The organism is Nonomuraea sp. NPDC049725 (assembly GCF_040674795.1).
GTDB lineage: Bacteria > Actinomycetota > Actinomycetes > Streptosporangiales > Streptosporangiaceae > Nonomuraea > Nonomuraea ceibae.
This window is the reverse complement of sequence record NZ_JBFANJ010000008.1, coordinates 376519-433446: the sequence shown is the minus strand read 5'-3', so window position 1 is coordinate 433446 and position 56928 is coordinate 376519. Positions and strand designations below refer to the sequence as shown.

Genomic DNA, 56928 nt, shown 5'->3' with positions numbered 1-56928 from the left:
GATCAGCGTCTTCCTGGTGCGTTCGCGCTGCTCTGCCCTGGTCATCCTGCGCTCCTCTTTGACATACCGTCGGTATGCCAACTAGCGTACCATCGGTATGTGAAAGGAGTTGGGCATGGAGCTCAGCAGTTACTATCCGGTCATCTGCACCGACAAGGTGGCCGAGTCGCGTGACTTCTACGTCGAGCGGTTCGGGTTCGAGGTGACGTTCGAGGCAGACTGGTACGTGAGCCTGCGCCGGGGCGCGTACGAGCTGGCGTTGCTCGACCACGCGCACCCGACGCTGCCCGAGGCGTACCGGAAGAGGGCCGCCGGCGTGCTGCTCAACTTCGAGGTCGCCGACGTCGACGCCGAATGGCGGCGGCTCGTCGTCGACGGCGGCCTGAAGCCCGAGCTGGAGCTGCGCAGCGAGGACTTCGGCCAGCGCCACTTCATCGTCGCCGACCCCACGGGCGTGCTCATCGACGTGATCACCAACATCGAGCCGACGGAGGAGTACGCCGCGCAGTACGCATGAGGTGGTAACCTTGCATGTCGGCTCTGTAACGGCGGTGCTGTGCGCTGCCCTGACGGCCTTCGCGCGGCGACTGTAGGCACGCACGGTCGTTCGCAACATTTCTGTTTCATTCACGCGTGCCCGTAGAAGAAGGAGAGCCGTGTCCCTCGACACCGCTGCCAAGAAGACCATCATCGCGGAGTACGCGACCGTCGACGGTGACACCGGGTCGCCCGAGGTGCAGATCGCGCTGCTCAGCAAGCGCATCAGCGAGCTCACCGAGCACCTGAAGACCCACAAGCACGACCACCACAGCCGTCGTGGCCTGCTGCTGCTCGTCGGTCGCCGTCGTCGCCTGCTCAAGTACCTGCAGAAGGTCGACATCGCGCGTTACCGTTCGCTCATCGAGCGGCTCGGCCTGCGCCGATAACATGGAAAGGGAGCGGCGTGCCTCGCCGCTCCCTTCTCATATGGTCCGGCGCGTCGAGCGGCACCGCCGCACGCGCCTGACGTACAACTGAATATCCGAGACACTGAGAGCCCCCGCGTCCGCTCAGCACCATGCGACCCGCGACGCCTGCGGGCCGGTCCTCGGTAGTGGCTTCCGGTAACCAAGACCGGGCGCTTCGATCGAAGACCGGCGCTGCACCTAACGAGGGTGCCGGTGAAATGGGCGCGGGAGACCGACTGACCAAGGAGGTCCCCCGTGGAGGGTGTCCACACTGCTGAAGCCGTCATCGACAACGGCTCATTCGGCACGCGCACGGTCCGGTTCGAGACCGGCAGGCTCGCGCGTCAGGCGGCCGGCAGCGCCGTCGCCTATCTCGACAACGACACGATGGTCCTGTCCGCGACCACCGCGTCCAAGAACCCCAAGGAAAACCTCGACTTCTTCCCGCTCACGGTCGACGTCGAGGAGCGCATGTACGCCGCGGGCCGCATCCCCGGCTCGTTCTTCCGCCGTGAGGGCCGTCCCTCCGAGGACGCCATCCTCACCTGCCGCCTGATCGACCGGCCGCTGCGCCCCTCGTTCGTCAAGGGCCTGCGCAACGAGATCCAGGTCGTCGCGACGATCATGGCGCTCAACCCCGAGCACCTCTACGACGTGGTCGCCATCAACGCCGCCTCGCTGTCCACCCAGCTCGCCGGGCTGCCCTTCTCCGGCCCGATCGGCGGCGTGCGCGTCGCGCTGATCGACGGCCAGTGGGTCGCCTTCCCGACCCACCCCGAGCTGGAGCGCGCCACGTTCGACATGGTCGTGGCCGGCCGCCTGCTCGACGACGGCGACGTCGCGATCATGATGGTCGAGGCCGAGTCCACCCGCGACACGCTCAAGCTGGTCGCCGACGGCGCCGTCGCCCCCACCGAGGAGACGGTCGCCGAGGGCCTGGAGGCCGCCAAGCCGTTCATCAAGGTGCTGTGCGAGGCCCAGGGCCGCATCGCCCAGGTCGCCGCCAAGGAGACGGCCGAATACCCGGTCTTCCCCGACTACCAGGAAGACGTCTACGCCGCGGTCGAGTCCGCGGTGAAGACCGAGCTGGCCGCCGCCCTCACCATCGCGGGCAAGCAGGAGCGCGAGAACGAGCTCGACCGCATCAAGGCGGTCGCCGCCGAGAAGCTGCTGCCGGAGTTCGAGGGCCGCGAGAAGGAGATCTCCGCCGCCTACCGCTCGGCGATGAAGAAGCTCATGCGCGAGCGGGTCATCAACGAGGGCGTCCGCATCGACGGCCGCGGCACCAAGGACATCCGCGCCCTGTCGGCCGAGGTCCACGTGGTGCCCCGGGTGCACGGCTCGGCCCTGTTCGAGCGCGGCGAGACCCAGATCCTGGGCATCACCACGCTGAACATGCTGCGCATGGAGCAGGTCATCGACACGCTCAACCCCGAGCGGACCAAGCGCTACATGCACAACTACAACTTCCCGCCCTACTCCACCGGTGAGACCGGCCGCGTGGGCTCGCCCAAGCGCCGCGAGATCGGCCACGGCGCGCTCGCCGAGCGGGCGCTCATCCCGGTCCTCCCCTCGCGCGAGGAGTTCCCGTACGCCATCCGCCAGGTCTCCGAGGCGCTCGGCTCCAACGGCTCCACCTCGATGGGCTCGGTCTGCGCCTCCACGATGGCGCTGCTCGACGCCGGTGTGCCGCTCAAGGAGATGGTCGCGGGCATCGCGATGGGGCTGATCGGCGAGGGTGACGACTACGTCACGCTGACCGACATCCTCGGCGCCGAGGACGCCATGGGCGACATGGACTTCAAGGTCGCCGGCACCCGCGACGTCATCACCGCGCTCCAGCTCGACACCAAGCTCGACGGCATCCCCGCCTCGGTGCTGGCCGGCGCGCTCAAGCAGGCCAAGGGCGCCCGCCTGGCGATCCTCGACGTCATGCAGGAGGCCATCGCCTCCCCGGCGGAGATGAACCCGACGGCGCCGCGCATCATCACGATCAAGGTCCCGGTGGACAAGATCGGCGAGGTCATCGGCCCGAAGGGCAAGATGATCAACCAGATCCAGGACGACACGGGCGCCGAGATCACCATCGAGGACGACGGCACGATCTACATCGGCGCCACCGACGGCCCCTCGGCCGAGGCGGCCCGGTCGGCGATCAACGCCATCGCCAACCCGCACATGCCGGAGGTCGGCGAGCGCTACCTGGGCACGGTCGTCAAGATCGCCGCCTTCGGCGCGTTCATCTCGCTGATGCCCGGCAAGGACGGCCTCCTGCACGTCTCGCAGATCCGCAAGCTGCACGGCGGCAAGCGCATCGAGAACGTCGAGGACGTGATGAGCGTCGGCGAGAAGATCCAGGTGGAGATCGCCGAGATCGACCAGCGCGGCAAGCTCTCCCTGGTGCCCGTCGAGGTCATCGAGAAGGAGGCGGCCGAGAAGGAGGCCAAGGCCGAGGCCGGCGGCGACGCCGAGCCCGAGGCCGCGGCCCCGGCAGGCGACGACAAGCCGCGCGAGGAGCGTCCGCGCCGCACCCGCACCCGGGTCCGCGCGCCCCGCGCCGACGACGGGGACGACCGCAACTCGTGATCACAACCACGCTGCATCCCGGCCGGGACGGGGCCGGGGTCGTCAAGCGCACCGTCCTCCCCGGTGGGCTGCGCGTGGTGACCGAGACCATGCCGACCGTGCGCAGTGTCGCGGTCGGCATGTGGGTCGGCATCGGCTCGCGTGATGAGGCCCCCGAGCACATGGGGGCCACCCACTTCCTCGAACACCTGCTGTTCAAGGGCACGCCCACCCGTGACGCCATGGAGATCTCGGCGTCCGTCGAGGGCATCGGCGGGGAGATCAACGCCTTCACCGCCAAGGAGTACACCTGCTACTACGCGCGGGTGCTCGACGAGGATCTGCCGATCGCCGTCGACGTGCTCGCCGACGTGGTCACCAGCTCGCTCGTCACCGAGGACGACGTCGAGTCGGAGCGGGGCGTGATCCTGGAGGAGATCGCCATGCACGACGACGACCCGTCCGACGTGGTGCACGAGCAGTTCGCGGCCGCGCTCTACGGCGACTCGCCGATCGGGCGGCCCATCCTCGGCACGGTCGAGTCGATCAACGCGCTCGGCCGCGACCGCATCGCCGAGTACTACCACCGCTACTACCGGCCGCTGCGCACGGTCGTCTCGGTGGCGGGCAACGTGCGCCACGAGGAGGTCGTGGAGCTGGTCATGCGGGCCTACGAGCGCTCGGGCGCCCTGACGGGCCCGGCCGACTACGCCCCGCCGCGCACCAGCGGCCCCGGCGCCCCGGCCCGCTCCGGCGTCCGCGTCCTCGACCGGCCGACCGAACAGGCCAACCTCGTCCTCGGCACCACCGGCATGTCGCGCACCGACGACCGCCGCTTCGCGCTCGGCGTGCTCAACGCCGCGCTCGGCGGCGGCATGTCGTCGCGGCTGTTCCAGGAGATCCGGGAGAAGCGCGGCCTGGCCTACTCCGCCTACAGCTACACCTCGGCCTACGCCGACACCGGCCAGTTCGGCATCTACGTCGGCTGCCTGCCGTCGAAGATCGACGACGTGCTCAAGATCTGCCGGGACGAGGTGGCCAGGGTGGTGGCCGACGGCCTGACCGAGGACGAGATCGTCCGGGGCAAGGGCCAGATGCGCGGCGGGCTCGTGCTCGGCCTGGAGGACACCGGCTCGCGCATGTCGCGCATCGGCAAGAACGAGCTCGTCTACGAGGAACTGCTCTCCGTGGACGAGGTGCTCGCCCGCATCGAGGCCGTCACCGCCGACGAGATCGCCGGCGTGGCCGCCGACGTGTTCAACCGGCCGCTCACGCTCGCCGTCATCGGCCCGTACGGGGACAAGGACTTCTCCGGCGCGATCGCCTGAGCGGTATAAGGTTGACCCCGTGATCAGGGTAGGTGTGCTCGGCGCGCGAGGCCGCGTGGGCGTCGAAGTGTGCAGGGCGGTCGAGGCGGCCGCCGACATGGAGCTGGTGGCCGCGCTCGACAAGGACGACCCCATCGAGGGCCTTGACGGCGCGGAGGTGGTGGTCGACTTCACCCATCCCGACGTGGTCATGGGCAACCTGGAGTGGGCCATCGCGCACGGCGTGCACCCGGTGGTGGGCACCACTGGGTTCGACGCCGGGCGGCTCGACACCGTGCGCGGCTGGCTGGCCGCCTCCCCGGGCACCAACTGCCTCATCGCCCCCAACTTCGGCATCGCCGCCGTGCTCATGATGCACTTCGCCGCCCAGGCGGCACGTCACTTCGAGTCGGTCGAGATCGTCGAGCTGCACCACCCTGGCAAGGCCGACGCCCCGTCGGGCACCGCCCGGCGCACCGCCGAGCTGGTGGCCGAGTCGCGCGCCAAGGCCGGGTCCCCCGCCATGCCCGACGCCACCACCACCGAGCTCGACGGCGCGCGCGGCGCCGACGTCGACGGGGTCAGGGTGCACGCGGTGCGCCTGGCCGGGCTGATCGCCCACCAGGAGGTGCTGCTCGGCGGCGACGGCGAGACGCTCACGATCCGCCACGACACCATGAGCCGCTCCGCGTTCGCCCCCGGCGTGCTGCTCGGCGTGCGCCGGGTGCGCGAGCTGCCCGGCCTCACCGTCGGCCTGGAGCCCCTGCTCGACCTCTAGACGGAGGCCGTGCCCGCCACCTCGGGACGAGGTCGCGGGCACGGGTGAAGGAGGGGTTCCCGGCTCCGCACAGCCGAGCCTACGATCATCACACTAATATTCGCGGGCGTCCGCGTCGGCAATCATGAGACCGTGTCGGCATGGTGCGATGGGCTGAATCCGCGGATCTTCCCGGCCTGACGGCTGTGGAGCTGGCCGCCGACGGGCTGTTCGAGCAGGTGGGCATCACGTTCCCGCCGGGCACGACGATGATCGAGGAGGTCACCGACCCCGGCCCGGTGCTGGTGGAGGGCGACCCGCCCGACGGCTTCGCCCTCGTCGGCCACGTCGACGGCAACCTCCACCTCGAACAGCTTGCCGTACGCCCCGAGCGGATGCGCCGGGGCATCGGCGGCCGGCTCGTCGCCGCCGTCCTCGACCACGCCCGCGCCACGGGCGCCCCCGCCGTGACGCTGACCACCTTCCGCGACGTGCCCTGGAACGCCCCCTGGTACGAGCGCCACGGCTTCCACGTCCTGCCCGCCGAGGACTGGGGCCCGGAGCTGCGCGCCCTGGTGGAGCACGAGCGCGCCCTGGGCATCGACGTGGCCCCCCGCGTCGTCATGAGCGCCATCCCCTGACGGCGGTGGTGCTTCCGAGCTTCCGGTATCGGTGGCGGGTGCTTCCGGTAACGGCGGGGCGCTTCCCGTGTCGGCGGGGTGCTTTTAGCGGTTGGCGGTGAGCCAGGCGACGGCGAAGTCCACGGCCGTCCTCAGCGGGAACAGCCGCGCGGTAGCGTCCCCCACAGGCCCGCGCCGCACCCGGCAGGCCCGCTCGAACGCGGCGCCCAGCGCGGCGAAGTCGCCCGCGTCGAGGTCCACGTCCTCGAACTCGCACCACTCCCGCCCCCGCCCGTCGTCCACCACCCCCCGGTACGACCGGCGCGGCGGATCGTCACGGAAGCGGTACTCGGCCAGGTGGAAGGCCGTGCACCGGTCGTAGCCGACGCCGAGCAGCAGCACGAGCGCCCCGGCGTCGTACAGCCGGCCGAGCGGCGAACGCTCGCCGAGCAGGCAGTCACGCGCGTGACCGTCGATGACGGCGGCGGCGTGCGGCCCCACGGCGGCGAACGAGGTGTGCGGGTGCGCGCTGCGCCGCGCCCCGGGAAGCTGCCGGACGTGCTCGGGTATGCGCCCCATCAGTGCCGTCGGCGTCGTCGCCGGGTCGTACGCGGGCATGGCGGCCCGATGCCGGGCGACCTCCTCGGCGCTCATCCCGGCGACGAGGGCGCGATAGCAGGAGGAGGTGTCGGAGTTGGCCGGGGTCCCGGTGGGGACCACGAGCGTGCCGCCGGGCCCCAGCAGGTCACGCAGCGCGGCGACGACGGCCGGAGCACCGCCGTGAACCCGGCCGATGGCACTGAGCGAGGAGTGCACCAGGACGACCTGTCCGGGCGCGACGCCCAGCGCCGCGAAAGCGTGCCTTAAATGGTGATAATTGGGCATCTAACACCTCATTCCTGCTCAATGGCGCTTTCTATACACGAGAGTCGACTAAATGATCTTTCGCAAGCAAATGGCCATATTTCGTGCTGGTGAGGCGTGCTTTCCGGGGTGAGAGACGGCTGACGGGTCCTGATCGCTCCCATATAATTCGACGGGCCGTACGCGGCCAAAATCCTGTATCCACTCCCCACTGAGGCGGGTCGTCGCCGTGGCAATCGCCTCCTGTGAGCCTAAGGTCAACTCCGGGAAAGAACGGGGTGAGGCGAGGGGATTGAGGAGTACGGGTGGGGCACGCGGCCGCCCGCGTCTGCCCAAGCGGCTGGAATTTCCGGTCGCCTGGACCAGCTCCGCCCTGTCCACGGTCGGCACCCGGACGCTCCACGTCGCCTATCCGCTCCTCGCCCTCGCGCAGACCGGCTCGCCCACCGCCGCCGGTTGGACCGGGTTCGCCCTGACCATTCCCATTCTGGTCTTCTACGTCCCGGGTGGCCTCGTCGTCGATCGCCTGTCACCAAGGACGATCATGTTCGTCGCCGAGCTGGGCCGTTTCCTCACCGTGCTGTCGGTGCTGGCCTCGCTGGCGTTCGGCGAGCCCCACCTGGTGCATCTCATCCTGGCCGCCCTCCTGGAGGGCGCGCTCTGGGTGATGTACAACCTCGCGGAGACGTCGCTCCTGCCGTCGCTGGTGGAGCCGGTGAAAGTACGCAGCGCGCTGGCCAAGAGCGAGGGGGCGGGGCATCTGGCCTCGCTGGCGGGCCGGCCGCTCGGCGGCTACCTGTTCGGGCTGGGGGCGATGGTCCCGTTCGTGCTGAACGCCGTCCTGTTCTTCCTCTCCTCGCTGCTGACGCTTCCGCTGCTGCGCCGCTCCGGCCCCCGGCCGCCTCGCGCGTCGCTGCTGCACGACCTGTCGGGAGGGTTCCGCGTGCTGCGCAGGCAGGTCTTCCTGCGGGGCGCGATCACGCTGGTGACGCTGACCAACCTGCTCGTCAACACGCTCGTGATGATCTTCATCGCGGGCTCCGAAGGCATGTCGCCGCTGACCATCGGGCTGGTGCTGGCCGTGGGCGGCGTGGGCGGGGCGCTGGGCGCCCTGCGGGCCCACTACAGGAAGCCGAGCGGATCCACCCTGCTGGTCCACGCGTGGATCTGGGCCGGGGCGATGTTCCTGGCGATGGTCGGCGCGCTGCTGCAGGCGGTGCTGGGCACCACCTGGCAGTTGTGGCCGATCTTCTTCGCCCTCGCCTTCATCACCACCGGCTACGGCGGCGCGATGAGCAACGTGGCGATCAGGGTGACGGAGGTGGAGCACATCGCGCCCCGCGAGCTGGCACGGGTGATCGGCGTCTCCCGGCTGTCCTCCTACGGCGCCCTCTGCTTCGCCGCGCCGCTCGGCGGCCTGCTCGTCACCTGGTGCGGCATCGAGGGCGGGTCGATCGTGCTGTTCGTGCTGATGCTGGTCCTGGCGCTCGCGGCGACCTACCTGCCGGGCGTGCGGAACTGGCTGACCCCACCCCTGCCGAGCAGGCTGTACGAGCAGCACACCCCCGCACAGGCCGTGTGACCGCTACACGCTGACGAGCCGCCTGGCGTCCTTCTCCATGTGGCCGGGCAGGGGCGGCGCCGAGGCGGAGATGGCCCGCCGCGCCAGGTCGGCCGCGGACGTGGTCTGCCCCGCGAGCTCCTTGACCTTGGCCGCGTAGAGCAGCAGCGGGCCGTGGTCGGCGACCTCGGCCAGCGCGTCGGCCATCTCCCGCTCGGCCTCGGCGAGGCTGTCGACCTGAGCCAGCGCGAGCGCGTGCGCCACCCGGGCGAACGGCCGGCGGAGCGGCCGGGCCCGTTCCAGGTCCCGCAGCGCGTCGCGGCCCCGGCCCATCCCGGCCAGGATCTGCCCCCGGCCGAGCAGCGCGTCGAGGTTGTTGCCCTCGCGGTCGAGCACGCCGTCGAGCACCCCGAGGGCCGCCTCGGGATGGCCGCCGTGCCACAGCGCCCAGGCCAGCTCGGTCTGGACGGCGAGGTCGGCGGGCAGGCGGATCATCGCCGCGCGCAGGTCGCGGACCGCCTCCTCGGGCGAGCCCTGAGCCAGCCGCAGCCGGCCGATGGCCGTGAGCAGCGGCCCGACGGCGGTCGCCACCCCGGCGCTCTCGAAGCCCTTGGCGGCCCTGCTGTAGCGGGAGACGGCGGCGGCCAGGTTGCCGCGCCGGTGGTCGACGTTGCCCAGCAGCGATTCGATCTCGGCGCGCAGCTCCAGCTCGTCGTCCTGGGAACGCGCCAGCGCCTCCTCGCCGCGCCTGGCGGCCAGGGCCAGGTCACCCTCCCGCAGGGCCCCCTCGGCGGCCCGCAGGCAGTCCTCGGGCGGTGACGGCGCCCTGGGAGGGGCGTGCACCGGCTGGACGTCCTGAGGGCGTGGCAACCGGTCGTAGGCGAGCTCGTACCAGCCCTCGCCCTTGTGCCGGCCGGCTCGCAGCAGGTGGCGCTTGACGAGCAGCTCGAACGCGGGCTCGCCGATCCCGGTGACCCCGGCCAGGCCCTGGCCGACCGGCCGCCCGCCCGCGGGCGAGGCGCCGAAGGTCAGCCGCAGCCAGGTGCGCAGCCCGTGCTCGTCGCCGTCGAACCGCTCGGCGGCCAGGTCGGCGATCAGCCGGTCGTAGTGGCGGGCGAGCACCGAGTCCGCGTCGCCGTGCCGGAGCACGTCGCGTACCGAGATCGTGCCGCCGTGCGGCGGCAGCGCCTTCCACAGCGCCTCGCAGACCACCTGGAGCTGGACCGGCTCCACGCCCTCCCCGTGGCGCGCGATGTCCGAACGGGCCCTGATGTCGGCCAGGTCGTTCACCAGCTGCTCGGCGGCGGCCTCGGACAGGGCGCGGCCGGTGCCGGCCATCGGCCGCGTGACCGCTTCCAGCGCGGCGTCGGGCCCGAGGGGCCCCAGCTCGTAACGTGCCGCTGCGGGGCCGGCCAGCGCCCGCTCGTACGGTTCGACGTCGGTGAGGTGATCGGCGCGGACGGAGAGCAGGACGCGCAGGCCCGGATCGGCCTGGAGCGCCTCGGCGAGCTGGCCGAAGAACCAGTCGCGGTAGGGCTGGTCCCGCCCGTCGGCGGTGAACAGCTCCTCGGCCTGGTCGATGCTCACCATCGTGAGCGTGCGCTCCCCGTGGACGTCGCGCTTGACCGGACGGGACCGCAGGAACGCGCGGATCGTCAGACCGGCCAGCCGCGTGGGCGGCGCCATCGGCGACCACGACAGCAGAAGGGCCAGCACGTACGGATCGTGGTCGGGCAGCGCGGCCTGTGGATAGGCCGAGCCGTACGTGACCCGGCCGACCGGGAGCACGTCGGTCCGGTTGGGGCTGAGCAGCGGGATGACCCCCGCCTGGAGCAGGGACGTCTTGCCCGTGCCCGACGCGCCGTACAGGACCGTCAGCGGCCGGCTCTCCCAGAGCTCGCGGATGTCACGGGCTTCGCCGTCGCGTCCGAAAAAGGCGTGGTTATCCTCGGCGTGATAGGGGCGTAAACCTTTGTACGGTCCCGCCGCCCGCCGCGTTCTCATGCCGGAAGTCACCATGTCGATCCCATCCGCAGCCGCGTTTCACCGCACAGGTCCCCGGTGTAATGGTGCGCGATATCCTCGCACGTGCGGTCGGACCGGCACACCTGCCCGCGGGGACAAAGTGTTCTCCGGAACGCGGTTTTACCGCCCCTCCGGGGAGGCGTGTCAGATCGAATTCGAGAATGCGGCGACCTGCTCCTTGTCGTCGCCCAGGCAGGAGGCCACCGCCGCACGCAGGGCCGCGCTCTCCAGATCCTCCAGGTTGCGTAGCGACACGGAGGTGACGTCGATCAGCTGACCTGATCCGTACTGCCGGTCACGCATGTGCACTCCTCTGTTTCGGCCTGCCCGAATACCGATTGGCGCGATGGCAAATTATGAGCGTGCGTGATACTTCTGATTATGATTCTGTGATAAGCGGGTCGAGTAATCAAGCTCTAGGATGAGCCATATGATTGCCCGGCGCGTCCGGGTGCGGAGCGGAGGATCGACGTGACGGAGAATTCGTACTCCATGGCGCAGGGACCGAAGGTCTGGGAAAAGGTGCCCAAACGGAATCCGAACTTCACCGGCCGCAACGATCTTCTGACCGCTCTTCGCAAGAGCATCAACACCGTCACCGCCGTCGTGGCGCAGCCGCAGGCCCTGCAGGGGCTCGGCGGCGTGGGCAAGACCCAGCTCGCGATCGAGTACGCGTGGCAGTACCGCGCCCACTACGAGTTCGTCTGGTGGATCTCCGCCGACCAGCCCGTGCTCGTGCCGTCCGCGCTCGCCGCGATGGGCCCGGCGCTCGGCCTGCCCCCGGCCACCGGGGTGGAGCAGGCGACCCAGGCGGTGCTGCGCACGCTGGAGAGCGGCACGCCGTACCGGAGCTGGCTGGTGATCTTCGACAACGCGGAGGAGCCCGAGTACATCAAGGACTTCATCCCGCGAGGTCCCGGCCACGTCCTCATCACCTCGCGCAACTCGCGCTGGAGCGACCACGAGCCGACCATCCAGGTGGACGTCTTCGAGCGCCAGGAGAGCGTCGACTTCCTGCGCAAGCGTCTCAGGGGCACGGTCGGGGAGGCGGACGCGGACCTGATCGCCGAGAAGCTCGGCGACCTCCCGCTGGCGCTGGAGCAGGCGGGCGCCCTGCTGGCCAGGACGCTCATGCCGGTGGAGGAGTACGTGGCGCTGCTGGACGAGCAGACCAGCCGGCTGCTCAGCCTGGAGAAGGCGCCGATGTACCCGCAGTCGATGACGGCCGCCTGGCAGTTGTCGGTGTCGCAGCTGGAGGACCGGGTGCCCGAGGCGGTCGAGGTGCTGCGCTGCTGCGCGTTCTTCGGCCCTGAGCCCATCCCGCGCGACGTCTTCCGGCGCGGCGGCAACCGGTCGGTCGGCCCGCGGCTGGCGCCCATCCTGTCGGACCCGATCCTGCTGGCCAGCGCCCTGAGCAACCTCGAACGCTACGCGCTCGTCAAGGCCGAGCCCAACACCCGCACCCTCCAGGTCCACCGGCTGAACCAGGCGCTGCTGCGCGACGAGACGCCGGAGAAGGAACGCGGCGAGTTCCGCCACGAGGTGCACCTGCTCCTGGCCGGCAGCGCGCCGGACAACCCGGACGACACGAGCAAGTGGGCCAGTTTCGAGGAGCTGGCCGCGCACCTGCGTCCCTCCGGGCTGATCGACTGCGTGGATCCCGGGGTGCGCAAGTTCGCGCTCGACCTGGTGCGCTACATGTACGTGCGCGGCAGCTACACCCAGGCCCAGGCGCTGCTCGACGAGTACATCGAGAAGTGGACCGAGAAGAGCGGGGCTCGCCATCCCAACGTGCTGTCGGCCCGCGTCCACCTCGGCAACGTCTACCGGGCGCTGGCCCTCTACGACAAGGCCTACGACCTCGACTCGGTGACCTGGGAGCTGATGCGGGAGTCCCTGCGCCACGACCACGCCGACACGATCTGGGCCACCAGCAGCTACGCCGCCACCCTGCGGGGCCGCGGCGAGTTCAGCCGGGCGCGGGAGGTCGACCAGGAGGCGGTGGAGGCCTACGAGCGGCTGCACGGCGAGGACGACATCCTGACGCTGCGCTCCCGCAACAACCTGGCCGTCGACTACGCGCTCACCAGCGACTACGACCAGGCGCGCGAGATCCTGCAGAAGGTCTACCGGAAGGTGAGCGTCGAGGAGAACATGGGCAGCCGGTTCTTCCTGCAGATCTGGAGCAACCTCAACCGGGCCGTCCGGTTGAGCGGGCGGTTCCAGGCGGCTGCCGACATGGGCGAGGACCTGCACACCTACGGCGGCACCCACCTCGGCGAGGACCATCCCAACACGCTGCTGGCGGCCAAGGACTACGCGATCTCGCTGCGCCGGACGGGGCAGTTGGGCGAGGCCGTGGAGCTCATGCGTGACACCTACAAGCGCCTGCAGCGGCTGTACGGCGACCGGCACGGCGACACGATGGCTGCGGCGCTGGGCCTGTCCAACGCGTTGCGCGCCGCGGGCGAGCTCGAGGCGGCCGGGCAGCTGGCCGAGGAGGCGCTGCTCTACTATCCGTCGGTGTTCGGCGACGACCACCCCTTCACCCACGCCGTACGGATCAACCAGGCTCTGCTCCTGCGGCTGAGCGGCGACGTGACCACGGCGCGGCAGATGAACCAGCGCGCGCTGGCCGGTCTCACCGAGCGGGTCGGCCGCGCGCACGACTACACCGTCTCCTGCGCCGTCAACCTGCAGAACGACCTGGCCGCGCTCGGCGAGCACGACAGGGCCCGGCAGCTCGGCGAGGAGAACTACCGGGCGATCCGGACACACTTCAGCGAGGATCACTACCTGAGCATGATCTGCGCCGCCAACCTGAGCATCGACCTGCGCGAGACGGGGGCGGCGGAAGAGGCCGACCGGCTGCACGCCGAGACGATGAAGCGCTTCGCCCTGCACATGGGGCAGGACCATCCCGACAGCCTGGCGGCGGCGTCCGGCCTGCGCATCGACACGGACTTCGACCCGCCGCCCCTCTGACCCGCCGCCCCTCTGACCCGGGCGTCTCAGCGGAGGCGGGTCTGCCGGCGGTGGCGTTCGGAGAGCAGGCCCGCGCGGGCGGCCGCGGCCGGGGTGACCGGCTCGGCCCGCCAGCGGCCGAGCAGGCCGCGCAGCTCGCCGACGAGCTCCTCCCCGGCCGGGGTCAGGCCGCCGCTGCCGAGCAGCGTCGCGCAGACCTGGTAGGAGGCCTCCCGCCAGCGGGCGAACTCCACCTGGGCCCGCGGGCCGATCCCGGCGTCGGCGGCGTGCACCCGCCAGAACCCGGCGACGGCGGCGTGCGCGTACGCGCCGTGCAGCAGGCCGAACAGCGGACGCGGATCCGGGCGCCAGGGCGCGTAGTAGCGGCGGCCGTCGTCGGGACGGACCAGCTCCACCACCTCGCTCAGCGCGTTCAGCTTGGCGTGCTGCAACTCGTGCGCCAGCGTGACGGCCATGCCGATCCCGTCCAGCGGGTCGGACAGCGCGATCGCGCCGAAGGCGTCGCGCGCGGAGGCGCTGTGCTGGTCGCGCTCGCCCGCCAGCACGGGGGTGAGGACCGAGACGGCGGCTCCGAGTTCCGCCGCGACCGCCGGGTGCCGGCCGGTGAGCACCTCCCAGGCGCCGCGCGCGCAGGCGAACCACCGCTCCCGCCGCTCGTCCGTCAGCCGCCCGTCGACGTCGTCGCCCGGCCAGCGGCACGGGTCCAGGTCGTCGATCGTCAGCGACAGGCCGGGGGTCCCCGGCACCTGGTGCAGCACCTGCCAGCCGGGACCGTCACGTACCGGGGAGATCTCGATCTTGTGCCTGCCGGCCCGCAGCTCGGCGCCGCCGGACGCCGGCTCCACGGCCACCTCCGTGACCTCGGGCAGGCCGCCGGGCAGCGTCACCAGGCCCAGCGTGGGCAGCATGAGCGTGCCGTCGGACGCCGGGACGCGCAGGCGGCACGGCGCGCCCGCCCGCACGGCCGCCGCGAGCGCGAGCGCCGCCAGTTCACCGGGGGACCCGCCGGGCAGCGCCCGGCAGGTGCGCAGCAGCCACGCGCCGGTCACCGGATAGCGCAGGCAGCGGTCGACCTGCTCGGGGAAGCGCTCCTCCAGCTCCGACAGCGTCTCGTAGGCGGCCGCCACCAGTGCCGCGTCGCGGTGGCCGATCCGGCGGGTCTCGTCCACGAGGAAGCGCGCCAGCAGGCGGTGCTTGCTCGCCTGGGCGGCGCACAACTCCGCGACCGCCGCCGCTCCGCCCGTGCCCGTCCCCGTGGCGAGCGTCGCGAACGCCGCGGCCGAGATCCGATGGCCTGCCGCGCTCACCCGGCTCCTCTCAGGCGCGCCATGTCCCGCTCGCACCTGGCCGAGATGTGGCTGATCAACCGGTACAGGTCCGGGCAGTAGACGGACGGCTCGGCGAACCCGGTGGCCGGGCTGTAGCGGTGCGCGTACTGGCCGCCGCCGCAGACGTTCACGAGGTCGCAGGCGCGGCAGGTGCCGGACAGCGCCAGCTCGCCGATCTGCCGGGCCACGATCGGCGGCTGCAGGAGCGCCTTGTCCAGCGGGTCGGTGAGCACGTGCAGGCTGGTGGCCGTGGCTCCCTCGAAGGCGCTCTTCAGGATGTCCGACTGTTCGATGCCGCCGTTCGTCTCGATCACCACCATGCGCACCGGCGACAGGCCCACCGCCTCCGCACGCGAGGCCCCGCCCATCAGCAGCCGCATGATCTCCCGGAACAGGCGGATCTCCGTCTGCAGGACCGGGCTGTCGTACCAGCGGTCGAAGATCGGGATCAGCCAGTCGGCGTACGGTGTCGCCGGCGAGCCCGGGGTGCGGAACGGCGGCGGGGTGGCCCAGTTGCCGTGCGGCAGCAGGAAGTCGACCGCCGGCGGGTCGAACTCCAGCAGCGCCTCATAGGTGCGCAGCGGGTCGTTGCGGACGTCGATCGTGCACAGGATGCCGTTGAACAGATGGTGGTAGGGGCCCGAGGTCAGCCTGCGCAGCGACTCGCTGACCAGCGCGTGACTGCCGCGCCCGTCGGCGAAGCGCCGGTGCCGGTCCTGCCCCTCGGCGTCGCCGTCGAGGCTCACGCCGACGTGCACCTCCAGCGAGTCGAACAGCTCCAGGAAGGCCGGGCCGAGCCGGACGCCGTTGGTCTGGACGGTGACGTTGACCCGGGTGCCGGTGCCCACCGCGCCGCGGACGCCCAGGACCAGGCGGGAGATGAGGTCGGGGCCTGCCAGCAGGGGTTCGCCGCCGTGCAGGATGACGTCGATCTCCGGGAGGTCGTAGCGGGCGGTGTGCTCGCCGATCCGCTCGATCGCGCGGTCGGCGATGGCGTCGGACATGCGCCGGGGCTGGCCGCGCCAGCTCTGGTCGGCCATCTCGTACACGTAGCAGTGGCGGCAGGCCAGATCGCAGCGGCTGTGGATCTTCAGGATGAACTGCTGAAAGGCCAGCGGGGTCCAGCCGCCGGCCAGCAGTGCGTCAACGTCGAGGAATTCCGGGAACCTCCGCGTGAGCAGTGGCTCCGAATCAGGCCTTCCCAGCAACGGCTACCTCATTATGCGTCGTGCACGCCATTGTGCCCTTCTGACAAGGACTTCCGCTTTCGCGGATTGTGCGCTACGCCCCTCCCTATCTCTCACGACAGGGAAGACAAGTCAAGATTTGGGCCGGTTGGAAGTCATTTCTTCCTGGTGGTAGAGCAATTCCTCGAAGAATAGGTACAGGCCGTCGATTTCGGCGACGAGCGGGAGCCAGTCGTAGGTGCCGAGCCCGTCGGGCTCCAGGGGCGACAGGAGATGCGCCGCCGCTCTCAGCTCGTTGCGCGGGATCTCGATCGGCACGCTGCCGGGCGGCCCGCCGCGCGCCCTGGCCAGCGGGTGCCCGGGGCCCCGTACGCCCAGCGCGGCCAGCACCAGCTCCGCCGGATGCCGGGAGATCGCGCCGTCGGCCAGGTCGGGCGCGCCCGGGTTGGCCAGGGCCACCAGCACGCGCAGCTCGGGAGGCAGGTCGCGCAGCACCCGCGGCGGCCGGTCCACCTCGCTGTGCCGCTGGGCACGCGCCAGGAGCAGCAGCACCTCGGGGGTCCGCTCGCGCAGCCCGCGCTGCACCTCCGGCACGCAGTCCGCGGGGGAGCGTTCGGTCACCGCCATCCGGTGGCCGATGGCCTGCCGGACGAGGGCGAGCGGTTCGCCCAGCATGGCCGCCGCCAGCCGCCGGTAGTTGTCGTCCGGGTCCTCGGTGAGCGCGTAGGCGTAGCGGCAGACGGGATCGGCGGAGCGCGGGTCCGCGTACCGCCGCAGCTCCCGGGCGATCAGGTCGAGCTCGCGCCTGGACTCCAGCGGCACGGCGGCGAGACGGATGCGCGAGGTGATCAACCGGCTCCCGTGGTAGGCGGCCACGGCCGCCGCGACGAGCGCCGCCCCCAGACCGGCCCCGAGCAGGCCGGGGTGCTGCGACGCGGTCGCGAGCGTCACGAAGGCCAGCGCCACGGCCGCCGTCAAGGCCCCTGCCAGCCACCTGATCCGGTTCAGCCGCAACAGCACGACCGCGTCGCGGATCTTGCGGAACTCCTCCCAGTCGGACGTCGCGCGCCGCCGCCTGGCCTCGGCGATCGCCGCCGCCAGCTCCGCCCGCCTGGCCGGCCAGCCGGACGCCGGCTTCTCCTCGCCGCGTTCGAGCCGATCGGCCACCTCGGCCAGGCTCCGCTGCAGCGTGACGGCCTCCTCGCGGCGTACGGAGTTCAGGTGCTCCAGCGAGGCCGTCAGCGCTCGCAGGGTCTCGTCGAGCTCACCGGGATCCCGTACGGGCTGCTCGTCGCCGGCGAGCACGTGGCCGATCTCCGCCAGGACCGCGTCCAGCCCGCGCGAGAACACGGCCGAGCCGTCGGCCACCAGCACCCGGTGCACGGCCTTGCGCAGGTGGTCCAGCACGGCGGGGCTGACGTAGCCGGTGACGACGAGCGCGGTGAAGACAGGGTTGCCGCCCGACCTGGCCTTCCTGCTCAGGCGGACCAGCTCGGTCGCGCGCGCGGCCTCGTCGTCGAAGAAGATGGCCTCGCTCAGCCTGATCACGGCGCGGGGAGCACGCCCGCCGGGGAAGCAGAACTCGGTCGCCCCGCCGTCGGTCCTGCCGCGTTCCGCCGTCAGCCCGGCGGCCAGCAGCTTCGCCTCCACGAGCATCTCCAGCCCCGGGAGGTCGGGCGAGCGGCCGTGCCGGGCCGCCGCGGCGTCGACCGCCGTGGCGCCGACGGCCGCGCCGGGCTCGGCGTCCTCGAAGCTCGCCCAGCTCAGCTGCAGCAGCAGGCGGACGTTGCCGCCGCTGTGGCGCAGCAGCGCCAGCAGGCCGGAGTCGGTGAACGGCCGGATGTCCGGCGTCGGCGTCGCGAGATACGCCGACAGCACCAGCCTGGCCTCGTCCGGGGTGAGCGGCAGCAGCCGCACGGCGCCGGCGCCGATCCGCTGGCGGAAGTCGGGCGGCACGCAGTCCCAGCCCGCCTCGCTGGTCACCAGGAGCAGCATCCCGCCGGCCCGGGGGATCGCCTCGACCAGGCTTTGCAGGAGGCCCACGTTCGCCGGGATCGGGTCGCCGTCCTCCAGGAGGAACTTCTCGCACTGGTCCAGGACCACCATGAACGGGCGGCCGCTCCCGGTCATCAGCGCCGTCAGCAACTGCACGCCGTAGCGGCACATCACCGGGTCGTCGAGCTGCCCGCGCACCCCGATGGCCAGGGCCGCCTCCGTGCTGATCGGCCTGCCGCACAGCCAGTCGTAGGCGGCCTCGGAGAAGCCGGGATTGGCCAGGAACGACAGCGCCCGCTGGAACTCGGCCCCGTTGCCCGCGACCGCGGAGATCTCCTTGGCCTGCTCCTCCAGCACCTGCCCGGACGGGACCAGATCCGGGTCGCCGGCCCGGGCCACCAGGTCCTCCCACACCCGGTCGAGGTAGCGCTCGTTCAGATCCGTCAGCAGCGTCTGCGGAAGCTGCGACACCAGCCGGCGGTAGGCGGCGACGAAGTCGTCCTCCTGGAACCGCAGGTAGAGCTGGACCGCCTCGGGAGCCTCCCGCCCGGCCTGCGCCATCATGTGCCGGGCGGCGTGCGTCTTGCCCACCCCGTGCGCCCCGTACAGGCAGCCGAGGCCGCCCTCGCCGGCGGCCCCGCCGCGGAAGGCGCGCAGGTACTCGCCGGACAGACGGACCGCGCCGCGCACGCCGGGCAGCAGCGCGGTCGGGGTGTGCCGCGCCCAGTCGTCACGGAAGTCGCGTCGTGAGGTCTCCTCCGCGCTGGAGGTGCCGCGCGCGGGGAACGGGTTCCTCGTGGGGTGACCGGCCATGGGAGCCTCCTAGCCCGCGTTCCATTTCTCGCCCTGCCACATCCTGAGCCGCAACCAGCTCTCGCTCATGTGCAGCCCCTCGGTGGGCCAGGGATCGTCCTTGTCGTACTCGCTGAGCCGGAAGTCGAGCAGCAGCTGCAGGTGCCGCATGGCCTGGCCGATCGTGTACGGGCGTCCGCTGAAGGCGCTCTTGACGCCCTCCGGCTGGAAGGGAGCGGGCGGCCGGCCGTTCCAGCGGCCCGTGGCCAGCTCGCAGATCTGCTCCGGGGTCAGCGTGCCGAGGTCGACGACATGGCCGGCGAACTGCTCCCGGTCCGCCTTGGTGAGCTGGACGGTGTTGGCGTGGTCGTACGTCTCGACGGTGAACACGACGACGCAGGCCGTGTCCTCGAAGACCCGGGTCGCCAGGGTGATCAGCTTCTTGGTGGGCACGTCCTCGTAGCAGACCCCGAAGCCCGCCTCGCGGCCCGCGAACGTGGCGCCGATCGAACCGGCGATGTCCTGGAGGTCGTAGTCGTCCATCCGGTCGGCGGTGGTGCGCCGGCTCAGCTCGGTGAAGCGGGCGCGCAGGTCGGGCGGGACGCTGATGGCCGCGGCGTTCATCTTGTTGCGCAGCGAGAGCAGGGTGGAGCACATCATGGCGTAGGCGTCGTGCGTCATGTCGGTGCGCCCGGCGCGGTGGGTGACGAACGTGTGCCCGGGGCCCGTCGAGGTGGCCTTCCGATACAGGTGCATGATGTGGTTGGCCAGCGAGGTCCGCCCGCTCTTGCCGACCCCGGTGATGAGGAAGAAGGCCGGGCGCCCGGCGTCGGCGGCCTCCCGCACGGCCGTCTCGATCGCGGGCAGCTGGATGAACCCGGCCAGCGGCAGCAACAGCTCGTGGTCGGCGTCCAGGCTGACGGCGTCCAGCGGGCGGCAGACGTACGGGTTGCCGGACCGGAGGCCGTACAGCTCGTAGCGGACCTCGCCGATGTCCATGCCTCAGCCGCCGATCATCGTCAGGTAGGCCGGCAGGTCGGCGGCCGACGCCTCGAAGGCGGAGCCGGTGAACAGGTGCGGGTAGAAGTCGTGCTTGCCGTGGTAGGCCCTGGCCAGGTGCTGGATCTGGTCGGCCCGGCCGCGGAAGCGGGTCTGGAAGCCCTGGGCGACGTCGAGGACGAGCCGGTCCTGGTGGACGAGTTCGAGCGCGACGAGGAGGTCGGGGTGGCGGACGACGTCGGCGAACAGGTCGGGGCTCTGCACGCGGAGCACGACGAGGCGGACGATGAGGTCGGTGTGGAGGGCGGCGAGGCCGGGGGTGGCCTCGATGACCGCCTCGGTCACGCGCAGGAGGTTGAGCACCCGTTTGATCTTGCGGGGGTTCGGGGTGACGATCTTCTCCAGGGTGGCGGCGTGCCTGGCGGCGAGGGCGCCGGGGCCTGAGGCGTGGATGAAGCGGCCGACCTCGGCGGGGCCGAGCGGGTAGAGGTGCAGCGGGAGCTGGATCATCTTGTCGAGGTAGTCGTCGCCGATGGCGGCGTGGTCGGCCTCGGGGAAGCCGAACGGTTGATACTTGACCGAGATGCCGCGGTTGACGACGTCCTTGGCCAGGGCGATCAGGACGAAGACGTGTTTGAGGTCGAGGAACAGCTTGATGGACTCCAGCACGTCGATGATCTGGTCGGGTTCGCAGCGGTCGAGGTCGTCGACGAAGAACACGATCTTCTTGCCCTGGGCGGCGAGGCGGTCGGCCTCCTCCTGGAGCAGCCCGCGCAGGCGGCCGGTCTGGCTGTCGACGCGGCCGCGCATCTCGGCGTACTGCCGGGCCAGGTTGCCGATCTTCTCGACGCTGACCGAGGTCAGGCTGAGTTTCTTCAGCATCTCGTCGGCGGCGAGGTTGAGCATGATGAGGCCGAGGCGCTTGACGGTGCCGGCGAAACGGCGGGCGGGGTCCTTGTCGAGTTCGTCGTGCAGCGCGTTGAGGAGGGGGAGCAGCATCTCGGGCTCGCGCCGGTGGACCCAGGGGTTGAAGTGCACCCGGACGAAGGCGTCGCCGTGCCGGTCGAGCAGCCGTTCGTTCACCATGTCGAGCAGGGTGGATTTCCCGCTGCCCCACGCGCCGTAAACACCGATCGTAAAGGGTGTTTCCGTCTGGGGATTGGTGATGACCGAAACGAGCGGATCGACGTAACGCCGAAACTGGAGAAGGTCGCCGCGCCAATTGGCGGGAGCGTCCGAGAGCATTGCGATATCGGGCATTGTCCCTCCAGAAACGAGGATGCATCGTTCCGGAGGCCCAATACCGCGTGTTATCGAACTGTGATCGCGTCCTGGATCTCCTGGATCGAGGGGTTCACGAGGGCGGAGCCGTCCGGGAGCACGACGGTGGGGATGAGCCAGGAGCCGCCGCCCAGCTCGGTGATCAGCTCGATGGCGCCGGGCGTCTCGTCCACGTCGACCTCGGTGTACGGGATGCCGGCGCGGCCGAGCTGGCCCTTGAGGCGCTGGCAGTGGCCGCACCAGGGGGCGCTGTAGACGGTGATCATGTATTCCCCATTCGAACGGTGGGTTTGACCCGCGGGCGAGGCAGCGAATACTCTCATGTGCCAATTGAATGTTACCGGTAGACACTGCAGCTAGGCGGGTTGACCGGACACGTGAAAGTAGGGTCCACCGGTGACCGAACTCCCCCTCTCCCGGCGCTCTCTGTTGCGGGCGGCCGCCCTCGTGAGCGGTCTCGCGGCCCTCGCCGCCTGCGGCAGCGACGACGCCCCCGGCGGCGCCGAGCCGCAGCGGCAGAGTCAGGACGTGCTGCGCGTCGCGCTGCCGTCGTCCATCGGCTCGCTCGACGCCGCCAAGGAGTCGGGCATCATGAACTACGTCGTCGCCCTGCTCGTCCAGGAGGCCCTGGTCGGCGTCGGCAGCGACGGCAGCCTCCAGCCCTCCCTGGCCGAATCCTGGACCAGGAAGGACGCCACCACCTACGTCTACACGCTGCGCAAGGGCGTGACGTTCTCCGACGGCAGCCCGATGACCGCCGCCGACGTCCTGGCCAGCCTCGACCTGCACGCCAAGAAGGGCTCCACCAGCGGCTTCGCCTACGCCTACGCGGGCGTCGAGACGATCGAGGCCACCGGTGACGCCGAGATCACCATCAGGCTCAAGAACCCCGACGCGTCGTTCGCCTGGACGCCCTCGCCCGGCACGCTGCTGGTGACGAGCGAGAAGTTCATCCAGGCCACCGGCGAGCGCATCGGCACCCCCGAGGGCAAGCTGCTCGGCACCGGCCCGTACAAGGTGGCCGAGTTCGCCCCCGACTCGCACGTGACGCTGGAGCGCAACGACGGCTGGTGGGGCGGCAAGGCGCCGTTCCGGCAGATCAGGATCGACTTCATCCCCGAGGAGTCGACCCGGCTGCTCGCCATGCGCGGCGCCGAGCTCGACGTCGCGCTCAACGTGCCCGCCGAGCAGATCGACCAGTGGAAGACGATCTCCGGCGTCGAGCTCAGGACGGCCGCCGACCGCTCCCTCGTCACGCTCGCCTTCAACACCGCCAAGGCGCCGTGGGACGACATCCACGTCCGCAAGGCCGTCGCCCACGCCATCGACCGCGAGGGCGTCGTCAGGAGCGTGCTGCGCGGCCACGCCCAGGTCGCCGCCACCATCCCCGACCCGGCCCAGTGGGGCGGCGTGCTGCCGCCCGACGAGGTGACCGCCCTGTACGCGAGCATCCCCCAGTACGGGTTCGACCTGGCCGCGGCCAAGGCCGAGCTGGCGCGGTCGGCCACCCCGCAGGGCTTCACCGACGTGCTCTCCTACCCCAGCAGCGGCCCCCAGCTCGGCCGCGCCGCCCTCACCCTGGCGCAGAACCTCAAGAGCCTCGGCATCACGCTGGAGGTCAAGGAGGTGCCGCTGGAGCAGTGGATCGCCGACCTCGGCAAGCACGCCTCCGGCATCTACCTCGGCTGGTACTTCGCCACCACCGGCGACCCCGCCGAGTACGCCCAGCAGCTCCTGCACCGCTCGGCCCGAGGCGAGAACGGCACCAACATCGCCGAGTACGACGACGCCGAGGTGAGCAGGCTCCTGGACGAGGCCAAGGCGAGCACCGACGACGCCGCCCGGGGCAAGCTGCTCGGCCAGGCCCTGGTCAAGGCCGCCGCCGACGTCCCGTACCAGCCGCTGTGGTGGGGCGAGGCCGCGACCGCGTTCGGCCCGGCCGTCACCACCGGGGAGTTCGGCCCGTACTTCTTCGTCGGCCCGTGGGCCGCGAACCTGACCGCCCGCTGATGGGGCCGCTCGACGTCCACCGGGAGCTGGCCGGGCTGCGCTACCCGGAGTCGGTGGCGCTGCATCCGGACGGCGACCGCGTGGCCTGCGTGCTGGGGACGCGCGCGTACGTGCTGGCCCTCGACGGCGAGCGGCGGCCGGTGCCCGGCGGCGAGCCGCAGGCGCTGACCCGCTGGCTGCCCGACGGACGGCTGCTGCTCGCGGCCGGCGGCGACCGGGTCGAGGTCAGGCACGGCACCACGCTGGAGCCGCTCTGGCAGGCCCGCGTCACCGGCGAGATCGAGGACCTGATCCCCGGCGGCGACGGCACCGTGCTCGTCCGCCTGGCCGATCCCGGCAGCGAGCGCGACGGCAGCCACCTCGGCCTGCGCGTGCCCGACCCGGGCGACCCGTTCGTGCGGGTGCCGGGCGGGCGGCTGCGGCGGCTGGTCCGGTTCCGCGTCGGCGACGCCACGCCCCGGCCGCTGCCGGCCCCCACGGTGTGGGACGCCGACTGGCGCGACGGCCGCGCGCTCGCGGTCACCTCCGCCGACGAGACCCCGGCGGGCTACTACCGGCCCCGCCTCGACCTGATCGACGACACCGGCCTCCGCACCCTGCACCGCACCGCGTGGCAGCTCAGCAGGCCCAGGCTGGCCCCGGGCGGGCGCGCCGCCGTCGTGGTCGAGGGCCTGTCGATCGTCTCCGGGCGCATCCTGTACGTGGACCTGGACGGCGGCGGCGTGAGCCGTCTGGGCGACATCGACGACGTGACCGACCTCGGCTGGCTGGACGAGCGTACGCTCTGGTTCACCGGCTGGGACGGCACCGGCGTGCACGGCGGCGTGCTCGACACCGGCGGCCGGGTGATCCACCGCTGGACCGCCCGGGGCACGATCGGCGGGCGCGACGGCCAGCCGTCCCTGTCGCCCGACCGGTCCGGCACGCTGGTGGCGGCCTGCTGGGAGAGCCCCGGGCAGCCGCCCGAGGTCGCCGTCGCCGCGCTGGCCGACGGCGACTGGAAGCCGGTCACCGCGCTCAACGCCGCCCTGGCCCCGCTCGCGGTGAGCCAGGAGGAGATCACCTGGACCGGCCACGACGGCCTGCCCGTCTCCGGGCTGCTGCTCACCACGCCGGGCGACGGGCCCCGGCCGCTGGTCGTCATCGCGCACGGCGGGCCCACCTGGCTCTGGTCCAGCTCGTTCGCGCCGGCCGAGTCCAACCAGCTCGCCGTGCCGCTCGCGCACGCCGGAGCGGCCGTGCTGCTGCCCAACCCGCGCGGCAGCAGCGGGCGCGGCCAGGACTACGCCCGCGCCGTCATCGGCCGGTTCGGCGAGGCGGACCTGGCCGACGTGCTCGCCGGGGTCGACCACCTGACCGCGACCGGCGTCGCCGACCCCGGCCGGATGGCGATCATGGGCCTGAGCTACGGCGGCTACCTCACCGCCTGGGCGGTCACCCGGACCCGGCGCTTCCGCGCGGCGGTCGTGCTGTCGGGCGTGAGCGACTGGCTGAGCTTCTCCACCGGCAGCAACCTGGGCGGCGGCTTCGACCCGCTCTACCACGCGGGCGCCGACCCGGCCACCCCCGAGGGCCGCGAGTTCCTGGCCGCCCGCTCGCCCGTCCATCACGCCGCGAACGTCACCACCCCGACGCTCGTCCTGCACGGCGACCAGGACCGGACCACCCCCGTCGGCCAGGCCGAACAGCTCTATCGCGCCTGGTCGGTGGCCGGAGTGAGCACCCAGCTCGTCGTCTACCCTCGGGAGGGTCACGAGCTGGTGGAAGACGCGCACCGCGCGGACGCGGCCGAGCGCGTGATCGGCTGGCTGACCGGGGGCGGGGTGTTGTGATGGGGTGGGGCCGCTTCGCCCTGCGCAGGCTCGCGGGCACCGCCGTCGTGGTGCTGCTCCTGTCGGCGGGGGTGTTCGGACTGCTCTACCTCGCGCCGGGCTCCGTCCAGCAGACGCTGCTCGGCACCCGGCCCGCCACCGCCGAGACCATCGCCGCGATCCAGGCCCGCTACCACCTCGGCGACCCCGTCACCGTGCAGTACCTGCGCTGGTTCGGCGACGTGCTGCGCGGCGACCTCGGCACCTCCATCAGGACCGGCGCCCCCGTCTCCGGCATGCTCGCCGACCGGGTGCCGCTCACGCTCGCCCTGACCGCCTACGGCACGCTGCTGGCCGCGCTCGCCGGCATCCCGCTCGGCGTGCTCGGCGCGCTGCGGCGCGGCCGGGCCGCCGACCGGCTCGTGGTGACAGCCGGCGTCGCCGGGCTGAGCGCGCCGCCGTTCGCCGTCGGGCTGCTGCTGCTCGTCGTGTTCGCCGGGTGGCTCGGCTGGTTCCCCGGCTACGGCACCGGCGAAGGGCTCGCCGACCAGCTCTGGCACCTCACGCTGCCGGCCGCCGCGCTGGCCGTCGGCGCCGTCGGCATGCTGGTGCGCTTCAGCCGCGCCGCGCTCGTCCGCGAGCTCGACCAGGACTACGTGGTCTTCGCCCGCGCCCGCGGCCTGGCCGCGCCCGTCGTGCTCGGCTACGCGCTGCGCAACTCGCTCGTGCCGATGCTCACCGCCGCCGGGCTCGTCGTCACCGGCATGCTGGCCGGCACCGTGCTCGTGGAGGTCGTCTTCGCGCTGCCCGGCCTCGGATCGCTGCTCGTCGACTCGGTCACGTTCAAGGACGTGCCCGTCGTGCAGGCGCTCGCGCTCCTGCTCACCCTGCTGATCGCCGCCGTCAACCTGCTCGTCGACATCGGGTACGCGCTCGCCGACCCCCGCGTACGGCTCGGCGGAGGCGCGTCGTGAAGCGGACCCCGATCAGCGTGTGGGCCGCCCTGGCCGTGCTCACCGCCGTCACCGCCGCCGCCGCGTTCGCGCCCTGGCTCGTGCCCGGCGCCACCGACCAGGACCTGATGACCGGCATCACCGGCCCCGGCCCCGGCCACCCGCTCGGCACCGACGACCTCGGCCGCGACGTGCTCGACCTGCTCATCGCCGGGGCGCGCACGGCCGTGCCCGGCGCGTTCGCCGTCGCCGCCGGCTCGATGCTCATCGGCAACCTGATCGGGCTGGCCGCCGGCTACTTCGGCGGCTGGGCCGACACCCTGGCCATGCGCTGGGCCGACCTGATGTTCTCGCTGCCCGCGCTGCTCGTCGCCATCGTCGTCGCCGGAGTGCTCGGCGGCGGCTACGGCCTGGCCATCGCGGTGCTCGTCGTCCTGTTCGCGCCCACCGACACCCGGGTGGTGCGCGGCGCCGTGCTGGAACAGCGCCACCGGCCCTACATCGAGGCCGCCGTGCTCAAGAACCTGTCCGCCTGGCGCATCATGACCCGCCACATCTGGCCCAACATCGCCTCCGTCGCCCTGGCCAACGCCTTCCTCAACTTCGCCTACGCCCTGGTGTCGCTGTCGTCGCTGTCGTTCCTCGGCCTCGGCGTGGCCGCCGGGTCGCCCGACTGGGGGCGCACGCTGGCCGACAACCGCACCCAGCTCCTGGCCAACCCGTGGGCCGTCATCGCCCCCGGCCTGGCCGTCATCGCCACCGCCGCCGCGCTCAACATCGTGGGCGACTGGCTGCACGAGCGCGTCGACCGGCGCGGAAGGGCACGCTGACATGCTGCGCGTCGAGGGACTGTCGGTACGCCAGCCCGCCACCGGCCGGACCCTGCTCTCCGAGGTGACCTTCGACGTCGCGCCGGGGGAGTCGGTGGCGATCGTGGGCGAGTCCGGGTCGGGCAAGTCGCTCACCGCGCGGGCCGTGCTCGGCCTGCTGCCCGCCGGGCTGGAGGCGTCCGGGCTGGTGGAGGTCGGCGGGCGGCGCGTCGACGACGACCCGCGCGCCCAGCGGCGGCAGCGCGGCTCCACCGTCTCCCTGCTCATGCAGGACCCGTTCACGCTGCTCAACCCGCTGCGCAAGGCCGGCAAGCAGATCGCCGACGGGCTGCCGCGCGGCGCCGACCCGAAGACCGAGGTGCCCCGGCTGCTGGCCGAGGTGGGGCTGCCCGCCGACGTGGCCGGGCGCTACCCGTTCCAGCTCTCCGGCGGCATGCGCCAGCGTGTCGGGCTGGCCGCCGCGCTCGCCGCCGCGCCCCGCGTGCTGCTCGCCGACGAGCCGACCACCGCTCTGGACGCCACCACGCAGCGGGAGGTGCTGGCCCTCATCCGGCGCGTGCAGCGGGAGCGGGACATGACGTTCCTGCTCATCACGCACGACCTGCGGCTGGCGTTCAGCATGTGCGACCGCGTCGTGGTCATGTACGCCGGGCGCGTCATGGAGGTGGGCCGGGCCGCCGACCTGCGGCGCGAGCAGCGCCACCCCTACACGCGGGCGCTGCTGGCCGCCGAGCCGCCCGCCGACCGCCGCCTGGCCGCCATCCCGGCCGTCCCCGGCTCGGTCCCCGCCCACGACGCGGTCGCCGGGCAGTGCGCCTTCACCGACCGCTGCTCTCTCGCCCTGGCCGAGTGCCGCGCGGGCGTCCCGCCGCTCCGCCCTGCCGGGGACGCCGGCCGCCTGTCGGCCTGCGTGCGGGCCGGCGACCTGCCCGCCGCCCCCGCGCCCCCGCTCGGCGTGGCCGCGCCCGTACGGGCCGCCGCAGAGCCGGTGCTCGACCTGCGCGATCTGCGCAAGACCTTCCCCGGCTCGGCCAGGCCCGCGCTCGCCGGGGTGAGCCTGACCGTCGCCCCGGGCGAGATCGTCGCCGTCGTCGGCGAGTCGGGCTCCGGCAAGACCACGCTGGCCCGCTGCGTGACCGGCCTCGAACGCCCCGACGCCGGGACGATCCTGCTGGGCGGACGCGACTGCTCCGACTACGCCCGCATGTCGCGCGAGGCCGTCCGCCAGGCCCGCCGCACCGCACAAATGATCTTCCAGGACCCGTACTCGACCCTCAACCCCGCCCGCACGGTCGGCGCCACGCTCAAGGAGGCGCTCGTCGCCGACGGCCGCCCCGCCGACGTGGCCGCGCTCATGGAGCTCGTCGGCCTCGACCCCGCCCTGGCCGCCCTGCGCCCCGCCAACCTGTCCGGCGGCGAGCGCCAGCGCGTCGCGATCGCCCGCGCCGTGGCGGGCGAACCAGCGCTGCTCGTCTGCGACGAGCCCGTCTCCGCCCTCGACGTCTCCGTCCAGGCGCAGGTCCTCGGCCTGCTCGCCGGCCTGCGCGAGCGGCTGTCGACCGGCATGCTGTTCATCACCCACGACCTCGCCGTGGTCCGCCAGCTCGCCGACCGGCTGTACGTGCTGAAGGCGGGGGAGTGCGTCGAGAGCGGCCCCGTCGACCGGGTGCTGGACGAGCCCGGCCACCCCTACACGCGCGACCTGCTGGCCAGCGTGCCCGACGGGACCAGCCGCTGGCCCGGCTGATCTGGGTGCTCAGTCGTCAGTCGTCAGTCGTCAGTCGTCGTCAGTCGTCAGCCGTCGTCAGTCGTCGGAGAAGGAGATCAGCGTGAGCACCCGGCAGGCCAGCTCGCCGGTGGCGTAGACGTGGTCGTACTCGGCGGCGAAGCGCAGCGCGTCACCCTCGCCGAGCGTCACCGACCACGCGTCGGTCGCCACCGTCACCTCGCCCGACACCACGTACGCGTGCTCCATCGAGCCGCGCCCGTGCGCGCTCTTGGCGCTGCGCGTCGCCGGCGGCAGCAGCCCCTCCGCCAGCTCGAACCGCCGCCGGTCCGGCGCGTCGAACAGGCTGCGCACCGCCGTGTCGCCGGTCATCACCGCCTCGCCCTCACCGCGCCGGATCACCTCGGGCCCCGCCGGATGCGTACGGGTCAGCTCGGCGAACGTCAGCCGCAGCGCCGCCGCCAGCCGGGTCAGCACCTCGATCGTCGGATTGGCCACCCCGCGCTCGATCTGCGAGATGAGCGCCTTGCTCACCCCGGTCAGGTCGGCCAGCTCCCGCACGCTGTGGCCGCGCGCCAGCCGGGTGCGGCGCAGGTTGCCCGCGATCGCCCCTCGCACCCCGGCGCCGGGCCCCGCGGTCACGCCCAGATCGGGGGTCTTGTCGTGGCGCACGTGGCTCCCCTCCCTGGATACTGACTCCATCATGCCGGACGGCTACAGCGTCAGGGCCAGGCCGATCGCGAGGAGCAGCCCGTAGGCGAGCTGGAGCTTGCCGGTCTGCTGCAGCACCGTGATCAACGCCGGACCGGCGGCGCCGCCGAGCACCGCGCGCACGGGCGCGATCGCCAGCGGGGCGGCCAGCACCGCGAGCGCGGCGGCCGGCGCGACCGGCGTCATCGCCAGCGCCACCGCGAACGGCAGGACGAGGCAGGCGGCGTACAGGTGACGGGTGCGCGGCGCGCCGAGCACGACCGCGAGCGTCCGCTTGCCGGACTCCGCGTCGGTGCCCACGTCACGCAGGTTGTTGACCACGAGCATCGAGCACGACAGCAGCCCGACCGGCACCGACGCCACCAGCGCCGCCCAGGTGAGCTGCTCGGTCTGCACGAACGCGGTGCCGACCACCGGCACCACCCCGAAGAACACGAACACCGACACCTCGCCCAGCGCGCGGTAGCCGTACGGCCTCTTGCCCCCGGTGTAGAACCAGCCCGCGGCGATGGCCGCGGCGCCCACCAGGAGCACCCACCACGCCTGCGTGACCAGCACCAGCACCAGCCCGAACACCGCCGCGGCGGCGAAGCTGCCGAGCGCGGCGGCGAGCACCTGCGGCGGCGTGGCCACCCGCGAGCCCACCAGGCGCATCGGCCCGACCCGCTGGTCGTCGGTGCCGCGGATGCCGTCGCTGTAGTCGTTGGCGTAGTTGACGCCGATCTGCAGGAGCAGCGCGACGAGCAGCGCCAGGATCGCGCGCCACCACACGAAGCCGCCCTCGCCGATCGCCACGCCGGTGCCCGCCATGACGGGGACGACGGCGTTCGGCAGCGTGCGCGGGCGCGCGCCGGCCAGCCATTGTGCGGGGGTGGGCATCAGCTGATGTCCGTCGTGAGCCTGACCATGCGGATCGGGCGGCCCATGTCGAGCACCCGCTCGGCCATGTCCTCGCCCCAGCCCGCCGACTCCAGGAAGCCGAGGACCGCGTAGTTGTCGGCGAACACCCAGGTGACGATCTGGCGGTAGCCGTCCTCACGCAGGTGGTCGACGGTGGCGTTGAGCAGGCGGCTGCCGTGGCCGCGCCGGACGAAGTCGGGGTCGACCAGCAGCGTCAGCATCTCGGCCACGACCGTCGGGTCGAGGTCGGGGTCCTCGGCCGGCGCGTGGGAGGCCAGGCCCACCACTCGCTCGCCGCCGCGCGGCGTGGCCGGGGCGGCGTTGCCGCCGGCGCCCAGCGCGGGGAAGCCCTCGGTGTCGAGGATGGTCTCCACCGCGACCAGCACGCGATGCCGTGAGGTTGGCGGGGCGACGATCGCCTCGTCCCACTGGCGCAGCCACATCTTCTCGGCCGCCGGGCCGGTCATCTGCTCGAGGGGACCCTCGGGCAGGAAGTCCCGGTAGCCGTAGCGCCAGGCGCGGACCTGAACATTCGCCACTTGGAGAACATCCTCGCGCCGGGCCGCCCGGACGCCTACGTCTGCCATCTCGGCCCGCTCCTTCGACTGCTGTTCATGCCACGAGGCACGAGTTACACCGTATCGGTGTTTGAAGGTTGGAGACGACGCGAACCCTGCTTCCTGGCCCGGTATGCGCGCGTTTTGGTGCGGTTACCGCAGACCCTCATCGAACACCACGAGCGGGAACGGTTCTTGGAGGCGTCGATGAACGCCCACTGGCAGGTGTCCTCCGCGCACACCTTGAGCCGGTCCCACGAGGCGTCGGTCGCCGCGGCGGCGATCCTGGCCAGCGCGCCGGGCACGCCGCCCGCCACCGGGGCCAGGCCGGGCCGCGAGCCGATCACCACGGTGAGCGGCAGGCGCGGCAGCTCGGGCGGGCCGGCGCCGGGCAGCCGCCGCAGCGCCGCGCGCAACCCTTCGCGCAGCGCGATCGCGGTCGCCAGGTCGTCGTCGGTGGCGCGGTCGCGGGGCCCGGCCAGCGCGCGCTCGCGCAGCCAGACGCCCAGCTCGGAGGGAGTGCCCAGATCGTCGGCGTCGGACTCGACGTCATAGGTGTTCACGAAGTCACGCACCAACTCCGCCGCCACCAGCATGGGGCCACTCTACTCGCCGCGTGATCAGCCGGGCGCGCGCAGGGCCCGCGCCAGCCGGCTCACGCCCTCGGCGAGCTCCGGCAGGTTCGCCGGAGCCATGTGGGTGACGCGCACGCGCGGGCCGGGCGGCTCGGCCGGGTAGTACATGCGCCCCGGGCTCACCAGCACGCCGTGGCGCTTGGCGGCCTCCACCAGGGCGTGCTCGTCCGTCTCCGGTGGCAGCCGCAGCCACAGGTGCATGCCGCCGCCCGGCACCAGGAGCGGCGGCGCCTGCGGCATCCGCGCGGCCAGCGCGGCGGCGAGCGCGTCACGCCGGGCCGCGATCTCGGCGTGCACCGCGCCGAGATGCCGCCGCCAGGCCGGCGAGCCGACGAACTCCAGCGCCGTCTCCTGCAACGGCCGCGCCACGAAGAACGACTCCACGAGCTGCCCGGCCCGCAGCCGGTGCGCCGCGGGGCCCCGGGCGACGACCGCCGCCACCCGCATGCTCGGCGACAGGATCTTGGTCAGCGAGTGGATGTGCACCACGGTCCCGTGCGCGTCCGCCGACACCAGCGACGGCGGCGCGGACGCGGTCAGGTAGCGGGCGTAGTCGTCCTCGATCACGAACGCCCCGGCCGCCCTGGCCACCTCCAGCACCTGCTGGCGGCGTTCCTCCGTCAGCGTCGCGCCCGTCGGGTTGTGCAGGGTCGGCTGGCACAGGAACACCCGCGCCCCCGACACCGCGAACGCCTCCGCCAGCAGGTCGGGCCGGACCCCGTCGCGGTCGATCGGCACGCCGGTGGCCCGCAGCCCGGCCGCCTTCGCCGCCGCCAGCGCGCCGGGGTAGGTGGGCGTCTCCACCAGCACCTGCGTGCCCGGCGCGGCCAGCGCCCGCAGCGCGTGGGTGAGCGCCGCCTGCCCGCCGCTCACGATCAGCGCGTCCGCGGCCGTCACGTCGCCGCCCGCCTGCTTGGCGAACCAGCCGCGCAGCTCCGCCAGCCCGCTCAGCGGCGGCATCGCCCACGCGTCCGGCCTGCGCGCCGCCCGCGCCGCCGCGGCCGCGAGCTGACGGTCCGGCCGGATGCCCGGATGCAGGTAGCCGCCGGTCAGCGGCACCACCCCCTCCGGCGCGGCCCCCAGCAGTGCCTCCACCGGCTCCCCGGACACCGCCCGGTCGCCGAGCGCCACCGTCTGCCAGGAGAAGTCGGCCGCGTCGGGCGCCCACTCCCGCCGGGCCGCCACGAACGCGCCGCTGCCCGGCCGGGTCACCACCGTGCCCTCGGCCGCGAGCTGCCCCAGCGCCCGCGACACCGTCACCGGGCTCACGCCGTGCCGCCGCACGATCTCCCGGCTCGGCGTCAGCCGATCGCCGGGCCGCAGCCGCCCCGCCTCCTCCCGCAGGATCGCGGCGATCGTGGCGATACTGCTATCGTTGTCCATGAAGGAACAGGATAGCGCTATCGCCACGACCGCAGTAGCGGTCCCCGCCCCCGACGCCCGCCGGGGCACCGCACTGGCCTTCCTCGGCGTCCTGGCCTTCTCCGGCTCCTTCCCCGCCACCGTCTACGCGATGGAAGGCTTCGACCCCTGGCTCGTCGCCATCGGCCGCGCCCTCATCGCCGGCGTCGTCGCCGTCATCTGCCTCAAGGCCGCCCGCCTGCCCCTCATCCCGCCAAACCCGCGCCCGTACCTGCTCATCTCCCTCGGCGTCGTCTTCGGCTTCCCCGTCCTCAGCGGCCTGGCCCTCGACCTCGGGGCCGGCACCGCCCACGCCGCCGTCGTGATCGGCCTGCTGCCCGCCGCCACCGCCGCCTGCGCCGTCCTGCGCGCCGGCGAGCGCCCCCGCCCGCTCTTCTGGGCCGCCTGCGCCGCCGGCGCCGTCGCCATCACCGTCTTCACCCTCACCCAGGGCGGCTCCGGCGCCGCCTGGCCAGACCTCCTCCTGGTGGGCGCGCTGCTCTCCGCCGCCGTCGGCTACACCGAGGGCGGCACGCTCTCCCGCACCACCCCCGGCTGGCAGGTGATCTCGTACGCGCTCGTCCTGTCCCTCCCCGTTACCGCGCCCGTCACCGCCGTCCTGGCCCTCACCACCCCCGTCACGCCCACCCCCGCCTCCCTCGCCGGGCTCGCCTACGTCGGCCTCGTCTCGATGTTCCTCGGCTTCTTCCCCTGGTACGCGGGCCTCGCCAGGGGCGGCATCGCCAGAGCCGGACAGACCCAGCTCACCCAGCCGCTGCTCACGCTCGTGTGGGCATGGTTCCTCATGGGGGAGCGGTTCGGCCTCGCCACCGTGGCCGCGGCACTGGCCGTGCTCGTGTGCGTCGCCATCACGCAGCGCGCCCGTACTTGAAAGCCGTGACGCCTGGCCGCAGGATGGGGGTGGAGGTGTCACATGGCGGACCTCACGATCCCCGAAGGCGGCTTCTGGCCCGCGCCGGAAATCCCGCAACCGAACATCTACCCGATGGAATGGCGCGTCGAGACCGAGAAGCTCGCCGCCATCTACGAGAAGTCCAAGCGCATGCTCTGGAACCCGGCCGACCTGCCCTGGGACGAGCTCGACCCGGCCGACTTCACCCGCGAGCAGCGGCTCGGCATCATGTACTGGTTCGCGGTCCTGGCGAACTTCGACGCCTCGGGGCCGGCGGTCTTCGCCCGCGCCACCATCCAGGCGTTCGAGAAGCACGAGGAGGACCCGGTCAGGAAATGCTTCTTCTCGATCACCCGTGACGAGATGAACCACGAGGAATGCTGCCAGCGCGCCATCGCCAAACTCTGGCCCGGCGGACCCCTCGACTGGACCCCGTCCGACGACCTGGAAAAGGCCGCCCACAACAACATCGGCTGGCTTTACCACAACGGCGGCCGCTACTGGAACGGCTACAACAGCGCCGTCGGCAAATATTCGCTGCCCGTGCTGTTCACCAGTTTCATGATGGGGGAGATGGCCGCCTCCACATTGTTCCGCGGAATGGCGTCCGGCACCCGGCACCCGGTGTTCGAGGAGATGTTCCAGCGCATCGGGCGTGACGAATCCCGTCACCTCCAGATCTGCATGACGATCCTGGAGAACGAATGGCCCGGCCTCACCGACGACACCCGCGTCCTCATCACCCGCCAATTGCGCGCCGGGTTCGTCTTCCTGTCCATGATCCTCTGGGAGCCGCCCGAGGGGTTCTGGGAGCTGCCCCCGTACTTCCTGGCCAACCACCGCGTCCTGATGGACCACGCCCGCGACGCCGGCCTCGGCCTGCTGTCCTACGACGAGCAGGCGGAGAACTGGCGCGTGGCGATGGCCCGCGTCCGCGCCATCGTCGAACGCTGGGGCATCGCCTTCCCCGCCATCCCCGAGCTCGACCTGGAAGGCGTCCCCGTCGACTTCGTCGACCCCGAGGAGATCATCCCGGTGTTCTGACCTCGTGGCGTACGATGCCGCGCATGTGGGGACGTATGAACGGCCTGCGGGTGCTGGAGCTGGGCACGCCCGGCGAGATGCGCACCTGGCTGACCGGCCTTGCCCTGTCCGGCGCCAAGCAGGGCACGGCCGGCCTGCTCGAACTCGACTACCACGCCGAGAACGAGCCCCTGGAACACGTCGGCGAGCGCCTGGCCCTGGTCGGCGACGCCGGCGCCCAGGTCGCCACCGTCGAGGTCACCGCCGTCACCCAGGTCCCCTTCGCCGAGGTCCCCTGGGAGTTCGCCGAATCGGAAGGCGAGGGCTACACGTCGATCGACGGCTGGCGGGAATCACACCGCCGCTATTGGCGCGCCGAGGGTTACGAGGTGAACGACGACACGACGGTGGTGTGTTTGTCGTTCCGGCTCATTTCTGAATAGCGGCGCGGCCATCGCGATCCCCCCTCGAAAGGCGCAGTACAACAGGGGACCGGGCCGATGGCCGCGCAAAAAGATTGTCCTCCCTGCCCGCCCCCTTGCGCAGGCATTTCCTGGAAATCGTGGAATGCCGGCGGCCGCTAGGGTGATATTTCGTTATCTGGCGGCCATTGTTCCTTCGGGGAGACGTAACTGCCCCGCTGCGGGACCGTGTAGATCCAGCCCTGCTCCCTGAGCAGCGCCACGGCCCGTCGTACGGTCTCGCGGGCGACGTCGTACTGCTGGACGAGCGCGGCCTCGCCGGGGATCGCGCGCCTGGGGGTGAAGGTGCCGCGGCTGATGTGCTGGGCGATCTCTTCCGCTATTTGCCGATATAGCGGCGTTTTGCGGGGTGCGCGGGGTGCTGCGGCCGGTGCGCCGACGTACGTGCCCTCGCCGTGCACCGTGTGAACCAGCCCGTCGTCGCGCAGCCGCCGGATCGCCCTGCGTGCCGTGGTGCGGGCCACGCCGAACTCCCGCTGGATGTCCGCCTCGCTCGCCACCGGATCGCCGGGCGAGCCACGCAGGACCCGCGACCTGATGATTTCCGAAATTTGCAAATAGAGGTGGGTGTCGCCCTCGCGATCGAGCATGAGGTCAGGCTAGAACCTCGCCGGATTCATTCGGACGTGGATGCGGGCCACTTATCGCTCGGCGCGACGAAAGTCCCTCGATAGGGAACGGTGAACACCCATCCCTGTTCCCTGAGATATGCGACCGCCTGCCGGGCGGTCACCTTGGCGACGCCGAATTGCTGCATCATCGCCTTTTCTCCGGGAATCGCGCGGTTCGGCGGAATCTCGCCCCGCTGAATCCGTTCGGCGATCTCGTTGGCGATGGCCTGGTAGAGCGGGACCTTGCGCGCCGAACGCGGACCGCCAGGACTGCCGACGAACGTCCCCTCGCCCTGGATCGTATAAGCCATGCCCTGTTCGCGGAGCTCGCGCGCCACTCGCCGCGCGGTCGTCCTCGCGATCTCGTAGTCCTTCTCCAGCTTGGCTTCGCTGGGCACCGGGTCGCCGGCCTTCAGCTCGCCTCGCTCGATCTGCTCGCGAATCAGATCGGCTACCTGCTTGTAGATGGGTACGGGCCCTTCACGGTCAAGCACGCCCGGATTATAGACGAAAGTAGACATGCATGCACAAAACAGACGCTCACTAGGTCTATAGATACGGACTAGACCAGTAGATAGGTGAGGGGTTATAGTGAGCGCATGTTCTGGGAGACGGATGACGAGCACGGCCGTCACGTGCCGGCTGGCCGAGCCGAGGAGCTGTCCATCGTCTGGACGCCCGAGGCCGTCCGGCCCAGCCCGGTCCGGGTGCGCGACTACTCATGCCCGTGCCAGGTGCCGTATTACGAGCTGTGCCAGGCGGAAGGCGTGCGGTTCATTCGCATGGTCCACGTCAACGGCGACGAGTCCATCGTCGACGAGAGCCCCCGTGACCGCGCCCCCAAGGTCGACGAGCTGTGGGCCCGCCTGCTGACCGCGGCGGTCCCGTCGCTACGCGACAGCCTCGGCCGCCCTCGGCGTGCCGTCCGGTCGGGTCTGGGCGAGCGGCTGCTTGTGCCCCCGCCGGCTCTCCTGCTGCGCGTTGAGCCGGGCGGAAGACGTGCGGTTCATCTGCAGAACCTACGCGGACGTTGACGATTCGATCGTCCACGGGAGCTTCCGCGATCGAGCCCAAAGGTCGATCGTCTGCGGGCCTGTCTGCTGATTGTGGAGGGGCAGCACCTGTGTCCCGCGACCGCAGGGGCCACCGAACCCCATGGCATTGCGCACAAGTGATCGAGAGTGTCGCGAAGCCATGACCGCCGGGCAAGCTCAGGTCCAGGCTTGTCCATTCCCCGGCAGGTGTCATCCCAACGCGTCAGCACCTGCCGGGTCCACGCCCTCGTGAGGTCTGGATACGGGCCCGGGCCTCACGAGGGCCTTGGGGGCTCCGGCGCCTCCATCGCTCGTCCGCCGGAGCCCCCCTCCAAACCGCAGAAGACACAGTTGACCTCAAGTTAGGTCGGGGTTCTACGGTCACATCGACCGACGAGATGGAGAATGCTCATGACCTACCTTGTGACAGGCGCCACCGGAAAGGCCGGCCGCCACGTCGTCAGCCACTTGCTCCGAGCCGGACACCAGGTCCGCGCCCTGACCAGGAACCCGGCCACGGCCGATCTGCCGCCCGAGATGGACGTGGTGGCCGGTGACCTCACCAAACCCGAGACCCTGGGCCCGGCTTTGGCCGGCGTCGTCGGCGTACACCTGTTGACCGTCGGCGGCGACGACTACGCCACGCTCACCACCGGCCCCGAGATCGTCGAGCTGGCGCTGAAGGCCGGCGTACGACGCGCCACCGTGCTGTGGAACGGCCGGCTCGGCCCGGTCGAGGAGGCCGTCGAGTCGAGCGCGCTCGAATGGACCCGCCTCCAGCCCGTCGACTTCATGGGCAACACCCTCGGATGGGCAGATGCCATCCGGAAAGAGGGCACTGTACGTGAACCGTTCGGCGACGTGCCGGCGGCGATGGTCGACGAGGCCGACGTCGGGGCCGTCGCCGCGGTGACGCTCGCCGAACCCGGGCACGCCGGCAAGGTCTACACGCTGACCGGCCCGGAGGCGCTGACCCCGCGCGAACGGCTGGCGGTGATCGCCAGGACGATCGGCCGGGACCTGGAGTTCGCCGAGCTGACCGAGGCCGAGGCCCGTGAGCGCTGGCGGCGGGCCGGGCACGCGGAGGAGCTCATCGACCTGCTCGCCGCCTGGCAGGGCAACCCGCCGCCCGAGGCGTACACGGTGGTGCCGACCGTGGCGGAGCTCACCGGGAGGCCGCCCGGTACGTTCGCCGACTGGGCCAGCAGGCATGCCAACCGGTTCGCGTAGGAATGCCTGCCGCCGGGCCGACTGGCCCGTCACCATCAACCGGGCCGGTTGCCTTCGGATGCGGCTGATGGGTGCCCGGCAGCAGGCAACATGGCCGCACGTCCTTCCGGGAGGCCGTGCGGCCACACACTACGAGTAATCGGCCGCCTGACGTCCTCAACGGCCGACCCGCGGACTCAGAATGCCACGGGGGTATGCGGGGCGACGGGGCTTCAGCGCTTTCGTAGGGATCGCGCGCTATCGGGTGACCTGCGGCAATAACCCGTCTTCATCACCCCGGCTCCCTGGGCGCAACCCCGGCCGTCGGCCGCGCTGGGCCGCGGTCCCGTCATGCCGCCATCGCGCCACCCGCCGGACTTGCTGGAGCCGCCACGCGCCGCCACGCCGTGTCCGTGATGACGAGGTGGTCGAGGAACCGCAGCCCCACCGTCTCGGCGGCATCCCTCAGCCGCCCCGTCGCCACCACGTCGTCGTCGCTCGGCTCCAGGCAGCCGCTCGGATGGTTGTGCGCGATCCCGAACGCCGCGCCACTCGCCGTCAGCACCGCCGTGACGATCTCCCGCACCGGCACCATCGTGTGGTCGGTGCCGCCCTCGCTCATCACCGTCCGTCGCAGCACCGCCCCCCGGCCGTCGCACACGACCAGCACCAGCCTCTCGTACGCGTGCCCGCGCAGCAGCGGTGCCGCGACCGCCGCCAGGTCGGGTGTGCCCGTGATGCGCACGCGTTCGGGCTCGGCGTCGGCCCGCCGTACGAGATGGAACGCCGCCGCCACCCGCGCCGCCTTCGCCGGCCCCACCCCCGGAACGGCCAGCAGCCGATGCGGCTCCGACCTGGCCAGCCCGTCGAGGTCGCCGCAGTGTGCGATGACCCGCGCGGCCAGATCCATCGCGCTCATCCCGCGAAACCCCGAGCCGAGCAGCACCGCCAGCAGCTCGCGATCGGCCAGCGCCCCGGCGCCGCTGTCCATGAGCCGCTCACGGGGCCGCTCCCGTCGCGGCAGGTCTTTGACGCGCACATCCCCCACCTCCTGCACGGTTCTATCAACGACCACCGACAACCTCCGGGCGGGCGTCTGCCTGCTGGCCGGCCGGCGTCCGCGTTCGGGGACGTGCCGGTGTGGCGGGCGGTGGCGGATAGGCGGAGATGTCGGGACACGGCAGTGGCCCAGGGTGCCTCAGACGGGCATGCTGTACACCATCTTGAACCGGTCGCCCGGGATGATGATGTCGCTGGTCTCCACCGGCCGGTCGCCCGCCCAGTGGGTCCGCTCGACATGCAGGACGTGGACACCGGCCGACAGGTCCAGAACCTCGCTCTCCCGGGGCTCGGGAACCCGGGTGTGGATGCTCTCGACGACTTCGGTGATCTTTATCCCGTGCGCGTCCAGCCTGGCGGCCAGACTGCGCCGCTCCTCCTCGGTGTGCGGCGCGAACTCCAGCGGCTCGTACGCGGTCGCGAGCTGGAGCGGCCGCCCGTCGCCCCGGAAGACGTAACGCGTCTTGGTCAAGGTGGCCGTCCGATCCACCCGGAGCCGCCGGGCGAGGTCGGGCCCCGCCTCGGCGGGTTCGCTGTACCAATCCCACGTCACGCGCCGCCCCTGGGACTGGAGATCCGCTGCGAAGGGCGTAGGGTGATCAAGGAACCGCCATCGGTGCAGCGATGAGAGATCAGGCCGTTCCTTGACGTAATGGCCCGAACCCACGCGGCCGATGATGAGACCTTCACCCGCCAGCACACGCAGAGCGTGACGAGCCGCGGTCTCGCCGACCTGATACTTGCGGGTCAGCTGCGCCCGGGAAGGAATGGGCGCGCCAGGAGGAAGGGTACCGTCGTTGATCTGCCGTCGAATGTCTTCAACGACACGCAGGTAGACCGGATCTGAGGTCGTCACTAGTCCATCCCTGGGGGTTCGTGTGAGGCGTTGCCCCATGTTGCCGTATTCGGCAGGTAACCGACCGTCATCGAGGACCGCTGGAGCCCCAACTTTGCGATAGCGGAAAATTATCGGAGAAACCCTGTAACGCGGGCGTAAGGCCCACCGATTCTCCGATAGAGGTCGTCGATGTGTGTACCCCCGAGCACATATCGGCGACCTCTTCCATTGCCCGCCCCTGGTGCGAGGCCTGCCCGCCGGGCGCACGGGTGATCTCCGGCCGCGACCCTCTGTGATCGCCCCCGGAGCGAAGCGACGACCGCCGGCTCCCGTGAACGGACCCTGATCCCCCGGAAGTCGTCACACGCGCCAGGAGTGGGGCCGTGGAGGGCGGGCATGGATGGGGGGAGCGATCGACAACGGTGGAGCGTAGTCGGATGTGCCCTGAGATGCCGGAGAACGGTGTGACAAAAAGCGGCTCCAGGCAGGCAATTCGGGGTGGCGGCGTCCAACGGATTTCGGAATCCAGGTAGCGTTCGCACTATGGCATCGCCAACTGGAACCACGGACGCGCCCTTCGGCCGCATGCTGACCGCCATGGTCACGCCGTTCACCGCCGACGGCGAGGTCGACTACAAGACCGTGCGACGCCTCGCGACCTACCTGGTGGACGAGCAGCACAACGACGGGCTGGTCGTCAGCGGCACCACCGGCGAGTCACCCACCACCACCGACGAGGAGAAGGCCCGCATCCTCGGCACGGTGCTCGAAGCGGTGGGCGACCGGGCGACCGTGGTGGCCGGAGCCGGCACCAACGACACGCGTCACAGCGTCGAACTGGCCAAGCGCGCAGCCCGCGAGGGCGCCCACGGCCTGCTCGTCGTGACCCCTTATTACAGCAAGCCCCCGCAGGAAGGGCTCTACCGGCATTTCGCCGCCGTGGCAGACGCGACGGAACTGCCGGTTATGCTCTATGACATCCCCGGTCGCAGCGGCGTGCCGATCAAGACCGAGACCCTGATCCGGCTGGCCCAGCACGAGCGCATCGTGGCGGTGAAGGACGCCAAGGGAGACCTGTTCGCCGGCAACACGATGATGACGGTGACCGATCTCGCCTACTACTCCGGCGACGACCTGCTCAACATGGCCTGGCTCTCGCTCGGCGCGGCAGGGTTCGTGAGCGTGGTCGGGCACGTGGTCGGCAGCGACCTCGCCAACATGATCAGGCTCCACACGAACGGTGACATCGACGGCGCGCGCGCGGTCCACCGCCAGGTGGCGCCGGTCGTCGAGGGGATCATGATGAGCGCGGGTGGCGCGATCATGGCAAAGGCGGCGCTGAGCATGGTGGGAATACCGGTCGGTCCGGTACGCCTGCCGCTCGTGCCCGCGACTGAGAAGCAAATCGCCGAGCTGCGTGCTTGCCTGGTGGCCGGCGGGGTGAAGTTGACAGACGTATAGGAACGGGGAGGATCCGGGAGTTTTGAGAACACGATTTGACCATGGGGTCGACCTTGGGAGCCGGGTATGAGCCATCCGCATCCTGATCTTGGCCCTCCTCCGGTGCTGCCGGAAGGCGGCCTGCGCATCGTCGCACTCGGCGGGCTCGGCGAGATCGGCCGCAACATGGCCGTCTTCGAGTACGACAGCCGCCTGCTGATCGTCGACTGCGGGGTGCTCTTCCCCGAGCCCGACCAGCCTGGCGTGGACCTGATCCTGCCGGACTTCGAGTACATCAGAGATCGGCTCGACCAGGTCGAGGCCGTGGTGCTGACGCATGCGCACGAAGACCACATCGGAGCGGTCCCGTACCTCCTGCGCGAGCGGCGCGACATCCCGCTCATCGGCTCCAAGCTGACGCTTGCCCTGATCGAGGCCAAGCTCAGCGAGCACCGAATCCAGCCGACCAAGGTCCAGGTCACGGAAGGCGAACGGCACTCCTTCGGGCCGTTCGACTGCGAGTTCCTGGCGGTCAACCACTCGATCCCCGACGCCCTGGCGGTCGCCATCAGGACGCCCGCCGGCATAGTGCTGCACACCGGCGACTTCCGCATGGACCAGCTGCCGAGCGACGGCCGCCTCACCGACCTGGGCGGATTCGCCCGGCTCGGCAGCGAGGGCGTCGACCTGCTGATGTCCGACTCGACCAACGCCGAGGTGCCGGGGTTCGTCACCAGCGAGCGTGAGATCGCGCCGGTCATCGACGAGGTCATCCGTACGTCGGAGCAGCGCGTCATCGTGGCCAGCTTCGCCTCTCACGTACACCGCATCCAGCAGGTCATGGATGCGGCGGCCAAGCACGGCCGCAAGGTCGCCCTCGTCGGCCGCTCGATGGTGCGCAACATGGGGGTGGCCCGCGATCTCGGCTACCTCAAGGTGCCCCCGGAGCTCATCGTCGACTCCCGTGACATCGAGGCGTGGCCGCCGCAGGACGTGGTGCTGATCTGCACCGGTTCGCAGGGCGAGCCCATGGCCGCGCTGTCGAGGATGGCCAACCGCGACCACCCGATCCGCATCGCGAAGGGCGACACGGTCCTGCTCGCGTCGTCGCTCGTGCCGGGCAACGAGACCGCGGTCAACAAGGTGATCAACGGCCTGTCCCGCTGGGGCGCCCGCGTGGTGCACAAGGGCAACGCCAAGGTGCACGTGTCCGGCCACGCTGCGGCCGGCGAGCTGCTCTACGTGCTCAACCTCACCCGGCCGTCCAACTTCATGCCGGTGCACGGCGAGTGGCGGCACCTGCGGGCGCACGCCAAGCTCGCCGCGCTCACCGGCGTGCCGGACGACCACATCGTCATCGCCGAAGACGGCGTCGTGGTCGACCTGGTCGACGGCCGAGCGAAGATCGTCGGCGCGGTCCACGCCGGGTACGTGTACGTCGACGGGTCGTCGGTGGGAGAGATCACCGACGTCTCGCTGAAGGACCGGCGCATACTGGGTGACGAGGGCTTCATCTCCGTGGTCGTGGTCGTGGACTCCACCACGGGCAAGCTCACGGCCGGACCGGAGATACACGCCCGCGGTTCGGGAATAGACCCTGCGCAGTTCGAGCAGTTCATCCCGCAGATCGAGAAGGCCCTCGAGGAGAAGGCCGCCGACGGGGTGATCGACATGCAGGAGATCCGCCGCGTGGTCCGCCGTACGGTGGGGCGCTGGGTGAGCGACACCTACCGCCGACGCCCGATGATCATCCCTGTGGTGGTCGAGGTCTGACCTGAGGGTCGCCGCAGCCGGCAGATCCGGCTTGAACGAAAGGTGTGGCGGGCGCATCCCAACCCCTCAGCGGGGCCCCGGGAGAGCCCGCCCTCACCCCGGGCCGCGATGGCCGCAGGGCAGCACGTCCCGTGGGCTCACGGCGCTGAAGCATTGCCCAGATCGCAAGCTCCTCGCGCCTCCGCCTCGGCGCCGGCGTCAGGGGATGCCTCCGTAGCGGCGTAGGAAGCGGTCGACGTAGACGGGGTCGTGCTGGTGCTGGACGAGGTCCGGCGGGAGTTCGTCGGCGTCGAGCCGGGCCGTGCGCAGTGCCGACTCGTACGCCGGGGTGAACTGACACAGAAGGTCCCGACCGTAGCGGGACAGTGCCGCCTCCATCTCGCGGGGATCGTCGAGAGGGATGGACAGCCGGTTGGCGATCATCTCGGCCTGGAGGAAGGCGTCGGTGATCCCGCGGGCGGTGATGGGATCCTTGTTGTGCGCGGCGTCACCCACGAGAGCCCAGCCCGGGCCGTGGGCGCGGCGGAAGAAGTTGGGCTGATCGGCGCAGCAGTACAGGCGGTCCTCCTGGCGGCCGTCGGCCAGTTGCCGCCGAAAGTGCTCGCCGTTGCGCCGTAGCCGTCCTTGGTAGAGACGCTCCCGGTCCTGAGGCGCGACAGGCCCGTCCGGGCGGAACTGCAGAGCGATGAGCGTCAGCCCATCCTGAGTGGGGACGCAGGCGGTGCCGGCCCCGTGGAGGAAGTGCAGACGCAGGCCCTGCTCGGGGATGCCGCTCCAGTAGGTGTAGTAGAAGCAGGTGAGCGCAGGGTCCTGACGCACGTACGGGGCCCGGACCAGGCGAGCCACGGTGGAGTGGCGCCCGTCCGCGCCCACGGTCAGCCGAGCGCGCTCCACCACCTGTCCGCCGCGTCGGCTGCCGTGGCGGACGCCTGCTACGGCCCCGTCCTTCCACACCAGGTCCAGTACGGTCGCCCGCGGCCGGAACTCGGCACCGGCGGCGACAGCGGCCTGCACCAGGAGGTGATCCAGCGTCCTTCGGCGGGGTGCGCAGCCGCCCGTGATCGAGCCGAAAGCCGGTGCCGGGCCGGACAAGCAGGCGCCGGGCAGGTGGAAGGTGATGCGGGTGATCAACGGACAACCGGTGGCGAGGACCTGGTTAAGCACTCCCCACCGATCCAACCGGGCCACGCCGGGCTGGTGGATGTAGAGGGTGGACAGGGTGTCGCTGGGGAAGGACATGCGATCCAGCAGCAGGACCCTGTGCCCGGCACGTGCCAGCAGCATCGCAGTGGCCGCTCCCGCGCAGCGCGCACCGACAATGATCACGTCATACATGCCGCCTCCTTTCCGAAACCGACCCCGCCTGCCGCAGCAGAAGCCCAGCGCCGCGCAGAGCCCCGAGGCCGCACAGAGACCCGAGGCCGCACAGAGGGCCGAAGTTGTGCCCGGTAGGCAAGGGTCGCCCCAGGGCCGAGGCCGCGCGGCAGGAGAGTGCCGCGCCGAGGGCCCTGGTCGTGCCCGGCGGGCCAGGGCCGCGCCGAGGGCCGAGGTCGTGCAGAGGCTCGAAGCCGTGCCCGGCGGGTCAAGGCCGCGCCGAGGGCGAGATAGTGGGAGGACAGTGGCCGCGCGCGGAGCGCCAGTACCTCGCCGAGGGGCGAGATCGCGGGCAGGGCCGAGGCAGCGCGCGGAGGACTGAAGTCGCGCGCGCCAGGCCGGGTCGCACCAAGGGCCAGATCGCGCGCAGGGCCGAGGCAGCGGGCGCGCAGCCGAGGCAGCGCGCAGAGGCGAGCCAGCGCGCGGAGGTCGGGGCCGCGTACGGAGGGGCGTAGCCGCGCGCGGAGAGCAACGGTCGCGCGGAGCGACCAGGCCAGGACCTAGGGCGCACGGGTGATCAAGGGTAGGGATGGGGTTCAGGGTTGACGGCTCCTCCATAGGCGGCGAAGCGGGGATGCAGCAGCGGAGGCGCGCTGGGAAGGCACAGGCTCAGCGTGTCGGGCGACCAGACACGGCAGACGGTGAGCCCCAGGTGGCGGATGTCGGGCGTGGTGAGGTCAAGGTAGGCGAGCTGCTTGCCGGTCGCCGCGAAGGCGTCGACCAGCCGCCGCGCGCAGCTCCGGGGGTCGGCGGGGCCGTCGGGTGGCAGATCGGCCGCGGCGGTCACGGTATGGGCGGCGAAGCGCTTCTCGATCAGCGCGGCATTGGCCGGGGCGGTGTAGTAGGCGACGTTGTCGTCCAGGTCGAAGAATCGCGTCTTGTCGGCGTGGCCGGTCTCGTCGATGGCCGTCTTGACGGTCATCCAGGTCGCGTAGCGGAACACGGCCACGGCTTCGAGCAGCGCCTTGTACATCGCGTACGCCAGACGTTGGTCGCTGCCCAGCCCGGCGACGACGGGAGCGATGGCGGGATTACCGTGACGGTACAGGCAGGCGATGGTGAAACCGGGCAGGTCAGGGCTCGGCAGCAGGTGAAACTCCGGGGCCGGCGTGCCACGGGTCCAGTGGTGCTCGATCAGCCGGTCAAGTACGCGCAGGCGGCGGTCGAGCCGTATCTTGACCGACGGCAGTGCCCCGTACCAGTGGCCGACGACGCAATCGAGCTGGACCAGCTCTTCCAGGGCGCCGAGGAGGGCCTTGCCCGGGTCGCTGTGGGCGGCGGTGCCGGTCGTCACGGCGGAGTTGATCCACCGTTCGCCGTCCCGGCGCCGTGGCCGGTAGCCGACGAGGGCGAGTTGCGCGGGCAGCCAGTACGGGGTGTCCGTCGTGAGTGAGTCGGCCGGCAGCCAGCTCATCGGGGAGTCAGCGTCGAACCGCCGGAAGAGGAAGCCGTCGCGGTCGAGTTGTTCGCCGGAGAAGAAGGTCAGGCACTGTTCGGGCGGCAGCGTGGCGCGCACGCGGCTGACCGTCCGGTAGCTGTCGAAGCGCAGCCGCTCGGGATGGTGGGCGAGGTAGGAGTGGTGGCAGTACCGTTCGGCCGATTCTCCCAGTGACTTGATGAGGGGCTCGTCGAGGAGGATGCCGGCGCCGCCGAGGTGGTGCCGTTCGGCGGGGATCGGGGGACCGCCGTTCAGAACGTGCACGCCGGTCAGTTCGGTGCCGGCGATGGCGACGCGCGGCTCGCCGCGTGAGCGGACGCTGAACTTCAGCCGTGGAGTCAGGCCGCACACGGGGTTCAGCATCCGGCGCATCAGCTTCCGGGTGGTCGCGTCGAACGGCAGGGTCCGGCGGCTCAGCCGCGTCTCAGCCATGGAGCCATTCCTTGGCCTGGAAGTAGAGCTCGGGCTCGTCGCGGTGGGCGACGGGCGAGCAGGCTTGGCAGCCGGGCACCTGCAGGACCTCGCTGACGGTGGTCTCCCACGTCGGCAGGTATGTGCCGAACATCTTGCCGCCGGTGAACGAGGCGCCGGTCCGAGCCAGATTGATGGCTTCCAGGGCAAGGTGGGAGCACAGCAGCGCCGACAGCGCGGGCAGGATGGGCACCTGACCGCCGGACGCCTTGGCCTCGGTGAGCGCGTTCTTGTAGCGGTGGTAGGCCGCGCCGTCGGTGAGGTTCATGGTGACACGCGTCTCCAGGCAGGCGTAGCAGGGACCCGCGCCGGGATGGAAGGTCGGGCCCACGAACAGGAAGGGCCCGTCGATCGCGCCGTGCAGCCATGTCATGCCGGCCTGCAGGGCGATCCTGTTGAACAGGCTCACCGCGGGCGGATCCATCCGCGAGCCGGCCCACACGACGATGTTCTCGCGCCAGGCGGCGAACGTCTCGGCCACCTCGTGCAGCCGCAGCCCGTGGGTGGTCCAGCCGGTGTCGGGATCGTCCAGCACGCCGAGGACGGGATCTGCGCTGGCGTCGGCCACGTCGAGGTGCGGGTCGCTGGCCGCGATCAGTCGCGTCACCTGCGCGGCCGTCACGGGCTCGCCGATCACTCGTACGGGCCGGGCAGGGGATGGCGGCCCGGCCAGCACGCCCGCGTAGTGGTCGAGGTAGTGATCGAGCGCGGTCGTGGCGCGATCTTCCAGGGCGTCGAGCTCGCGCAGATGAGAGAGCAGCTCCGACATCTCCTGCGTGCCGACGCCGATGTCGGCGGCCAGTTCGGTCATGTCGCGGGACCCGTCCAGCCCGATGACTGCGGAGAAGAGCCAGCCGCGCCGCGCCTCGTCGGTGATGGTGTGCGAGGTGGCGTTCCACACACCGGACCTGAGCTCGACGGTGTCCGGATCATGACCGATGACCGCGAAGGAGCGTTTGACCCGGGGCGTCGGTCCGGCCGTCACGTTGCGCTCCCCGTGGCTCGCGGGCGGCCCAGGACGATCAGGTGCAGCAGGGCAATACGCAGCCCGTCGATGCCGAGCACGGCGTGCGCCTCCTCGTCGTAGTAGGTGGACCAGTCGGTGCCGGCCAGACCGAGCGCGGTCGCGGTCAGGTGCACGTGCTGTGCCATGGCGCCCACCTCGTGCAGCACGAACCGCAGGCCGCGCGGCCCGTACTTGCGCATGGAACGCCATGGCCGGGCGACGAACAGCACCAGCAGTGCCGCGCGGTCGATGGCCAGCAGGTCCGGGTGCTCGCCTGGACCGCAGGCCAGCAGCGCGGTCACCTCCGCCGGGCCGCCGTACCGGTCCAGCGCGTCCAGGCGGGGCGCATACCGGTACAAACCGGAGTCGAGGCCCGTCACGCTCCGCGCGGCCAGGTGCAGTTCGACCGGATACAGGCCGCCACCGCTGGCCACGGAACGGTGCGGCCGCCCGGCCTCGTGCTCGTGGTGCGCTCCGGCCGCCCGCAGCACCGCCGCCGCTTCCGGCAGGGTCACGGGCGCGCCGCTGAAGGATCGGATGCTGCGCCGTGCCGCGAACACGTCCTCCAGCGCTGCCCGGGCGGGCGCCGACGCGGGCAGCTCGACGCGGCGCGCAGCGGGAACGGTTTCCTCGTCGGTGTGGCTCAGCACCTGCATGATTTCGGGACGAAGATAGTCGGCCACCGAACGTTGCAGCTCACGGTCGTGACGCCTGATCCGGGTCTCGTACAGGAACTGCTCGGCCGCGGACACCTGTCGGGCGAGTCCGAGCTGGGCGTGGCGCGCCTGGTGGGTGTGGAACGCCGTGCTGTCCGGCCAGGCGCTGACCGCACGGTAGAAGTTGGCGCTGAGCGCAGGGCCCAGTCCTGGCGACGGCTCCACTGACGCCTCCCTTCGCGAGATGGTCCGGCCGGTGCCGCCCCTGGCCGGGGCGGCACCGTCTCTCCTGCTAGTCCTCACTGGTGAGGGCGATGGTGGTGGTGCTGAGCGGGGCGACCAGCAGCCTGTCGTCGTCCGCCTTGATCGGGCGGGCGCTCAGGTCTTCCTTCGCCGTGATGGTGGAGAACATCCTTGCCTCCTCTCGGTGATAGTGGTGGACGCGGCCGGGAAGCAGGTGCGCTTCACCGGCCCTGATCCAGCCGCTCGAGGGGGTCGGCGGCCGGACACGTGCGTCCGGATCAGGCATGGCCGATCCGGACGGGCTTGCCATCGGCACGACTCGGGCCGCCCTGCCGCCCTGTCTCGCCCAGCCCGGCCCGTACGGCAGAAGCCGGCGCGGACGACGGCGGCATGACGTGAGGTGTTGCGAAGCGGAGTGCCGGCATGGCGAGCGCCTCGGCCACTTCATGAACGGCCACTTCATGAGCGAGGCGGGATCTGTCGGCCCCCGGTGTGGTGAACGTGTGGCTCTGGCGCGGTGGCAGCCTCCTTGTAGTGGCTGTTCAGTCCGACACCAGATTTATCGCCCACCTATAAACTACCTACCGTTATTTTAAGTTACTGAATGTAGTCCTTGCTGGTAGGAAGCTATGGCGCGGCCTTTCTTTCCTGAGCCCGGCCGGCCGGGCGGGCAGGACCTTGAAGGAGAGGCCGCCGACGGCCAGGGTGGCGTCGTGGCGTTTCGTCGGGCGCTTGAGTTCGATCACGCCGTAAAGGGTGCGGCATGCGAGGCCTTCGCCACATCGGACCCCAGTCCGAACCTCAACATCAGACCCCGGGTTGACGTGCGAAGTCCGGCCCACCGGCTACCTTCATCGCGTGAACGAGTCGCACCCTCTTTTCGCCAGGCGCCTGGCCCGCCGGCAGCTGATCATGCTGGATCTGGCTGCCGGGCTTGGCCTCTCGTTCGTGTTCTTCACACTGACGGCCTCCGCCGCGGTGCTGCCGCCGTGGGCACGGATCGCCCTTCCGCTCGGGCTGGGTCTTCCGCTGGCCGTGCGGAGGCTGTGGCCTGTCCCGGTCTTCCTTGTCACGCTGTCGATCGCCATGGTGGCCGTCGTGGTCGACGTCGTGAGCATCGCGTACGTTGCTCCCGCGTATGCGATCTACCTGGTCGCCGTGTCGGAGAATCGCGGCGCCTGGTTCCCGACCTCGGCCATCGGGATGCTCGCGGCGATCACCGGGGCGGCCCTGGTGATGGTCGGGGGCGTGCCTCAGCCAGGGGTGCCGGAGTGGCTGTTCCGCAGTGACACGTTGCTGTTCGGCGTCGCGGCGCTGGGAGGAGCCTGGACCGTGGGGCGCGCCGTGCGCGAGCGGAGGATCTACATGGCGCACGACGCGGACCGGATCGCGGCTCAGGCGGTGGCGGACGAGCGCCTGCGCATCGCCCGCGAGCTGCACGACGTCGTCACACACAATGTGGGGCTGATCGCCGTGAAGGCCGGTGTGGCCAACCACGTCTTCGCCTCCGATCCGGACGAAGCGCATGACGCCCTGCGCGTGATCGAGAGAGCCAGCAGAAGCGCGCTGCGGGAGATGCGACATTTGCTGGCAGTCCTGCGCTCGGCCGACCCGCCCGCCCGCGGGCCCACGCCGGGCCTCAGCGGCCTGGGCGAGTTGGCGGACCAGGCACGGCTGTCGGGGGTGGACGTGGATCTCGACGTACGCGTCAGGTCTCGTGAAGCCGGTCGCCCTGACCGCGTGAGTGCGAGAGATCGTCAGTGGCCTGCTGGGCAGGCGGGCCGGCCTGAGGCTGTGGGCGATCTTCGAGACGTGGATGTCGCCAGTGAAGTTCGTGGCAGGCGGGGCGATGACGATGCCGTGGAAGGCGACGATTCTGTAGCCGGCGCGGGGGAGAGGCGTGCTAGTGATGGGGTGCCGAGCGGGTCGGGACATGGCGGTGGCGGAGCCGATCCAGCCGAAGGGCGAAGGCTCCCAGAAGGCGTTGAGCTGTCCGTGTACCGGATCGTTCAGGAAGCGCTCACCAATGTGGTGAAGCATGCGGCACCCGCTCGCTGCTGGGTGTCGGTGATCGACGATGGGAGGGCGGTACGCATCGAGGTCAGGGATGACGGCCCCGGGCCGCGGGTCGGGCAGGGGAGCGCTGTGGTGCCGGGGCATGGGCTGATCGGGATGCGGGAACGGGTCACGATGTACGGGGGCGCGTTCGAGGCAGGCGGGCTTCCGCGGCGCGGGTTCCGGGTGGCGGCCCACCTGCCGTACGGGGCCGCGTCATGATCCGGGTTGTGATCGTCGACGATCAGGCGCTGCTCCGAGGCAGCTTCAGGGTGCTGGTCAACTCCGAGCCCGATCTTGAGGTCGTGGGTGAGGCGGCCACGGGAGTCGAGGCCATTGCGGTCGTCCAGGAGACGCAGCCTGACGTCGTCCTGATGGATGTGCGGATGCCGGAGATGGACGGCATCGAGGCAACCAGGCGCATCAAGGATGTGTCGCGGATCCTCATCGTGACGATGTTCGATATCGACGCTTACGTCTACGACGCGCTGCGGGCCGGGGCGAGTGGGTTCATGCTCAAGGACACGCCGCCGACGGACCTGCTCGCCGCCATCCGGGTCGTGGCCGGTGGTGAGGCGTTGCTGGCGCCGACGGTAACGCGACGGCTGATCGAGGAGTTCGCGCGCACGCCTGCTTTACCGGCGGTTCGCGGGCTGGACGGGGTGACGGAGCGGGAGCGCGAGGTGCTGGCGCTGATCGCGCGTGGCCTGTCCAATGCTGAGATCGCCGACCATCTCCAGGTGACTCTGGCGACGGTCAAGACCCACATCACGCGCTTGCTGGCCAAGTTGGACGCACGTGATCGGGCGCAACTCGTCATTGCGGCGTACGAGAGCGGGTTGGTGACCGCGGCACGGTGAGATGGCACCTGCGGGATCGGTCACTGGGGTTTGGCTGGCGGTTGTACGTGATCGAGTGGGGCCCACCTTCCGGCGTCCTCCGCTTGGCCGGTTATTCGCCGGCTGTGGGAGTGAAGGCGGGAGCGTTATAGGGCTGGGTGAATGTCGGCTGTAGTGGCTGAGTGGTTGTAGGTGGGCATGCGGCGGGGCGATAAGTTCCAGTTTGTGGATGATGTGAGGATCGTTTTCCGGAAATACGGCGGCGCGTTGCATTGGAACCATGCGGCGAAGGTTCTGGGTGAGGACGAGTACGGGCTCTGGGTGACGGTGCCGGCGGGGACGGTCGCTCGTAAAGGGGAGGGGCCGCCGGTGGTCTGGGAGAACCACTGCCTGATGCTGTTCCCGCGGGATGCCTGGTGGGCTGCGACTTTTCACTCGCCGCCGCACAGGACTGAGGTCTATGTGGACGTCACCACCGTTCCCGAGTGGAGGGACGGGGAGGTGTCCATGATCGACCTGGATCTCGATGTGATCAGGATGCGGGATGGGCGGTTGATCCTGGATGACGAGGACGAGTTCGCCGAGCATCAGGTCGTACTGGGATATCCGGAAAATGTGATCGTTCGTGCGGAAGAGACCGCCAAGTGGCTGATGGATGAGGTCGGGCGGCGGCAAGGCGTCTTCGGGGGCGCGCATCTGCGCTGGCTGGGCTAGGGATGGGCTGATCTGGTGAGGGCTGGAGCGGGAGCCGCCGCCGAGGGTGGGCCGGTGCCCTGAGCCACAGCATGAGGGTCTGACGCGAAGCCGCCGGAGGCCCGGGTGGGTTACTGGATGGTTTGGCGGAGGGCGGCTGTCATGGCTGCCAGGCGTTCGGGGCCGGCCAGGCCTGCGTGGTAGAGGTGGATTTCGGAGGCGCCTGCCTTGGTGTAGGTGGTGAGGAGCTCCGCCAGGGCGGTGGCGTCGGCGGGGCGAGGAGGGAGGGCCAGGACGTAGGCGCCGACTCGTTGGCCGGGGGTGCACAGGTCGCGGAGGTGGGACAGGCGGGCGGCGTCCGCTGCCGGGTCGCCCCAGCAGTTGCCCACCAGGACGTCGGCTTCGGGCTCGCCGGTGGGGAGGGCCGCGAAGGGGCCGGTGGCCCAGGGGTCCGGATTTGCGTGCAGGGTGATGGGGATGTTCGGGGCGACCTCGCGGGCGGTGGCGATCAGGCGGGTGCGGAGCGAGGCGGACAACGAGACACGGGCGGCGCGTACTTCGTCGGCGAGCGGGCCGAGTGCGGCGTCGATGGGGGAGACGGGAGGTTCCGGGGAGGGGGAAGCTGGGCGTTCCGGGGTGAGGGGTGAGTCTATGGCGGTGCGGATTCTGGCTTGGGTGCCTTCGGGGTAGCCGGGGGTGCAGGCGGTGCAGAAGCAGAGGGACAGCAGGTCGGCGTCGTAGTCGGCGCCTGAGGTCTTCTCGTGTACTCCCTGGTGGGAGAAGCCCATGGGGCCGCAGCCTTCGAGGATGAGGCCGTCAGGTTCCCCGGCCGTCAGCACCTCCTGGACGAGGCGGGAGCAGTAGTCCGCGACGTCCTCGAAGGCGGGGCACAGGGCGTACGGGTACGGGTCGCCGAAGGCGTTGCGCACCACCAGGTCGGGGTGGGCGCCGCCTAGGTGGGCGTTGTGGGTCAGGACGGTCCACGCGTGGACGCGAAGGCCGGCGCGGCGCAGGGCGTCCTGGGCGACCAGGTACGCGTCAGGGGCGGTCCAGGAGGGGGCGGCAGGGGTCAGGCGGCCCCAGGCGGCCGGCCGTATCGGCAGGTAGAAGGCCGAGTGGGGGACGTCGAGGATGCGGTGTGCGGGGTGGAAGGGGGTTGCGGCGCGGGTGGAGTGGTAGGAGGCGGCCAGGGCTACCGCCTCGACGCCGAGGGCAGCGAGGCGGTCGGGGGCGGCTGGGTCGCCTGCGATGTCCCAGGGGTAGGCGTAGGCGATCCTCATCGGTCTGGTCTCCTCACGGTGTGGCGGGTGTTCGTTGGCGCGGTGGCCTTATGGATTGGGGTGGGTGTCTACGGTTTGGTTTGGGCGGGTGCTTGTCTTCCCGGCGGCGGTGGGGGCTGTAGACACCGGGACCGACGGCCTGGGGCACGGGGCGTCGGTCAGTGCAGTGTGCCGTTCCGGCGAGAACCGCGCTGGCGCGTCGGGACGTGGGGCGTCGGCGACCGCTGGGCATGGGCCAACCATGCGGACCTCCGTAACCGCACGCGCGCGGGGGCCGTAGTGCCGGTGGTGGCCATACGCGGCGGTTCGGTGAGCGTGCGCGGTGGGATGGCCGCGGGCGTGGTGGTCACTGTTCGCGTGGTGGTGACCGTGCGCGTGGTGACGGCGCGCGTGGGCGTGGTGGTGACCGTGCGCGTGCTGACGGCGCGCGTGGGCGTGGTGGTGACCGTATGTGGCGTGGTGACGGGACGTAGGGCCGTGACCGTATGTGGGGTGGTGATCGAGCGTAGGGCCGTGACCGTATGTGGGGTGGTGACCGGACGTAGGGCCGTGACCGTACGTGGGGCGGTGATCGGAGGCGGGGCGGTGATCGTGCCTAGGGTGGGGACGGTATGTGCGGCGGTGGCCGTGGCGAGGGTGTGGCAGGACGCGGGGTGGTGGCCGTGCGAGAAAAGGACACGAGCCGTGCGTGGGGTGGTGGGTGTGGGCAACGGGGGCTGCCGGGGTTACCAGCGGGGGCGTTGGGCGGTGTAGTCCGGGTTGAAGCGTTGCATGTACGTGGTGTCGTCCCGGGCGGTGATGCCGCACTTCGCGTACTGCTCGTGCATCCGTGCGAGGGCGTCGCGGTCGAGTTCGACGCCGAGGCCGGGGGCGGTGGGCACCGGGACGGCGCCGTCGACGAAGCGCAGGGCGCCGGGGGCGACCACGTCCTGGCCGTCCTGCCAGGGGGTGTGGGTGTCGCAGGCGTGGGTGAGGTTGGGGGTGGCGGCGGCGAGGTGGGTCATGGCGGCGAGGCTGATGCCCAGGTGGGAGTTGGAGTGCATGGACAGCTCCAGCCCGAACGTCTCGCACAGCGCGGCGATGTGGGAGGAGCGGACGAGGCCGCCCCAGTAGTGGTGGTCGAGCAGGAGGACGCCGATGGCGCGGGAGGCGATGGCGGGGGGGAGGTGTTCGGGGGTGACGACGCACATGTTGGTGGCGAGCGGCATGGAGACCTGGGCTGCTACCTCCGACATTCCGGAAATGTCCGGAGTGGGGTCTTCCAGGTACTGGAGGATGCCGTCCAGTTCGCGGCCGACCCAGGTGGAGGTCTCCACCGTCCAGGCGGCGTTCGGGTCGAGGCGCAGCGGCACCCCGGGGAACGCCTCGTGCAGTGCCCGGATCGCCGCGACCTCGTCGGCCGGGGGGAAGACGCCGCCCTTGAGTTTGATCGAGCGGAACCCGTACTCCTTGATGAGCAGCGCCGCCTGCTCGACCACGCCCGCCGGGTCGAGGGCCTCGCCGAAGCGGTCCGGTTCGGCGCCGGGGTGGCCGGCCCACTTGTAGAAGAGGTAGGCGCTGTACGGGACGGCGTCGCGGACCCGGCCGCCGAGCAGGTCGACCACGGGCACGCCCGCCGCCTTGCCCCGGATGTCCAGGCAGGCGACCTCGAAGGCGGCGAACACCCGGTCGACGCTCTTCTCCTTGGTCGCGACGCCGGTCAGGCCGTGCAGGTCGGTCACCGCGTCGCCGACGGTGGCGGCGATCCGCCGGTACATCTCGTTGGTGGCGTGCACGTCCAGGCCGACGAGGGTCCGGGCGCACTCGCGTACTTTCGACAGATGTCCCAGGTCACCGTACGTCTCGCCGAGGCCGCTGAGGCCCTCGTCGGTGACGATCTCGACCACGGTGCGCAGGGCCCACGGCTCGTGCACCCCTGCGGCGTTCAGCAGGGGCGGGTCCCGGAACGCGACGGGAGTGACGTGGACCTGCGTGATGATCATATGTTGGCCGTCCATGTATGTGAACGATGGTCAGGATTGTGGACAGTTCTGGCAACTGTAAGAATGAGCCGGAGAAGGTGTCAAGACTGAAGGACCATTCGATGATCTATGGATACGACCCCAGGACCGGCGAGACCGTGGGTGACGCGGTTCCTGAGACGGATCGTGCCGGGGTCGACTTGATCGTCTCCGCCGCGGCCGCCGCCGGTTCGGCGTGGCGTGCGACACCGGCCGCCGAGCGTGCCGAGGCGCTCGAAGCCGTCGCCGACGCGCTCACCGCCCACGTCGAGGAGCTCTGGCAGCTCGCCGACCGGGAGACCGCGCTCGGTGAGGTCCGGCTGCGCGGCGAGGTCGCGCGCACGGCGGGGCAGTTCCGCCTGTTCGCCCAGGTGATCAGGGACGGCGGCTACCTGGAGGCGATCGTCGACCACGCCGACGCCTCGGCCACGCCGCCCAGGCCCGACGTGCGGCGGATGAAGCAGCCGCTGGCCGGGGTGGTGGCGGTGTTCGCGGCGAGCAACTTCCCGTTCGCCTTCTCGGTGGCCGGTGGCGACACCGCATCGGCGCTGGCCGCGGGCTGTCCCGTCGTGGTCAAGGCACACCCGGGGCATCCGGGCACCTCCGCGCGGGTGGCCAGGATCGTCCGGGACGCGCTGCCGTACCCGGATCTGCTCGGGCTGGTGCAGGGCATGCAGGCGGGTGTGAACCTGGTTCAGCACCCGGGGGTGGTGGCGGCCGGGTTCACCGGGTCCATCGCCGGGGGCAAGGCGATCCAGGGGCTCATCGACCAGCGCGAGACGCCGATCCCGTTCTACGGCGAGCTGGGCAGTGTCAACCCCGTCGTGGTGCTGCCGTCGGCGGCGAAGGGGGAGGTGGCGAGCGGGTTCGCGGCGTCGCTGACGCTCGGCGTGGGGCAGTTCTGCACGAACCCGGGGCTGATGTTCGTGCCGGAGGACGAGGAGCTGCGTACGGCCCTGGTCTCGGCCGTGGAGGGCACGAGCGGCGGCGCGATGCTGGGTGAGCGCATCAAGGACGGGTATCTGGGCGGGGTCGAGCGGCTGGGTGAGCTGACGCTGCTGGCCGAGGGCAAGCCGGGGGAGGGCGGCTGGGCGGTGACGCCCAAGGTGTTCACCACCGACGTGAAGTCGTTCGCCGACAAGCTGCCAGGGATCGCGGAGGAGTGCTTCGGGCCCGCCTCGGTCGTGGTGACCTACCGCGAGGTGTCGGAGCTGCGGCCCGTGCTGGAGCGGCTCGACGGGTCGCTGACGGCCACCATCCACGGCACCGACCCCGATGAGGCGACGCAGGTCGCCGAGGTGCTCTCGCGCAAGGCCGGGCGGCTGATCTGGAACGGCTGGCCCACCGGGGTGGCCGTGACCTGGGCGATGCACCACGGGGGTCCGTGGCCGGCGTCCACGTCGGCGACCACCTCGGTCGGGGCCACGGCCATCGAGCGGTGGCTTGCACCTGTGGCGTACCAGGACTGGCCTGCCGAGCTGCTGCCCGACGAGCTGAAGGACGGCAACCCGCTGGGCATCCCCCGCCGCGAGGACGGCACCCTCCGGGCGTAGCGACGTGGCGGGCGTAGGGGCGTAGGAGCTGATAGGGGGACCGGCCCAACGCAGCCATGCGGCCAAACGGCCGTGCGGGCCCGACGGCCCGCACGGCTGACGGGCCGGACGCGCGGAGTGGGCCAAATGGCCGGGCGGGCCTTAGCGGTCGAGCGGGCCAAAAGCCCGCAGGGCCAACGGCCTAACGGGCC

At 71.3% G+C, this 56928-nt stretch carries 49 protein-coding genes and 1 pseudogene (1 of these 50 only partly in view); 24 read left to right on the top strand and 26 right to left on the bottom strand.

Going from position 1 to position 56928, the window contains the following annotated elements:
* Positions 1–45: the 5' portion of a TetR/AcrR family transcriptional regulator gene (locus AB0J53_RS23370; protein ID WP_219503532.1), read on the bottom strand. The gene continues 531 nt to the left of window position 1, outside the view; 45 of the gene's 576 nt are visible here — the first part of the coding sequence; its start codon is at positions 43–45; the stop codon falls past the left edge of the window.
* A gap of 70 nt (positions 46–115) precedes the next feature.
* On the opposite strand from AB0J53_RS23370, the gene AB0J53_RS23365 reads away from it, so the two are divergent.
* The 6 genes from AB0J53_RS23365 (at position 116) to AB0J53_RS23340 (ending at position 6217) form a co-directional block, all read left to right on the top strand.
* On the top strand, positions 116–517 hold the full coding sequence (locus AB0J53_RS23365) for a VOC family protein (RefSeq protein WP_364175637.1): 402 nt from the start codon (positions 116–118) through the stop codon (positions 515–517).
* Positions 518–656: 139 nt separating this feature from the next.
* Positions 657–926, top strand: coding sequence for a 30S ribosomal protein S15 (rpsO, locus tag AB0J53_RS23360; RefSeq protein ID WP_049573881.1), 270 nt, complete (start codon positions 657–659; stop codon positions 924–926).
* Positions 927–1202: 276 nt separating this feature from the next.
* Positions 1203–3533, top strand: a complete 2331-nt coding sequence (locus AB0J53_RS23355) for a polyribonucleotide nucleotidyltransferase (RefSeq protein WP_364175633.1) — start codon at positions 1203–1205, stop codon at positions 3531–3533.
* Positions 3533–4840: a pitrilysin family protein gene (locus tag AB0J53_RS23350; RefSeq protein ID WP_357585426.1), complete on the top strand. Its 1308-nt coding sequence runs from the start codon at positions 3533–3535 to the stop codon at positions 4838–4840. Before AB0J53_RS23355 ends, AB0J53_RS23350 begins: the two co-directional genes overlap by 1 nt.
* A 19-nt stretch (positions 4841–4859) precedes the next feature.
* Positions 4860–5597 carry a 4-hydroxy-tetrahydrodipicolinate reductase gene (dapB, locus tag AB0J53_RS23345; protein WP_219503524.1) on the top strand — a complete coding sequence of 246 codons (738 nt, stop codon included), beginning with the start codon at positions 4860–4862 and terminating at the stop codon, positions 5595–5597.
* A 140-nt stretch (positions 5598–5737) separates the two neighbouring features.
* Positions 5738–6217: a GNAT family N-acetyltransferase gene (locus AB0J53_RS23340; protein WP_219503521.1), complete on the top strand. Its 480-nt coding sequence runs from the start codon at positions 5738–5740 to the stop codon at positions 6215–6217.
* Between the two features lie 84 nt (positions 6218–6301).
* Here the strand turns inward: AB0J53_RS23340 and AB0J53_RS23335 are convergent, their stop codons facing one another.
* On the bottom strand, positions 6302–7081 hold the full coding sequence (locus AB0J53_RS23335; RefSeq protein WP_219503519.1) for an AAC(3) family N-acetyltransferase: 780 nt from the start codon (positions 7079–7081) through the stop codon (positions 6302–6304).
* Between the two features lie 271 nt (positions 7082–7352).
* Between AB0J53_RS23335 and AB0J53_RS23330 the strand changes: the two genes are divergently transcribed.
* Positions 7353–8642, top strand: a complete 1290-nt coding sequence (locus tag AB0J53_RS23330; RefSeq protein WP_364175628.1) for an MFS transporter — start codon at positions 7353–7355, stop codon at positions 8640–8642.
* A gap of 3 nt (positions 8643–8645) precedes the next feature.
* Here AB0J53_RS23330 and AB0J53_RS23325 read toward each other — a convergent pair whose 3' ends face one another.
* Complete coding sequence (locus AB0J53_RS23325) at positions 8646–10625, bottom strand: hypothetical protein (RefSeq protein WP_364175625.1); 1980 nt, start codon at positions 10623–10625, stop codon at positions 8646–8648.
* A gap of 165 nt (positions 10626–10790) precedes the next feature.
* Positions 10791–10949, bottom strand: a complete 159-nt coding sequence (fxsA, locus tag AB0J53_RS23320; protein WP_219503507.1) for an FxSxx-COOH cyclophane-containing RiPP peptide — start codon at positions 10947–10949, stop codon at positions 10791–10793.
* A gap of 168 nt (positions 10950–11117) precedes the next feature.
* Between fxsA and fxsT the strand changes: the two genes are divergently transcribed.
* Positions 11118–13631 carry an FxSxx-COOH system tetratricopeptide repeat protein gene (gene fxsT, locus AB0J53_RS23315; RefSeq protein ID WP_364175622.1) on the top strand — a complete coding sequence of 838 codons (2514 nt, stop codon included), beginning with the start codon at positions 11118–11120 and terminating at the stop codon, positions 13629–13631.
* 26 nt (positions 13632–13657) lie between these two features.
* Here the strand turns inward: fxsT and AB0J53_RS23310 are convergent, their stop codons facing one another.
* From AB0J53_RS23310 to AB0J53_RS23285, 6 genes are all read right to left on the bottom strand, one after another.
* Positions 13658–14938, bottom strand: coding sequence for an HEXXH motif domain-containing protein (locus AB0J53_RS23310; protein WP_364175619.1), 1281 nt, complete (start codon positions 14936–14938; stop codon positions 13658–13660).
* Positions 14935–16167 carry an FxsB family cyclophane-forming radical SAM/SPASM peptide maturase gene (locus AB0J53_RS23305; protein WP_364175616.1) on the bottom strand — a complete coding sequence of 411 codons (1233 nt, stop codon included), beginning with the start codon at positions 16165–16167 and terminating at the stop codon, positions 14935–14937. Before AB0J53_RS23305 ends, AB0J53_RS23310 begins: the two co-directional genes overlap by 4 nt.
* 111 nt (positions 16168–16278) lie before the next feature.
* The gene (locus AB0J53_RS23300) at positions 16279–18954 is read right to left on the bottom strand and encodes a BREX system ATP-binding domain-containing protein (protein ID WP_364175613.1); all 2676 of its coding nucleotides are present in this window, start codon (positions 18952–18954) and stop codon (positions 16279–16281) included.
* A 9-nt stretch (positions 18955–18963) separates the two neighbouring features.
* Positions 18964–19932, bottom strand: a complete 969-nt coding sequence (locus tag AB0J53_RS23295) for a hypothetical protein (RefSeq protein ID WP_364175610.1) — start codon at positions 19930–19932, stop codon at positions 18964–18966.
* 3 nt (positions 19933–19935) lie between these two features.
* Positions 19936–21177 (bottom strand): P-loop NTPase fold protein, encoded by a 1242-nt coding sequence (locus AB0J53_RS23290; RefSeq protein ID WP_246644500.1) that lies wholly within the window; start codon positions 21175–21177, stop codon positions 19936–19938.
* Between the two features lie 65 nt (positions 21178–21242).
* Positions 21243–21479, bottom strand: coding sequence for a glutaredoxin domain-containing protein (locus AB0J53_RS23285; RefSeq protein ID WP_364175608.1), 237 nt, complete (start codon positions 21477–21479; stop codon positions 21243–21245).
* Between the two features lie 130 nt (positions 21480–21609).
* Here AB0J53_RS23285 and AB0J53_RS23280 point away from each other — a divergent pair, with 130 nt between their 5' ends.
* From AB0J53_RS23280 to AB0J53_RS23260, 5 genes are read left to right on the top strand one after another with little or no spacing between them, the layout of a single operon-like run.
* The gene (locus tag AB0J53_RS23280) at positions 21610–23223 is read left to right on the top strand and encodes an ABC transporter substrate-binding protein (RefSeq protein WP_364175605.1); all 1614 of its coding nucleotides are present in this window, start codon (positions 21610–21612) and stop codon (positions 23221–23223) included.
* Positions 23196–25055, top strand: a complete 1860-nt coding sequence (locus tag AB0J53_RS23275; RefSeq protein ID WP_364175602.1) for a S9 family peptidase — start codon at positions 23196–23198, stop codon at positions 25053–25055. The genes AB0J53_RS23280 and AB0J53_RS23275 overlap by 28 nt, the downstream gene beginning before the upstream one ends.
* Complete coding sequence (locus AB0J53_RS23270) at positions 25055–26008, top strand: ABC transporter permease (RefSeq protein ID WP_357585317.1); 954 nt, start codon at positions 25055–25057, stop codon at positions 26006–26008. Before AB0J53_RS23275 ends, AB0J53_RS23270 begins: the two co-directional genes overlap by 1 nt.
* Positions 26005–26817 (top strand): ABC transporter permease, encoded by an 813-nt coding sequence (locus tag AB0J53_RS23265; RefSeq protein ID WP_364175599.1) that lies wholly within the window; start codon positions 26005–26007, stop codon positions 26815–26817. Before AB0J53_RS23270 ends, AB0J53_RS23265 begins: the two co-directional genes overlap by 4 nt.
* 1 nt (position 26818) lies before the next feature.
* Positions 26819–28564: a dipeptide ABC transporter ATP-binding protein gene (locus AB0J53_RS23260; RefSeq protein ID WP_364175597.1), complete on the top strand. Its 1746-nt coding sequence runs from the start codon at positions 26819–26821 to the stop codon at positions 28562–28564.
* A 57-nt stretch (positions 28565–28621) separates the two neighbouring features.
* Here the strand turns inward: AB0J53_RS23260 and AB0J53_RS23255 are convergent, their stop codons facing one another.
* The 5 genes from AB0J53_RS23255 to AB0J53_RS23235 form a co-directional block, all read right to left on the bottom strand.
* Entirely contained in the window at positions 28622–29215 is a 594-nt protein-coding gene (locus tag AB0J53_RS23255; protein WP_364175593.1) for an XRE family transcriptional regulator, read from the bottom strand.
* A 42-nt stretch (positions 29216–29257) separates the two neighbouring features.
* Positions 29258–30133, bottom strand: coding sequence for a 1,4-dihydroxy-2-naphthoate polyprenyltransferase (locus AB0J53_RS23250; protein ID WP_219503456.1), 876 nt, complete (start codon positions 30131–30133; stop codon positions 29258–29260).
* On the bottom strand, positions 30133–30693 hold the full coding sequence (locus tag AB0J53_RS23245; protein WP_308125698.1) for a GNAT family N-acetyltransferase: 561 nt from the start codon (positions 30691–30693) through the stop codon (positions 30133–30135). Before AB0J53_RS23245 ends, AB0J53_RS23250 begins: the two co-directional genes overlap by 1 nt.
* Before the next feature lie 92 nt (positions 30694–30785).
* Complete coding sequence (locus AB0J53_RS23240; protein ID WP_219503450.1) at positions 30786–31307, bottom strand: CGNR zinc finger domain-containing protein; 522 nt, start codon at positions 31305–31307, stop codon at positions 30786–30788.
* A 24-nt stretch (positions 31308–31331) separates the two neighbouring features.
* Positions 31332–32729, bottom strand: coding sequence for a PLP-dependent aminotransferase family protein (locus tag AB0J53_RS23235; protein WP_364175589.1), 1398 nt, complete (start codon positions 32727–32729; stop codon positions 31332–31334).
* On the opposite strand from AB0J53_RS23235, the gene AB0J53_RS23230 reads away from it, so the two are divergent.
* From AB0J53_RS23230 to AB0J53_RS23220, 3 genes are read left to right on the top strand one after another with little or no spacing between them, the layout of a single operon-like run.
* Positions 32728–33639 (top strand): DMT family transporter, encoded by a 912-nt coding sequence (locus AB0J53_RS23230; protein WP_219503443.1) that lies wholly within the window; start codon positions 32728–32730, stop codon positions 33637–33639. The genes AB0J53_RS23235 and AB0J53_RS23230 overlap by 2 nt on opposite strands.
* Positions 33640–33681: 42 nt before the next feature.
* Positions 33682–34704, top strand: a complete 1023-nt coding sequence (locus AB0J53_RS23225) for a hypothetical protein (protein WP_219503440.1) — start codon at positions 33682–33684, stop codon at positions 34702–34704.
* A gap of 23 nt (positions 34705–34727) precedes the next feature.
* Positions 34728–35126, top strand: a complete 399-nt coding sequence (locus tag AB0J53_RS23220; RefSeq protein ID WP_364175585.1) for an ASCH domain-containing protein — start codon at positions 34728–34730, stop codon at positions 35124–35126.
* Between the two features lie 137 nt (positions 35127–35263).
* Here the strand turns inward: AB0J53_RS23220 and AB0J53_RS23215 are convergent, their stop codons facing one another.
* Together AB0J53_RS23215 and AB0J53_RS23210 are read right to left on the bottom strand one after the other, a co-directional pair.
* A complete protein-coding gene (locus AB0J53_RS23215; protein WP_364175582.1) occupies positions 35264–35755 on the bottom strand; it encodes a GntR family transcriptional regulator in 492 nt (163 codons plus the stop codon).
* A gap of 26 nt (positions 35756–35781) precedes the next feature.
* The gene (locus tag AB0J53_RS23210) at positions 35782–36270 is read right to left on the bottom strand and encodes a GntR family transcriptional regulator (protein WP_364175580.1); all 489 of its coding nucleotides are present in this window, start codon (positions 36268–36270) and stop codon (positions 35782–35784) included.
* Positions 36271–36375: 105 nt separating this feature from the next.
* On the opposite strand from AB0J53_RS23210, the gene AB0J53_RS23205 reads away from it, so the two are divergent.
* Together AB0J53_RS23205 and AB0J53_RS23200 are read left to right on the top strand one after the other, a co-directional pair.
* The gene (locus AB0J53_RS23205; protein WP_364175577.1) at positions 36376–36810 is read left to right on the top strand and encodes a hypothetical protein; all 435 of its coding nucleotides are present in this window, start codon (positions 36376–36378) and stop codon (positions 36808–36810) included.
* A gap of 411 nt (positions 36811–37221) precedes the next feature.
* Complete coding sequence (locus tag AB0J53_RS23200; RefSeq protein WP_364175574.1) at positions 37222–38040, top strand: NmrA family NAD(P)-binding protein; 819 nt, start codon at positions 37222–37224, stop codon at positions 38038–38040.
* Positions 38041–38368: 328 nt separating this feature from the next.
* On the opposite strand, the gene radC is transcribed toward AB0J53_RS23200, so the two are convergent.
* The 3 genes and pseudogenes from radC to AB0J53_RS23185 form a co-directional block, all read right to left on the bottom strand.
* Positions 38369–39058 (bottom strand): DNA repair protein RadC, encoded by a 690-nt coding sequence (gene radC, locus AB0J53_RS23195; RefSeq protein WP_364175571.1) that lies wholly within the window; start codon positions 39056–39058, stop codon positions 38369–38371.
* Between the two features lie 159 nt (positions 39059–39217).
* Positions 39218–39631 carry a UTRA domain-containing protein gene (locus AB0J53_RS23190; RefSeq protein ID WP_364175655.1) on the bottom strand — a complete coding sequence of 138 codons (414 nt, stop codon included), beginning with the start codon at positions 39629–39631 and terminating at the stop codon, positions 39218–39220.
* Positions 39632–39736: 105 nt separating this feature from the next.
* Positions 39737–39973, bottom strand: a pseudogene (locus AB0J53_RS23185) (winged helix-turn-helix domain-containing protein); the annotation flags it as partial.
* Between the two features lie 486 nt (positions 39974–40459).
* Between AB0J53_RS23185 and dapA the strand changes: the two are divergent.
* The gene (gene dapA, locus AB0J53_RS23180; protein WP_364175568.1) at positions 40460–41377 is read left to right on the top strand and encodes a 4-hydroxy-tetrahydrodipicolinate synthase; all 918 of its coding nucleotides are present in this window, start codon (positions 40460–40462) and stop codon (positions 41375–41377) included.
* Positions 41378–41443: 66 nt separating this feature from the next.
* A complete protein-coding gene (locus AB0J53_RS23175) occupies positions 41444–43129 on the top strand; it encodes a ribonuclease J (protein ID WP_219503416.1) in 1686 nt (561 codons plus the stop codon).
* 198 nt (positions 43130–43327) lie between these two features.
* On the opposite strand, the gene AB0J53_RS23170 is transcribed toward AB0J53_RS23175, so the two are convergent.
* The 4 genes from AB0J53_RS23170 to AB0J53_RS23155 form a co-directional block, all read right to left on the bottom strand.
* Positions 43328–44464, bottom strand: a complete 1137-nt coding sequence (locus tag AB0J53_RS23170; protein WP_364175565.1) for an NAD(P)/FAD-dependent oxidoreductase — start codon at positions 44462–44464, stop codon at positions 43328–43330.
* 556 nt (positions 44465–45020) lie between these two features.
* Positions 45021–46373, bottom strand: coding sequence for a YcaO-like family protein (locus AB0J53_RS23165; protein WP_364175563.1), 1353 nt, complete (start codon positions 46371–46373; stop codon positions 45021–45023).
* Entirely contained in the window at positions 46366–47397 is a 1032-nt protein-coding gene (locus tag AB0J53_RS23160) for a TOMM precursor leader peptide-binding protein (RefSeq protein ID WP_364175560.1), read from the bottom strand. The genes AB0J53_RS23165 and AB0J53_RS23160 overlap by 8 nt, the downstream gene beginning before the upstream one ends.
* On the bottom strand, positions 47394–48299 hold the full coding sequence (locus AB0J53_RS23155) for a SagB/ThcOx family dehydrogenase (RefSeq protein WP_364175557.1): 906 nt from the start codon (positions 48297–48299) through the stop codon (positions 47394–47396). The genes AB0J53_RS23160 and AB0J53_RS23155 overlap by 4 nt, the downstream gene beginning before the upstream one ends.
* A gap of 876 nt (positions 48300–49175) precedes the next feature.
* Here AB0J53_RS23155 and AB0J53_RS23150 point away from each other — a divergent pair.
* The 3 genes from AB0J53_RS23150 (at position 49176) to AB0J53_RS23140 (ending at position 51925) form a co-directional block, all read left to right on the top strand.
* Positions 49176–50594, top strand: coding sequence for a histidine kinase (locus tag AB0J53_RS23150; protein ID WP_364175554.1), 1419 nt, complete (start codon positions 49176–49178; stop codon positions 50592–50594).
* The gene (locus AB0J53_RS23145) at positions 50591–51232 is read left to right on the top strand and encodes a response regulator transcription factor (protein ID WP_219503400.1); all 642 of its coding nucleotides are present in this window, start codon (positions 50591–50593) and stop codon (positions 51230–51232) included. Before AB0J53_RS23150 ends, AB0J53_RS23145 begins: the two co-directional genes overlap by 4 nt.
* A gap of 204 nt (positions 51233–51436) precedes the next feature.
* Positions 51437–51925: a DUF402 domain-containing protein gene (locus tag AB0J53_RS23140; protein ID WP_364175551.1), complete on the top strand. Its 489-nt coding sequence runs from the start codon at positions 51437–51439 to the stop codon at positions 51923–51925.
* A 110-nt stretch (positions 51926–52035) separates the two neighbouring features.
* Here AB0J53_RS23140 and AB0J53_RS23135 read toward each other — a convergent pair whose 3' ends face one another.
* Positions 52036–53184, bottom strand: coding sequence for a hypothetical protein (locus AB0J53_RS23135; RefSeq protein ID WP_364175549.1), 1149 nt, complete (start codon positions 53182–53184; stop codon positions 52036–52038).
* A 725-nt stretch (positions 53185–53909) separates the two neighbouring features.
* Positions 53910–55181, bottom strand: coding sequence for a glucarate dehydratase family protein (locus AB0J53_RS23130; protein WP_364175546.1), 1272 nt, complete (start codon positions 55179–55181; stop codon positions 53910–53912).
* Positions 55182–55267: 86 nt separating this feature from the next.
* Here AB0J53_RS23130 and AB0J53_RS23125 point away from each other — a divergent pair, with 86 nt between their 5' ends.
* Positions 55268–56737: an aldehyde dehydrogenase (NADP(+)) gene (locus AB0J53_RS23125; RefSeq protein WP_364175543.1), complete on the top strand. Its 1470-nt coding sequence runs from the start codon at positions 55268–55270 to the stop codon at positions 56735–56737.
* The last annotated feature ends 191 nt before the right edge of the window (positions 56738–56928 follow it).

What these genes read in the sequence shown, in the direction of transcription:
- AB0J53_RS23205 (WP_364175577.1), top strand. Translation starts at nt 36,376, where the DNA reads ATGTTCTGGGAGACGGATGACGAGCACGGCCGTCACGTGCCGGCTGGC.
- AB0J53_RS23340 (WP_219503521.1), top strand. Translation starts at nt 5,738, where the DNA reads ATGGTGCGATGGGCTGAATCCGCGGATCTTCCCGGCCTGACGGCTGTG.
- AB0J53_RS23250 (WP_219503456.1), bottom strand. Translation starts at nt 30,133, where the DNA reads ATGCCCACCCCCGCACAATGGCTGGCCGGCGCGCGCCCGCGCACGCTG.
- AB0J53_RS23165 (WP_364175563.1), bottom strand. Translation starts at nt 46,373, where the DNA reads ATGGCTGAGACGCGGCTGAGCCGCCGGACCCTGCCGTTCGACGCGACC.
- AB0J53_RS23285 (WP_364175608.1), bottom strand. Translation starts at nt 21,479, where the DNA reads ATGATCACCGTCTACAGCGCCCCCTGGTGCGGCCACTGCCAGCGCCTC.
- AB0J53_RS23220 (WP_364175585.1), top strand. Translation starts at nt 34,728, where the DNA reads ATGTGGGGACGTATGAACGGCCTGCGGGTGCTGGAGCTGGGCACGCCC.
- dapA (WP_364175568.1), top strand. Translation starts at nt 40,460, where the DNA reads ATGGCATCGCCAACTGGAACCACGGACGCGCCCTTCGGCCGCATGCTG.
- AB0J53_RS23325 (WP_364175625.1), bottom strand. Translation starts at nt 10,625, where the DNA reads ATGAGAACGCGGCGGGCGGCGGGACCGTACAAAGGTTTACGCCCCTAT.
- AB0J53_RS23290 (WP_246644500.1), bottom strand. Translation starts at nt 21,177, where the DNA reads ATGCTCTCGGACGCTCCCGCCAATTGGCGCGGCGACCTTCTCCAGTTT.
- AB0J53_RS23240 (WP_219503450.1), bottom strand. Translation starts at nt 31,307, where the DNA reads ATGCTGGTGGCGGCGGAGTTGGTGCGTGACTTCGTGAACACCTATGAC.
- AB0J53_RS23135 (WP_364175549.1), bottom strand. Translation starts at nt 53,184, where the DNA reads ATGAGGATCGCCTACGCCTACCCCTGGGACATCGCAGGCGACCCAGCC.
- AB0J53_RS23145 (WP_219503400.1), top strand. Translation starts at nt 50,591, where the DNA reads ATGATCCGGGTTGTGATCGTCGACGATCAGGCGCTGCTCCGAGGCAGC.
- fxsA (WP_219503507.1), bottom strand. Translation starts at nt 10,949, where the DNA reads ATGCGTGACCGGCAGTACGGATCAGGTCAGCTGATCGACGTCACCTCC.
- AB0J53_RS23125 (WP_364175543.1), top strand. Translation starts at nt 55,268, where the DNA reads ATGATCTATGGATACGACCCCAGGACCGGCGAGACCGTGGGTGACGCG.
- AB0J53_RS23235 (WP_364175589.1), bottom strand. Translation starts at nt 32,729, where the DNA reads ATGGACAACGATAGCAGTATCGCCACGATCGCCGCGATCCTGCGGGAG.
- AB0J53_RS23175 (WP_219503416.1), top strand. Translation starts at nt 41,444, where the DNA reads ATGAGCCATCCGCATCCTGATCTTGGCCCTCCTCCGGTGCTGCCGGAA.
- AB0J53_RS23300 (WP_364175613.1), bottom strand. Translation starts at nt 18,954, where the DNA reads ATGGCCGGTCACCCCACGAGGAACCCGTTCCCCGCGCGCGGCACCTCC.
- AB0J53_RS23335 (WP_219503519.1), bottom strand. Translation starts at nt 7,081, where the DNA reads ATGCCCAATTATCACCATTTAAGGCACGCTTTCGCGGCGCTGGGCGTC.
- AB0J53_RS23170 (WP_364175565.1), bottom strand. Translation starts at nt 44,464, where the DNA reads ATGTATGACGTGATCATTGTCGGTGCGCGCTGCGCGGGAGCGGCCACT.
- AB0J53_RS23365 (WP_364175637.1), top strand. Translation starts at nt 116, where the DNA reads ATGGAGCTCAGCAGTTACTATCCGGTCATCTGCACCGACAAGGTGGCC.
- AB0J53_RS23230 (WP_219503443.1), top strand. Translation starts at nt 32,728, where the DNA reads ATGAAGGAACAGGATAGCGCTATCGCCACGACCGCAGTAGCGGTCCCC.
- AB0J53_RS23270 (WP_357585317.1), top strand. Translation starts at nt 25,055, where the DNA reads ATGGGGTGGGGCCGCTTCGCCCTGCGCAGGCTCGCGGGCACCGCCGTC.
- AB0J53_RS23225 (WP_219503440.1), top strand. Translation starts at nt 33,682, where the DNA reads ATGGCGGACCTCACGATCCCCGAAGGCGGCTTCTGGCCCGCGCCGGAA.
- AB0J53_RS23215 (WP_364175582.1), bottom strand. Translation starts at nt 35,755, where the DNA reads ATGCTCGATCGCGAGGGCGACACCCACCTCTATTTGCAAATTTCGGAA.
- AB0J53_RS23200 (WP_364175574.1), top strand. Translation starts at nt 37,222, where the DNA reads ATGACCTACCTTGTGACAGGCGCCACCGGAAAGGCCGGCCGCCACGTC.
- AB0J53_RS23295 (WP_364175610.1), bottom strand. Translation starts at nt 19,932, where the DNA reads ATGGACATCGGCGAGGTCCGCTACGAGCTGTACGGCCTCCGGTCCGGC.
- AB0J53_RS23130 (WP_364175546.1), bottom strand. Translation starts at nt 55,181, where the DNA reads ATGGACGGCCAACATATGATCATCACGCAGGTCCACGTCACTCCCGTC.
- AB0J53_RS23260 (WP_364175597.1), top strand. Translation starts at nt 26,819, where the DNA reads ATGCTGCGCGTCGAGGGACTGTCGGTACGCCAGCCCGCCACCGGCCGG.